The sequence below is a fragment of the Nioella ostreopsis genome, assembly GCF_004000255.1.
Taxonomy (GTDB): Bacteria; Pseudomonadota; Alphaproteobacteria; order Rhodobacterales; family Rhodobacteraceae; genus Nioella; species Nioella ostreopsis.
On record NZ_RCIQ01000015.1, the window covers coordinates 1 to 55,351 of the forward strand.

58 protein-coding genes, 1 tRNA gene and 1 pseudogene (1 of these 60 cut by a window edge) are annotated in these 55,351 nt (G+C 63.3%); 38 read left to right on the forward strand and 22 right to left on the reverse strand.

Annotation, left to right across the window (positions count from 1 at the left end; translation table 11 throughout):
* The 10 genes and pseudogenes from EP237_RS23320 to EP237_RS15245 all read left to right on the forward strand — a co-directional run.
* Positions 1-261 (forward strand): annotated as a pseudogene (locus tag EP237_RS23320) (hypothetical protein); the annotation flags it as partial.
* A gap of 289 nt (positions 262-550) precedes the next feature.
* The gene (locus EP237_RS15210; protein WP_240661660.1) at positions 551-1,732 is read left to right on the forward strand and encodes a tyrosine-type recombinase/integrase; all 1,182 of its coding nucleotides are present in this window, start codon (positions 551-553) and stop codon (positions 1,730-1,732) included.
* Positions 1,733-2,131: 399 nt separating this feature from the next.
* The gene (locus EP237_RS15215; protein ID WP_127561763.1) at positions 2,132-2,317 is read left to right on the forward strand and encodes a helix-turn-helix transcriptional regulator; all 186 of its coding nucleotides are present in this window, start codon (positions 2,132-2,134) and stop codon (positions 2,315-2,317) included.
* Between the two features lie 98 nt (positions 2,318-2,415).
* Positions 2,416-2,709, forward strand: coding sequence for a hypothetical protein (locus EP237_RS15220; RefSeq protein ID WP_127561764.1), 294 nt, complete (start codon positions 2,416-2,418; stop codon positions 2,707-2,709).
* Positions 2,706-2,876 carry a hypothetical protein gene (locus tag EP237_RS23155; RefSeq protein ID WP_164744722.1) on the forward strand — a complete coding sequence of 57 codons (171 nt, stop codon included), beginning with the start codon at positions 2,706-2,708 and terminating at the stop codon, positions 2,874-2,876. The genes EP237_RS15220 and EP237_RS23155 overlap by 4 nt, the downstream gene beginning before the upstream one ends.
* Positions 2,869-3,402: a helix-turn-helix domain-containing protein gene (locus tag EP237_RS15225; protein ID WP_127561765.1), complete on the forward strand. Its 534-nt coding sequence runs from the start codon at positions 2,869-2,871 to the stop codon at positions 3,400-3,402. The genes EP237_RS23155 and EP237_RS15225 overlap by 8 nt, the downstream gene beginning before the upstream one ends.
* Before the next feature lie 445 nt (positions 3,403-3,847).
* The gene (locus EP237_RS15230) at positions 3,848-4,708 is read left to right on the forward strand and encodes a hypothetical protein (protein ID WP_127561766.1); all 861 of its coding nucleotides are present in this window, start codon (positions 3,848-3,850) and stop codon (positions 4,706-4,708) included.
* Between the two features lie 384 nt (positions 4,709-5,092).
* Positions 5,093-5,728: a hypothetical protein gene (locus EP237_RS15235; RefSeq protein WP_127561767.1), complete on the forward strand. Its 636-nt coding sequence runs from the start codon at positions 5,093-5,095 to the stop codon at positions 5,726-5,728.
* 133 nt (positions 5,729-5,861) lie between these two features.
* Entirely contained in the window at positions 5,862-6,650 is a 789-nt protein-coding gene (locus EP237_RS15240; RefSeq protein WP_338068186.1) for a HipA family kinase, read from the forward strand.
* Positions 6,647-7,486, forward strand: coding sequence for a DUF3037 domain-containing protein (locus EP237_RS15245; protein WP_127561769.1), 840 nt, complete (start codon positions 6,647-6,649; stop codon positions 7,484-7,486). Before EP237_RS15240 ends, EP237_RS15245 begins: the two co-directional genes overlap by 4 nt.
* 264 nt (positions 7,487-7,750) lie before the next feature.
* Here EP237_RS15245 and EP237_RS23835 read toward each other — a convergent pair whose 3' ends face one another.
* Positions 7,751-8,161, reverse strand: coding sequence for a thermonuclease family protein (locus EP237_RS23835; RefSeq protein WP_206052311.1), 411 nt, complete (start codon positions 8,159-8,161; stop codon positions 7,751-7,753).
* 174 nt (positions 8,162-8,335) lie between these two features.
* Positions 8,336-8,425 (reverse strand) — tRNA-Ser (locus EP237_RS15255).
* Positions 8,426-8,572: 147 nt separating this feature from the next.
* Here EP237_RS15255 and EP237_RS15260 point away from each other — a divergent pair.
* Positions 8,573-9,574, forward strand: a complete 1,002-nt coding sequence (locus tag EP237_RS15260; protein WP_206052312.1) for an NADP-dependent oxidoreductase — start codon at positions 8,573-8,575, stop codon at positions 9,572-9,574.
* 157 nt (positions 9,575-9,731) lie between these two features.
* Here EP237_RS15260 and ychF read toward each other — a convergent pair whose 3' ends face one another.
* On the reverse strand, positions 9,732-10,829 hold the full coding sequence (gene ychF, locus EP237_RS15265; RefSeq protein ID WP_127561875.1) for a redox-regulated ATPase YchF: 1,098 nt from the start codon (positions 10,827-10,829) through the stop codon (positions 9,732-9,734).
* Between the two features lie 102 nt (positions 10,830-10,931).
* Here ychF and EP237_RS15270 point away from each other — a divergent pair, with 102 nt between their 5' ends.
* The 3 genes from EP237_RS15270 (at position 10,932) to EP237_RS23160 (ending at position 12,379) form a co-directional block, all read left to right on the forward strand.
* On the forward strand, positions 10,932-11,372 hold the full coding sequence (locus EP237_RS15270; RefSeq protein ID WP_127561770.1) for a VOC family protein: 441 nt from the start codon (positions 10,932-10,934) through the stop codon (positions 11,370-11,372).
* Between the two features lie 69 nt (positions 11,373-11,441).
* A complete protein-coding gene (trpA, locus tag EP237_RS15275) occupies positions 11,442-12,233 on the forward strand; it encodes a tryptophan synthase subunit alpha (RefSeq protein ID WP_127561771.1) in 792 nt (263 codons plus the stop codon).
* Positions 12,234-12,238: 5 nt separating this feature from the next.
* Positions 12,239-12,379 carry a hypothetical protein gene (locus EP237_RS23160; RefSeq protein WP_164744723.1) on the forward strand — a complete coding sequence of 47 codons (141 nt, stop codon included), beginning with the start codon at positions 12,239-12,241 and terminating at the stop codon, positions 12,377-12,379.
* Here the strand turns inward: EP237_RS23160 and EP237_RS15280 are convergent.
* A complete protein-coding gene (locus EP237_RS15280; protein WP_127561772.1) occupies positions 12,376-12,816 on the reverse strand; it encodes a MaoC family dehydratase in 441 nt (146 codons plus the stop codon). The genes EP237_RS23160 and EP237_RS15280 overlap by 4 nt on opposite strands.
* A 107-nt stretch (positions 12,817-12,923) precedes the next feature.
* On the opposite strand from EP237_RS15280, the gene EP237_RS15285 reads away from it, so the two are divergent.
* A complete protein-coding gene (locus EP237_RS15285; protein ID WP_127561773.1) occupies positions 12,924-14,087 on the forward strand; it encodes an alpha-hydroxy acid oxidase in 1,164 nt (387 codons plus the stop codon).
* Positions 14,088-14,123: 36 nt separating this feature from the next.
* Here EP237_RS15285 and EP237_RS15290 read toward each other — a convergent pair whose 3' ends face one another.
* The 9 genes from EP237_RS15290 to EP237_RS15330 all read right to left on the reverse strand — a co-directional run bounded on the left by EP237_RS15290 (position 14,124) and on the right by EP237_RS15330 (position 23,453).
* Positions 14,124-16,151: a M3 family metallopeptidase gene (locus EP237_RS15290; protein ID WP_127561774.1), complete on the reverse strand. Its 2,028-nt coding sequence runs from the start codon at positions 16,149-16,151 to the stop codon at positions 14,124-14,126.
* Positions 16,152-16,229: 78 nt separating this feature from the next.
* Positions 16,230-16,667 carry a DUF4399 domain-containing protein gene (locus EP237_RS15295; protein WP_127561775.1) on the reverse strand — a complete coding sequence of 146 codons (438 nt, stop codon included), beginning with the start codon at positions 16,665-16,667 and terminating at the stop codon, positions 16,230-16,232.
* A 188-nt stretch (positions 16,668-16,855) separates the two neighbouring features.
* Positions 16,856-17,656 (reverse strand): amino acid ABC transporter permease, encoded by an 801-nt coding sequence (locus EP237_RS15300; protein ID WP_127561776.1) that lies wholly within the window; start codon positions 17,654-17,656, stop codon positions 16,856-16,858.
* Positions 17,657-17,701: 45 nt separating this feature from the next.
* Complete coding sequence (locus EP237_RS15305) at positions 17,702-18,496, reverse strand: substrate-binding periplasmic protein (RefSeq protein ID WP_127561777.1); 795 nt, start codon at positions 18,494-18,496, stop codon at positions 17,702-17,704.
* Between the two features lie 60 nt (positions 18,497-18,556).
* Positions 18,557-19,606, reverse strand: a complete 1,050-nt coding sequence (locus EP237_RS15310) for a HesA/MoeB/ThiF family protein (RefSeq protein WP_127561778.1) — start codon at positions 19,604-19,606, stop codon at positions 18,557-18,559.
* On the reverse strand, positions 19,606-20,073 hold the full coding sequence (dut, locus tag EP237_RS15315) for a dUTP diphosphatase (RefSeq protein WP_127561779.1): 468 nt from the start codon (positions 20,071-20,073) through the stop codon (positions 19,606-19,608). Before dut ends, EP237_RS15310 begins: the two co-directional genes overlap by 1 nt.
* A 46-nt stretch (positions 20,074-20,119) precedes the next feature.
* Complete coding sequence (gene coaBC, locus EP237_RS15320; RefSeq protein WP_127561876.1) at positions 20,120-21,319, reverse strand: bifunctional phosphopantothenoylcysteine decarboxylase/phosphopantothenate--cysteine ligase CoaBC; 1,200 nt, start codon at positions 21,317-21,319, stop codon at positions 20,120-20,122.
* Positions 21,320-21,723: 404 nt separating this feature from the next.
* Positions 21,724-22,491 carry a ChaN family lipoprotein gene (locus EP237_RS15325; RefSeq protein WP_420812526.1) on the reverse strand — a complete coding sequence of 256 codons (768 nt, stop codon included), beginning with the start codon at positions 22,489-22,491 and terminating at the stop codon, positions 21,724-21,726.
* Positions 22,492-22,574: 83 nt separating this feature from the next.
* Complete coding sequence (locus EP237_RS15330; RefSeq protein WP_127561781.1) at positions 22,575-23,453, reverse strand: RNA polymerase factor sigma-32; 879 nt, start codon at positions 23,451-23,453, stop codon at positions 22,575-22,577.
* 77 nt (positions 23,454-23,530) lie between these two features.
* Here EP237_RS15330 and cobU point away from each other — a divergent pair, with 77 nt between their 5' ends.
* The 4 genes from cobU (at position 23,531) to EP237_RS15350 (ending at position 27,251) form a co-directional block, all read left to right on the forward strand.
* Positions 23,531-24,058: a bifunctional adenosylcobinamide kinase/adenosylcobinamide-phosphate guanylyltransferase gene (gene cobU, locus EP237_RS15335; protein WP_127561782.1), complete on the forward strand. Its 528-nt coding sequence runs from the start codon at positions 23,531-23,533 to the stop codon at positions 24,056-24,058.
* 100 nt (positions 24,059-24,158) lie between these two features.
* Positions 24,159-24,737: a histidine phosphatase family protein gene (locus tag EP237_RS15340; protein ID WP_127561783.1), complete on the forward strand. Its 579-nt coding sequence runs from the start codon at positions 24,159-24,161 to the stop codon at positions 24,735-24,737.
* Between the two features lie 81 nt (positions 24,738-24,818).
* On the forward strand, positions 24,819-25,688 hold the full coding sequence (locus EP237_RS15345) for a glutathione S-transferase (protein WP_127561784.1): 870 nt from the start codon (positions 24,819-24,821) through the stop codon (positions 25,686-25,688).
* Between the two features lie 24 nt (positions 25,689-25,712).
* A complete protein-coding gene (locus EP237_RS15350) occupies positions 25,713-27,251 on the forward strand; it encodes a YifB family Mg chelatase-like AAA ATPase (protein WP_127561785.1) in 1,539 nt (512 codons plus the stop codon).
* Here the strand turns inward: EP237_RS15350 and EP237_RS15355 are convergent.
* The 4 genes from EP237_RS15355 to rsmI form a co-directional block, all read right to left on the reverse strand.
* Complete coding sequence (locus EP237_RS15355) at positions 27,248-28,129, reverse strand: alpha/beta hydrolase (RefSeq protein WP_127561786.1); 882 nt, start codon at positions 28,127-28,129, stop codon at positions 27,248-27,250. The two genes, EP237_RS15350 and EP237_RS15355, sit on opposite strands and share 4 nt — an antisense overlap.
* Positions 28,126-29,067 (reverse strand): glutathione synthase, encoded by a 942-nt coding sequence (gshB, locus tag EP237_RS15360; protein WP_127561787.1) that lies wholly within the window; start codon positions 29,065-29,067, stop codon positions 28,126-28,128. The genes EP237_RS15355 and gshB overlap by 4 nt, the downstream gene beginning before the upstream one ends.
* 74 nt (positions 29,068-29,141) lie before the next feature.
* On the reverse strand, positions 29,142-29,495 hold the full coding sequence (locus EP237_RS15365; protein ID WP_127561788.1) for a YraN family protein: 354 nt from the start codon (positions 29,493-29,495) through the stop codon (positions 29,142-29,144).
* Complete coding sequence (gene rsmI / locus EP237_RS15370) at positions 29,492-30,376, reverse strand: 16S rRNA (cytidine(1402)-2'-O)-methyltransferase (RefSeq protein WP_127561789.1); 885 nt, start codon at positions 30,374-30,376, stop codon at positions 29,492-29,494. The genes EP237_RS15365 and rsmI overlap by 4 nt, the downstream gene beginning before the upstream one ends.
* Positions 30,377-30,480: 104 nt before the next feature.
* On the opposite strand from rsmI, the gene EP237_RS15375 reads away from it, so the two are divergent.
* From EP237_RS15375 to murJ, 3 genes are read left to right on the forward strand one after another with little or no spacing between them, the layout of a single operon-like run.
* A complete protein-coding gene (locus EP237_RS15375) occupies positions 30,481-31,632 on the forward strand; it encodes a penicillin-binding protein activator (protein ID WP_240661661.1) in 1,152 nt (383 codons plus the stop codon).
* Positions 31,633-31,675: 43 nt separating this feature from the next.
* On the forward strand, positions 31,676-34,423 hold the full coding sequence (locus EP237_RS15380) for a [protein-PII] uridylyltransferase (protein WP_127561791.1): 2,748 nt from the start codon (positions 31,676-31,678) through the stop codon (positions 34,421-34,423).
* Complete coding sequence (gene murJ, locus EP237_RS15385) at positions 34,420-35,970, forward strand: murein biosynthesis integral membrane protein MurJ (RefSeq protein WP_127561792.1); 1,551 nt, start codon at positions 34,420-34,422, stop codon at positions 35,968-35,970. The genes EP237_RS15380 and murJ overlap by 4 nt, the downstream gene beginning before the upstream one ends.
* 120 nt (positions 35,971-36,090) lie before the next feature.
* On the opposite strand, the gene EP237_RS15390 is transcribed toward murJ, so the two are convergent.
* Positions 36,091-36,774, reverse strand: coding sequence for a rhomboid family intramembrane serine protease (locus tag EP237_RS15390; RefSeq protein WP_127561793.1), 684 nt, complete (start codon positions 36,772-36,774; stop codon positions 36,091-36,093).
* Positions 36,775-36,887: 113 nt separating this feature from the next.
* Here EP237_RS15390 and trpS point away from each other — a divergent pair, with 113 nt between their 5' ends.
* The 3 genes from trpS (at position 36,888) to EP237_RS15405 (ending at position 39,572) form a co-directional block, all read left to right on the forward strand.
* Positions 36,888-37,910, forward strand: coding sequence for a tryptophan--tRNA ligase (trpS, locus tag EP237_RS15395; RefSeq protein WP_127561794.1), 1,023 nt, complete (start codon positions 36,888-36,890; stop codon positions 37,908-37,910).
* A 92-nt stretch (positions 37,911-38,002) separates the two neighbouring features.
* Positions 38,003-38,488 carry a VOC family protein gene (locus tag EP237_RS15400; protein ID WP_127561795.1) on the forward strand — a complete coding sequence of 162 codons (486 nt, stop codon included), beginning with the start codon at positions 38,003-38,005 and terminating at the stop codon, positions 38,486-38,488.
* A 220-nt stretch (positions 38,489-38,708) separates the two neighbouring features.
* Positions 38,709-39,572, forward strand: a complete 864-nt coding sequence (locus tag EP237_RS15405) for a branched-chain amino acid aminotransferase (RefSeq protein WP_127561796.1) — start codon at positions 38,709-38,711, stop codon at positions 39,570-39,572.
* 9 nt (positions 39,573-39,581) lie between these two features.
* On the opposite strand, the gene EP237_RS15410 is transcribed toward EP237_RS15405, so the two are convergent.
* A complete protein-coding gene (locus tag EP237_RS15410; protein WP_127561797.1) occupies positions 39,582-40,625 on the reverse strand; it encodes an endonuclease/exonuclease/phosphatase family protein in 1,044 nt (347 codons plus the stop codon).
* 149 nt (positions 40,626-40,774) lie between these two features.
* Here EP237_RS15410 and EP237_RS15415 point away from each other — a divergent pair, with 149 nt between their 5' ends.
* From EP237_RS15415 to EP237_RS15475, 13 genes are all read left to right on the forward strand, one after another.
* Positions 40,775-41,230 (forward strand): universal stress protein, encoded by a 456-nt coding sequence (locus EP237_RS15415; RefSeq protein WP_071689135.1) that lies wholly within the window; start codon positions 40,775-40,777, stop codon positions 41,228-41,230.
* An 81-nt stretch (positions 41,231-41,311) separates the two neighbouring features.
* Positions 41,312-41,872 carry a NifU family protein gene (locus tag EP237_RS15420; protein ID WP_127561798.1) on the forward strand — a complete coding sequence of 187 codons (561 nt, stop codon included), beginning with the start codon at positions 41,312-41,314 and terminating at the stop codon, positions 41,870-41,872.
* Positions 41,862-42,515 (forward strand): tRNA (adenosine(37)-N6)-threonylcarbamoyltransferase complex dimerization subunit type 1 TsaB, encoded by a 654-nt coding sequence (gene tsaB / locus EP237_RS15425; RefSeq protein WP_127561799.1) that lies wholly within the window; start codon positions 41,862-41,864, stop codon positions 42,513-42,515. The genes EP237_RS15420 and tsaB overlap by 11 nt, the downstream gene beginning before the upstream one ends.
* Positions 42,512-42,937, forward strand: coding sequence for a ribosomal protein S18-alanine N-acetyltransferase (gene rimI, locus EP237_RS15430; RefSeq protein WP_127561800.1), 426 nt, complete (start codon positions 42,512-42,514; stop codon positions 42,935-42,937). The genes tsaB and rimI overlap by 4 nt, the downstream gene beginning before the upstream one ends.
* Before the next feature lie 124 nt (positions 42,938-43,061).
* On the forward strand, positions 43,062-44,054 hold the full coding sequence (locus EP237_RS15435) for a BMP family lipoprotein (RefSeq protein WP_127561801.1): 993 nt from the start codon (positions 43,062-43,064) through the stop codon (positions 44,052-44,054).
* A 163-nt stretch (positions 44,055-44,217) separates the two neighbouring features.
* The gene (locus tag EP237_RS15440; protein ID WP_127561802.1) at positions 44,218-45,762 is read left to right on the forward strand and encodes an ABC transporter ATP-binding protein; all 1,545 of its coding nucleotides are present in this window, start codon (positions 44,218-44,220) and stop codon (positions 45,760-45,762) included.
* Positions 45,763-46,851 carry an ABC transporter permease gene (locus tag EP237_RS15445; RefSeq protein ID WP_127561803.1) on the forward strand — a complete coding sequence of 363 codons (1,089 nt, stop codon included), beginning with the start codon at positions 45,763-45,765 and terminating at the stop codon, positions 46,849-46,851.
* A gap of 3 nt (positions 46,852-46,854) precedes the next feature.
* On the forward strand, positions 46,855-47,820 hold the full coding sequence (locus EP237_RS15450) for an ABC transporter permease (protein WP_127561804.1): 966 nt from the start codon (positions 46,855-46,857) through the stop codon (positions 47,818-47,820).
* Positions 47,821-47,890: 70 nt separating this feature from the next.
* The gene (locus EP237_RS15455; protein ID WP_127561805.1) at positions 47,891-48,691 is read left to right on the forward strand and encodes a purine-nucleoside phosphorylase; all 801 of its coding nucleotides are present in this window, start codon (positions 47,891-47,893) and stop codon (positions 48,689-48,691) included.
* A 94-nt stretch (positions 48,692-48,785) separates the two neighbouring features.
* Positions 48,786-49,706: a sulfite exporter TauE/SafE family protein gene (locus tag EP237_RS15460; protein ID WP_127561806.1), complete on the forward strand. Its 921-nt coding sequence runs from the start codon at positions 48,786-48,788 to the stop codon at positions 49,704-49,706.
* Between the two features lie 165 nt (positions 49,707-49,871).
* The gene (locus EP237_RS15465) at positions 49,872-50,795 is read left to right on the forward strand and encodes a sulfite exporter TauE/SafE family protein (protein WP_127561807.1); all 924 of its coding nucleotides are present in this window, start codon (positions 49,872-49,874) and stop codon (positions 50,793-50,795) included.
* Positions 50,792-51,559: a TIGR02186 family protein gene (locus EP237_RS15470; protein ID WP_240661662.1), complete on the forward strand. Its 768-nt coding sequence runs from the start codon at positions 50,792-50,794 to the stop codon at positions 51,557-51,559. The genes EP237_RS15465 and EP237_RS15470 overlap by 4 nt, the downstream gene beginning before the upstream one ends.
* Positions 51,560-51,562: 3 nt before the next feature.
* A complete protein-coding gene (locus tag EP237_RS15475) occupies positions 51,563-52,165 on the forward strand; it encodes a pyridoxamine 5'-phosphate oxidase family protein (protein WP_127561809.1) in 603 nt (200 codons plus the stop codon).
* A 15-nt stretch (positions 52,166-52,180) separates the two neighbouring features.
* Here the strand turns inward: EP237_RS15475 and EP237_RS15480 are convergent, their stop codons facing one another.
* The 3 genes from EP237_RS15480 to ccrA all read right to left on the reverse strand — a co-directional run.
* Positions 52,181-52,918 (reverse strand): SDR family oxidoreductase, encoded by a 738-nt coding sequence (locus tag EP237_RS15480; RefSeq protein WP_127561810.1) that lies wholly within the window; start codon positions 52,916-52,918, stop codon positions 52,181-52,183.
* Positions 52,915-54,444, reverse strand: coding sequence for an ATP-dependent DNA helicase (locus EP237_RS15485; RefSeq protein WP_127561811.1), 1,530 nt, complete (start codon positions 54,442-54,444; stop codon positions 52,915-52,917). Before EP237_RS15485 ends, EP237_RS15480 begins: the two co-directional genes overlap by 4 nt.
* A 292-nt stretch (positions 54,445-54,736) precedes the next feature.
* A protein-coding gene (gene ccrA, locus EP237_RS15490) for a crotonyl-CoA carboxylase/reductase (RefSeq protein WP_127561812.1) crosses the window boundary here: on the reverse strand, positions 54,737-55,351 show its 3' end. 678 nt of this gene lie beyond the right edge of the window; the window shows 615 of its 1,293 coding nt (coding positions 679-1,293); its start codon lies beyond the right edge, outside the window — the gene reads right to left on this strand; it ends in the stop codon at positions 54,737-54,739.

Sequence of the window (55,351 nt, forward strand, 5' to 3'; positions counted from 1 at the left end):
AGGACGCCGTTCTGCAACAACGCCCAGTTCCGCCCTCAAAAGACATCGGTTCTGTTTGAAATACATCTGCTACGCACTGACCAAACAGACGCAGTTACGGAAAAAGCGGGTATCGAAACGGCCGAATACAGTGCTCGGTGGGCGCGATATCGCATTCGCGTGACTGAGAAGGACGTGAATGCCCACACTGACTTGTTCAAGCAGCTAATCTGTGAAGCTCGCAACCGGCGCGAAGGTTGCTACCGCGCTAGTGACCCTTGACAGGCGGATGCAGCCGAACAGCAAGAACAATCCGGTAAGCGCTATTTCTATGTGGGGCTTTATGTGCGGTGAATGCGAAGTTCACCAGATTTATTAAGCAAAAACAAAGCCTAGTGGCGGAGACGAAGTCTGCCTCTGCCATTTCCAGCATGTTCCGAAAAGGTCTCGAAGCCGTCTATTTTCCCCTATTTTGCAGGACTATTCGTTCCAGAGGGTTCCTTCACATTCCCGATTGTTCCTGCTATAGGTGGGGGAACAAATGGGGGAACAGATGGCCCGTGACACTGGAATGAGACGACCTGAGAAGGCCCTGACAGCGCAAGAGGTCAGGACAGCAAGCGAACCCGGCAAGTATTTCGACGGTCATGGCCTCTATCTTCTGGTGAAATCGAACGGCGCGCGCTCTTGGGTTCAGCGCATCGTCATTCGCGGCAAGCGGCGGGAAATTGGGCTTGGCAGCGCATCACTTGTTTCGCTCAAGGAAGCCCGCGAACAGGCCATCGCCAACCGCAAGCTGGCGCGCGCCGGTGGCGACCCGATCCAAGCGAAGCGCGAGTCTAAGGCCGTGCTGACCTTCGAGGAAGCCGCTCGCAAGGTGCATGAGCTACACCGGCCCACATGGCGCAACCCAAAACATGCGGCGCAATTCCTGTCTACGCTCGAAACCTACGCCTTCCCCCATATTGGCCGCATCAAGGCGGCAGACGTGAACACGGCGGACGTGTTGCGGGTTCTCTCACCGATCTGGACCGAGAAGCCCGAAACCGCGCGCCGCGTTCGTCAGCGGGTCGGCACCGTGATGAAATGGGCTGTCGCGCAAGGCTGGCGGCAGGACAACCCTGCAGAGGCCATAGACCGCGCCCTGCCCAAGACAGAGCGTGTAAAGGCCCACAGGAGAGCCCTGCCCTATCAGGACGTGCCAGCTTGCCTTGAGGCCGTGCAAGCGTCCAAGGCCGGGGAAATCACCAAGCTTGCTTTCGAGTTTCTGGTGCTGACCGCAACCCGATCCGGGGAAACCCGCAAAGCAGTTTGGGATGAGATCGACATGGAAGCAGGGGTTTGGACCATACCGGCAATGCGCATGAAGGCGAAGAAGGAACACCGCATTCCCCTTTCCGCCCGCGCACTCGAAATCCTTGATGCCGCGAAAGCGCTAGGCGACGGATCGGAGCTTGTGTTTCCAGGCTCGAAAACCGGCAGGCCACTTTCCGACATGACACTTTCTAAGCTGGTGAAGGAGCTTGGCTTCGAGGCGGACATTCACGGGTTCCGCACGTCTTTCAGGACATGGACGCAGGAACGGACCACTTACCCGCGTGAGGTTGCAGAGGCGGCTCTGGCTCACACGATCAAGGACAAGGCAGAAGCGGCCTATGCGCGATCTGACCTGTTCGAGAAGCGGCGGAAGATGATGGAAGCTTGGTCTTCACAACTTGAGCAGGACAAAGGGAAAGTTGTGAAAATCTCCTAGGTCTTTGTGAGTTTCCTGCGACTGGTTGCAGGACCGCAAAGCGAAGCTGCGCTATTCATGACCTATCTATGCAAGAAAAGACCTTTTTTCCACAGATCCATCCCCAGCAAGTCACAACATATGGCATTCTTGCGCGCACGTTACACAAGATATCGTGGATTCCGCGCTCTCCACAGCCTGTCCACAGGATATCCAGATTGCCCCCCGGCGTTCGGTTCCAGTATAATACGATGCAGGCCGACTAGAGCGATAAAGTCGGTGGTCATCCTCAGCTTTGCGCGCCGAGGATGACCGAAGTAGATCCAGAATTGGAACCCCAGATCTGCTTCCTGTTTCGCAAATGAAAACGCGACGAGCAAGGGACACTTTGTCCAGCGCCAAATACAGGAGACCGTTGTCTTGATTGAAAAGCACCTGAGACGCCCGTTGGTGGAACATGTCACGGGCCTAAGCCGAAGCAGCATATACGAGCTGATGGAGTTGGAGCAGTTTCCACGCCCGATCCGCATCGGACGTCGCGCCGTTGCGTGGCGTGAAAGCGACATTGAAGCTTGGCTCGAAAGTCGCCCTATCGCCACGACCTAAGAGAAAACCCCGCCACGAGGGACGGGGGTTTCGGTCAACATCACAGCTTAGACTAGCCTTCCGCTCCCTCTGGCGCAACGCCAAGAGGCACTCAAGACATGACCACACAACATCGCTGGTTCTCAAACCCGACCAATATCTATTGGACCTGCAAAGCCCTGATCGAAGGCAGGACCATTTCGCACAAAACAGAAATCCGAGAGGTGAAGGGCTGGCGACTCGCCGCGATCGTCCATCGCCTGAAGGACAGTTTCAACTGGCCTATTCTAACCGAGTTTCGCGGGCCGGATAGCATTGCCCACTACCGCCTTTCTCCCGGCACCGACCCGGCGCTGCTGAGGTTCCCCCCCAGCGCCAAACAGCTCCTGGATGAAATCGGGGGGCAGGAATGACCCGCTACCAGATGACACCGCATCACCGGCAATGGCGGCTCTACGCCATGAAGCCCGCTCACAGCGCACAGAGGGCGGCACAGCTTGGCCTCTGCACCTGCGGCAACCCTCACACCCTGAGGCGCGTCCTGCGCGCCCTACAGCGCCTAGAGGCCCGCAATGGCTAAGAGGGACAGCAAGGGAAACCCGATCACGGGCAAGGGAGAGCATTTCACAAAGCTCATTCGCGCAACAATGGAGACGCCCGCTTGGCGGGCGCTCCCCCCTATCGCGCAAGCTCTCTATCCTTGGCTGAGGCTCGAATGGAGGGGACCGGACGCAAACAACAACGGCAAGCTTCGACTGAGCGTTCGGCAAGCAGCTATCCGCATGGGAGTTTCTAGAGACACCGCAGCACGGGCCTTTCACGAGCTGCAGGCCAAGGGCTTCATCGTGATGACCGAGCGGGCATGTCTTGGGATCGAAGGGGCAGCGAAGTCGCCTGCCTTCGAGATAACGGAACTGCCCTTGCCTCACGGCGGCGGGCGCGAGGGACGCAAGCTGTTCAAGGACTGGCGACCGGGGCAGGATTTTCCCGTCATGCGCGCCGGGGCCAACAATCCTGAAGGCAGGAATGGCAAAGCAAAACCCTGTCATGAAAATCAGGACGGCACCGTCATTAATATCATGACGAAAGGCAAAGGAGCGTCATGAAAACCATGACAGCACGTCACAAAAATCAGGACGGTTTGGCCGGGTTCCGAGCACTGACCGTCATAAAAACCATGACATCCTTACCTTACCAGCGACACTAGGGACGTGCGGTTGATTGACTATCCTCTTAGGCTGGGTGTGAGTGACTTGAGCGATGGGTGGCTCGATACGGTTCCCTACGAGCCCAAAAACAGAAAATATCGGGCCCAGAGGGGCTAATCGCGGGTGACGGGGACTTCAAAAGGGGCGGCGTCCCTTTTAACGTCACCACATGACTAACAAGACCAAATCCAAAGTGCTGTACGCCCTGCGCATGAACAAGGGGCAATCCCGATGCCATCGTCGCGGCGGATGAGCTTGTCGAGACGCGGTTGCGGTCAGGCAACGGCCTTAGTCTGCTCTCGGGAAGCCAGGCCCAAATGCTGGTTCATTGAGGATACGAACGATGAAATATCTCAGAAACCATTTTCCAATCAGTTCGCTTTTTCTAGCTGCTACCTTCTCTCTTATGGGATTCATGTGCACTGCACAGGAGACGACACCGGGCGACACAGAACTTGTTGTCTGGTTTTGTCACCTCGGGGATGAACCAGTCACCTATGCTTATCGCGTACGAGAATCGGGCCAGATTGAAACGCTTGATGGTGCCCCTGGCACGGGACTGAGAAACGAACGCGAGGATGTGCTGCTTCTCCCAGATAGAGTTCTGCGGTTCCGGGACCAAGAAGTTACGATCGATGAGAGTGGTGACATAGATACCGGATACTGCTCCGATATCTCGGACATCGTCACTGCACTTGTAGTGGACGTCGGCGCGTCCATGACAGAACAGCTGGTGGTTGCTATTCAGGCCCGCGAAAACTTCGCCGCCCGTCTGGCCGAAGCGCTTGATCACGTGACCTCGCTTGAGGCGGAATTGGTTCAAGCACTTCTAGACTTGAGCCAGGCTGAGCGACGGGAAGCCGAAGCCCTGGCTGCTCGGATGCTGGCTGAAATCAATGCGGACGAGCGGTTGAGAGAGGCGGAGATGCGATCAGCCCTTCTTGCACAGGCAAACCTGGAACTGGAAACAGCAGAGGCCGCATCGGCCGAAAGCCAGCGCCAGATTGCGGCCCTGAACGAACAGGTGGCCGCCTTACGCACGCAGCTTGGTGAATTGCAGGGGCTGCTAGATGTGGTGCGGGAGGAGGAAGCGCGAGAGCAGGTGCGCGCGGAAACGTGCGAGGCGGACCTAAATGCCGCCTTGACGCGGCTGGCGATGGAACTCGACCGTACCGAGGCTGAATGTAGCCAAGTCGAGAACTAACCCCGATCAGCCATTCCCGAAAGCCCTTTATCTTGCGGTCACTGATTCCGATCGGGTATCGTGAAAGGGAGCTATCTCGTGCTGGTCGGCTCATCGACCACAAGGGGTAGTTCAGAAAAGAGTAGGGCCGGCGGTGCGCCAAAGCCAAATGAACATGCGGGGGATCAAGACCCTACGGGGTGGCAAATGGCACGCGACTACCGTTCGAAATTTATTTGGCCCGAAATGAACAAGGGCGATCCAATTGGGGCGCCCTTCCTGTTGGCGTTGCTTTGGCCACGGCGGCACAAATAATCGACAAATCATCACACGATGGCAAAATGGGAAGCAGCAGCTTCCATCGGTGCTTTCTTCCAATTGATTTCGGGAAAATGAAGGTGACACATGGGCGGGATCGGTAGCGGGCGGCGCTGGCACTTCGACGCCAAAGAAACAACAGAGGACTATCGCTCAATAGACGTCAGGCGCTGGGCGCGAGACGGGTTGCTGAAGCCTGACCATCACTTCAACTGGCAATGGTCCAGACATGGTGAAGTCGTCGCGTCGATAAAGGTTGAGGTGAAGCCGGAAAGCGTTGTGTTGGACTACAGGCACCGAAACGGCAGCGATGATTGGACACCGAAACGCTACTCAGTCCATTTGAGCGAAACCCCATGCCACATGGGCGGCGCGCGCAAATGGTTTCTCTGCCCAGCGCGAGGTTGCGGACAGCGTGTCGCAATCCTCTATGGCGGCGCGATATTTGCCTGTCGTCATTGCTTTCAGCTCGCCTATCCTTCTCAGCGAGAAACTCAGGGGGACCGAGCCGCACGAAGTGCAGACCGCATCCGAGAAAGGTTGGGGTGGCCGGGAGGCATTTTGGAAGGCGGCGACTGGGGCAAGCCCAAGGGGATGCATTGGCGGACCTATGCGCGGCTCTGCAGGGAGCACGACGCTCTCGCAGACCGCGCGTTGCAAGGATTTGCTGAACAATTGGGGCAATTGAACCGTCACTTGGAAAGGGGCAGGCAGCCTAATTGATCTAGTATTGGCGTGAGCCCTGAGGCACCTAGCGAGAAGAGTTTTTCGTTGAAAGTTCGTCTGCAACCTGAAAGCAATTAGTTGAGAACGAACAGCCCGCTTGTTTTACCTCATTGAAGGCGTGGATGAATTAGTGTTTGAAGCCCGGACAGTTCTGCGTCGAGCCGCACGTGGGCGCTCCCGCCCGCCACTTTGTTTCGCCGTAAATGAAGGCGGTGAGCAATGTCAGATTTGGCTCAAGTCACCAGCTTTTCACCCATCCACGCCGTGCACGTCGTTGGAGCGCGAGTGGATGGCTACCAACTTGGCGCGGACGCTGGACCTGCCCGTTACGCCCGTGGTTCCCGTTAAACTGAGAACAGAATTCATTGATTCAGTTTTGGATGATGAATTGCGAGAAGCAATGATGGAGAGTCCTGAAGTCGTGCTCGGGTCCGTTCATGCCGGTGACGGATGGCGATTGTTTGACACCGGCTCAAAGCTGCCTTGGTCGAGTCTCCCGCTGGTTCAGGAGATTGTCACCTTTGACTGTCTTGTCGAAAATAGCGATAGGAGCAGGTCGAATCCAAACCTTCTACGGCATGGCGACAGCCTGAAAATGATCGATCAAGAAGAAGCCTTTAGTCATGCAGTGACGGGTGAAGGCCCTGGGCCTTGGGGTGTGAATGGACTGATGAACTTCGCAGCTGGGACAGCTCAGCATTCCCTTGTTCCGCACCTTACACCTAAGACAAGATGCGACTTTTCGCACGTGGCTGAAAAATGGGAGAGCTTGCCCGATGCGGAGATTTCAGAGTATGTAGCCCGAGCACCCGAAGAGTGGGACCGCCCTACATTGGACAGAATCCGTGACTATATTCTAAGGGCAAAACGGGAAGCCCGAACCTTCTGCGAGATGGCTACAAGGCACATAACTCAATGAAACTTATGCCATATACCTTCGTCGTGCTGCAGTATCAGCACAGCCCCTTTGCGGGGGAACGGCTGAATATTGGCCTGTTGTTGGTGTGCGAAGGAAGAAGTTTTGCGCAATTGAAAATCAGGGACTCGTGGAAGCGGTTTTCTGATGCCTATCCAGATTTTGACCGGAATGCGGTGAAGTCGGACCTCAAAGCCCTCTCTGTAGCTGCGAGCAGAATCGCCAAAGAAGGTTTCAGCGCACCCCTCGATACCAAACTTTGGTGCAGCACTGCTGAGGGCCTGCTGCTAAGATTGTTTGGCACCCCGGAAGGGTCAATCGTTTGGAGCTCACAGGGCGCTGGTGTTACCCACGACCCGGAAGAAGAGCTTGAAAAGCTTCACAGTCAATTGATTGCCCGCTTCGATCATGTCAGCAGTCACGACCGACGCGATGACGACGACGTTTTCCAATCACTGAAATCCCATCTGGATGACACTCACTTGCTTGCGCAAATGACTGAGCATGTAGTGCACTCGCCACGAGGCGACGTGCGTTTCAAGCGCTCTTTCAAAAACGGAATCTGGCACTGCGTTCAACCTCTGTCCTTTGACCATACGGATCGAGACACGATTGACAGCAAGGCCGCAAGGTGGGCAGGGCACTTGATGCAGGCAGAGGAAGCTGACGAAAATTTTCAGCCCTACTTTATCATCGGCAAGCCTTCCAATCCTTCCTTCCTGAGTGCTTTCGAGTCAGCGGAGAACTTGCTTAGCTCTGCCCCGAGGAATCCGATTGTGGTTCGCGAGGAAGACAGTGAGACCATTGCCGACCGTCTTTTACATGCCTTCCAAAACTGATCAAATCTGTCAGGTATCGGTAAAAAGCATCGCGAGATAGTCGGCCTGTTCTTGTTTGAGCTGACTCAATCGACACGTCGATTCCTCCACCTCTGCAAGTTTACCTAGGTGACCTAGCCTTGCGACAATACCCAGTGGGGAGGGGCATCCCAAGTTCTGTAGACCGAGCGCCGAGGACCGGAGCGGGAAGGTAAATTTCGGCGTTCACAATTTGGGGGTTTTGCTAATTCGTAAGCCGCAAGCTGACAGCCTAGCCCGAATTCCCTACTGACAAGCTCCACACCAGAACTCACACCCATCTGGCCAGCTCCTTGCCAAGCCTTCCCCAATAAGAATGTCGCCCACATCCACACCATCGGACCGAACGACTGCAAGCGTTCTCCCATATCGGTCCTCACCCTGTCGCAGTAGCGTGATTTGCGTTTCGTTGAACAACTGCATCAACCGACGCGAAGCTTGCTGTCCAAGCTGACGCTCAGCGCTACCGCCACACAGGTTGGTTGTCGTTTCAGGGGTATCATAACCAACCGCGCGGAACTTCTCGCCGTTCAACCAGAAGGTATCTCCGTCAACGATGCAGTTGACCCTTGGACCGGAGCCGCAAATGCCAATCGCGTTCGCAGGCCCGCAAGCAAAGGCGAGGATCAATATTGCCGCTCCAAGCACGTCTCTCATGATTCTCCCCGGTGCCGTTGACCATGCCAACCGTAGACGTGCATCGAGTGTTTGTTAACCAAGGTTAACGACAGCCGAGGCAAGCAACAAATTCAAAGTGGGGGAACGCGTGGGGGAACGCGCGCAGCGAAAACAATGATTTCTCAATTTTTACAGATACTTATGCGGGGATAATGGCGGAGACGAAGGGATTCGAACCCTCGAGACCCTTCCGGGCCTACTCCCTTAGCAGGGGAGCGCCTTCGACCACTCGGCCACGTCTCCGCTGGCGGGTGTATCCGTCTGCAAACCGGGGAACAAGGGAAAATTTCCTCACCGGCTGTCGTTTTTCTACGCACCGGTTAAAGCAACCGCTTGCGGATTGCCTTCACCGGGGCTTGGGGGCAGGATCGCGCGAACAGGAGGATTGAGATGAAGAATACGCAAGTCATTCTGGCGGCCCGTCCGGTCGGCGTTCCCGGACCCGAGCATTTCGCGATCAGAGAGGTCGATGTGCCTGATCTGGCCGAAGGGCAGGTCCTGATCCGGGTCAGTCACTGGTCCGTGGACCCGGCCATGCGGGGATGGGCCAATGACGTGCCGAACTACTCGCCCCCCGTGGCGCTTGGTGACCCCATGCGCAGCTTCGCCGTGGGCGAGGTCGTGGCCAGCCGCCATCCCGATTATGTCGAAGGCGATGTGGTCGAGGGGCTTCTGGGCTGGCAGACCCATGTGGTCAGCGATGGCTCCAATATCGGGCGCAAGGTGACCGAGACCGACCTGCCGCGCAGCTATGCGCTCGGGATCATGGGGCTGAATGGCACCACCGCCTATTTCGGACTGCTGGAGTCCTGCGCCGCGAAACCGGGGGATACGGTCGTGGTTTCCACCGCTGCGGGGGCTGTCGGGTCCGCCGTGGGACAGATTGCCAGGGTCATCGGCTGCCGGACCGTCGGCATTGCAGGTGGGGCCGAGAAGGTGCGCCAGTGCCGTGAGGAATTCGGCTATGACGCCGCGATCGACTACAAGTCCGAGGATGTCGCTAGCGCCGTGACCGCCGCCTGCCCGGATGGGGTGGATTGCTATTTCGACAACACCTGCGGGCCGATTTCGGATGCGGTGATGACCAAGCTCGCCGTTGGGGCGCGCATCACCATTTGCGGTACGGCAGCAATCACCGAATGGGATCCGCTGCCCGTTGGCCCACGCGTTCACCGGCAATTGCTGGTCGCACGCGCCCGGATGCAGGGGTTCCTGATCTTCGACTACAAGGACAGGCTGCACGAGGCGCGCACCGCTCTGGCCGACTGGCTGCGCGAGGGCAAGATCAGCGTGCGGGAACACATCCTCGACGGGCCAGAGGCCGCGCTCGATTCCATCGGGATGCTTTATCGGGGGGACAACACCGGCAAACTGATCGTGAAGGTGGACTGACCGGTTCTATTCTCCGTTGAACTCTACCGGCAGAATGCCCGACCCGTAGGACGCCAGGTTGTCGATGACCCAGTCCTCACCGCCATAGGGGGTGCCGCCAATCTGGCCTGAGGTGTGGCAGGATGGGCGGCGGAGCCTCTCAAGTTGACTACGGGCTTCACGCGTTGAACAGGAAGTGCAGCACGTCGCCATCCTTGACGGTATAGGCCTTGCCCTCGACCCGCATCTTGCCTGCTTCCTTGGCGCCGGTCTCGCCATTACAGGCGATGTAGTCGTCATAGGCGATGGTTTCGGCGCGGATGAAGCCGCGTTCGAAATCGCCGTGGATCACACCGGCAGCCTGCGGCGCGGCGGTACCGTGGCGGATGGTCCAGGCGCGGGCCTCTTTCGGGCCGACGGTGAAATAGGTTTCCAGGTTCAGCAGGCCATAGCCCGCCCGGATCAGCCGGTCGAGACCCGCTTCCTCCAGCCCCATTTCACTCAGGAACATCTCGGCTTCCTCGGCGTCGAGCTGGCTGATCTCTTCCTCGATCTGGGCCGAGATGATGACGGTCGCGGCGCCCTGCTCGCGGGCCATCTCTTCGACCTTGGCGGAAAACGCGTTGCCCTCGGCGGCAGAGCCTTCATCGACGTTGCAGACATAGAGCACCGGCTTGGTGGTCAGCAGCTGCAGCATCTTCCACGCCTTGGCGTCCTCGGCGCTGACCTCGACCAGCCGGGCGGGCTTGCCGTCTTCCAGCATCGCCTGCGCCTCGGCCAGCAGCCGGTCCTGCTGCTGCGCTTCCTTGTCGTTGCCCTTGAGCTTGCGCACGAGGTTCGCGCGGCGCTTCTCGATGCTTTCCAGATCGGCCAGCATCAGCTCGGTCTCGATGGTTTCGGCATCGGCAATCGGGTCGATCCGGCCATCCACATGGGTGATGTCGTCATCTTCAAAACAGCGCAGAACCTGCGCGATGGCATCGGTTTCGCGGATATTGGCGAGGAACTGGTTGCCGAGCCCCTCGCCTTTCGATGCGCCCTTCACCAGACCGGCAATATCGACGAAAGTCATGCGCGCGGGAATGATCTGCTTGGACCCGGCAATCGCGGCCAGCTTGTCCAGCCGCGGGTCGGGCACCGCCACATCGCCCACATTGGGTTCGATCGTGCAGAAGGGAAAATTCGCCGCCTGCGCCGCCGCCGTCTTGGTCAGCGCGTTGAACAGCGTGGACTTGCCCACATTCGGCAGCCCGACAATACCCATCTTGAAGCCCATCTGGCCCTCCGCATCCTTGGTTCCGGCGCCTTCTACGGCCTTGGGCATCCTACTGCAACGGGCCTCGTGCTAAGCTGGCGGGATCGACCCAAGGAGTTTCATATGCAGCCAATCCCCTATCTCATGTTTCAGGGCCAATGCCGACAGGCGATGGATACCTATGCCGAGATCCTCAATGGCCGAGTGACCGCCGCGCTTCGGGCTACTGAAGCCAAGGATATGTACATTGACCATGGTGACACGATGTATGTGCCGCCCGATCGGACAGAATGGCTGGCGCATTGCGAGATGGCCTACGACGAAGGGGTTCTGATGGGGGCGGATGACCTTACCGGTGCCACTGAGCCCAATGGCGGCTTCTGGGTGCGGGCCGAGTTTTCCAGCCTGGATCGGGCCGGATCTGTTTTCGATCGGTTCGAGCGCGAGTGCTGCTTTATCCTGATCCGTGGCTTCGCGCCGAACGCATGGACCGAAGGCTTTGGCATGTTGACGGACCGCTACGGAGTGCATTGGATGATCACTGCCCCATGGAACAAGGATTGACCGCCAAGCCCCATTGATTTCCTCGCAGACATTCGCCAAACGGGGCCGGAAGACTTGCGAGGAATTGCCATGACCCGGATCGACGCCAAATTCGCTGCCCTGAAGGCCGAGGGGAAGAAAGCCTTCGTCTCTTACATCATGGCGGGCGATCCCGATTACGCCACCTCGCTGGAGATCATGAAAGGCCTGCCCGCCGCCGGTGTCGATATCATCGAGCTTGGCCTGCCCTTCACCGATCCGATGGCCGACGGCCCCACCATCCAGCTGGCCGGTCAGCGCGCGCTGGAGGGTGGCCAGACCCTGCAAAAGACGCTGGATATGGCCGCCGAGTTCCGCAAGACCGACGATACGACCCCGATTGTGCTGATGGGCTATTACAACCCGATCTACAGCCGGGGCGTGGACAGGTTCCTGGTGGACGCCAAGGCCGCCGGGATCGACGGGCTGATCGTGGTGGACCTGCCGCCCGAAGAGGATGAGGAACTGTGCATTCCCGCCCAGAAGGCCGGCCTGAACTTCATCCGTCTGGCGACCCCCACCACCGATGATCAGCGCCTGCCCAAGGTGCTGCAGAACACGTCGGGCTTCGTCTACTACGTTTCGATCACCGGCATCACCGGGGCCGCCGCTGCGGAAGCCACCGATGTCGGCCCAGAGGTCGCGCGGATCAAATCGCAGACCGGCCTGCCCGTGATAGTGGGCTTCGGGATCCGCACGCCGGAAACCTCTCAGGCCATCGCCTCTGTCGCGGATGGCGCGGTCGTGGGCTCTGCCATCGTCAGCGAAATCGCCGCGGGCAAGCCCGTGGCGGAGGTGCTGAGCTTCGTCAAATCGCTGGCAGACGGCGCGCATCGGGCCTAGGTCCGATGATTGCCTTGTCCTTGGGAAGCTTCGCCCCCGCCCTGATTGCTGCCGCCCCAGGCACAATCGCCATGATCGCGACCACCGCCCCCGGCACACCGACGCTATTGCCGGGGCTATTGACGATCCTCTCGTCGCTTGGCTAACCCACCCGACGCCGCAGGATATGCGTGGCGCGGTATTTCGCGACTTCCTCGCCATTCTGGTTGTAGATCCGATACTGGATCTCCGTCCGCCCCCGGTCCGGCCGCGACGCCGAGGGAACCGAACTGACCACTTCTGCCTCCGCATGGAGCGTATCGCCCGGATAGACCGGTTTCAGCCAGCGCAACTCGTCCAGCCCCGGTGACCCCATCGAGGCTTCGTTCCACACATCGGCCTCCAGCGTCAGCACGAAGGCGGTCAGGATCGTTTGGAACCCGCTGGCGATGATCCCGCCATAGGGAGACTCCTTCGCGGCCTCGGGATCGGTGTGGAACGGCTGCGGGTCCCATCTGCGGGCAAAGCCCACAATCTCGGCCAGCGGCAATGTCCGTTCCGCGGTCGTGAACCGATAACCCACCGGCAGATCGTCGAAAAACATGGCCTCGCTCCCTGTCTTTTCCCCTGCGGCAGAGTAACCGGAAAAAGAGGATTGTGAACAGCGTCATGTATTGGTAAGAATTTCTCACCAATCTTGGAGGGGAGCCCATGCCCGTCATTACCAATATCGACGATCTCAAGCGCATCTATAAGCGGCGCACCCCCAAAATGTTCTACGATTACGCGGAATCGGGCAGCTGGACGGAACAGACCTTCCGCGAAAACACCAGCGATTTCGACAAGTTATACCTGCGCCAGCGGATCGCCGTCGACATGACCGGGCGCAGCACCGCCAGCCAGTTGGTTGGTCAGGACGTGTCCATGCCGGTGGCGCTGGCCCCGGTCGGGCTGACTGGCATGCAATGCGCCGATGGCGAGATCAAGGCCGCCCGCGCGGCGGAGAAATTCGGCGTGCCCTTCACCCTGTCCACCATGTCGATCTGTTCGATAGAGGACGTGGCGGAAAACACCGAAAAGCCCTTCTGGTTTCAGGTCTACACGCTGAAGGATGACGATTTCATGCGGCGCCTGTTTGACCGGGCCAAAGCCGCGAAATGCTCAGCCCTCGTGATCACCGTCGACCTGCAGATCATGGGTCAGCGGCACAAGGACATCCGCAACGGCCTGTCCGCCCCGCCCAAGCTGACGCCCAAATCGGTGGCCAACATGATGACCAAGGTGCAGTGGGGCCTTGGCATGCTCGGCACCAAGCGACGCACCTTTGGCAACGTGGTGGGCCACGCCAAGGGGGTGGACGCCACCGGATCGCTGTCGGCCTGGACCAGCCAGGCCTTCGATCACGCTTTGGATTGGGAACGGATCAAGGAATTCCGCAAATGGTGGGATGGCCCCGTGATCCTCAAGGGGATTCTGGATGTCGAGGATGCGAGGAAGGCGCTCGACGTCGGGGCTGACGCGATTGTGGTGTCGAACCACGGCGGGCGGCAGTTGGATGGGGCGATTTCCTCGATCCGCGCGCTGCCAGAGATCCTGGATGCCGTGGGCGACAAGATCGAAGTGCATCTCGACAGCGGCATCCGGTCCGGTCAGGACGTGCTGAAGGCGCTCGCCATGGGGGCCAAGGGCACCATGATCGGGCGCGCCTTCGTCTACGGGCTTGGTGCCATGGGCGAGGCCGGTGTGACCGCAGCGCTGGAGGTCATTCACAAGGAACTGGACACCACCATGGCGCTGTGTGGTGAACGTGACGTGAAAAACCTCGGGCGGCACAACCTGCTGGTCCCCAAGGGCTTTTCCGGCGAATGGGAATAAGGGAAAGGGCGGCCACCAGGACCGCCCCTTTTTGCTTCAGGCCGCGCTGTCCAGCCCCCGGCCCTTCAGCAGCGCCTCCACCCCCGGCATCCTGCCGCGGAACTGAGTGTAGAGCGCATCCGCCTCTTCGCTGCCACCCGCTGACAGGATGAACCGTTCCAGCTTCGCCGCCGTTTCCGCGTCGAACGGATCGCCCGTTTCCTCAAACGCCTCGAACGCGTCGGCATCCATCACCTCGGACCACATGTAGCTGTAATAGCCCGAGGAATAGCCGTCGCCCGAGAAGACATGCGCGAATTGCGGTGTGGCGTGGCGCATGACGATGGCGCGCGGCATATCGATGCGCGCCAGTGTCTCCGCCTGCGCCGCCATCGGGTCGGCGGGTGCGGGGCCGTCATGAAAGTCCAGATCGACCAGAGCCGAGGCCACGTATTCCACCGTCTGGAACCCCATGTCATAGGTGCGTGCCGCCAGCAGACGATCGAGCAGGTCCTTGGGCATCGGCTGGCCGGTCTCTGCATGGATCGCGTGTTTTTCCAGCACCTCCGGCAGGTCGAGCCAATGCTCATACAGCTGGCTCGGCAGTTCCACGAAATCGCGCGCCACCGAGGTGCCGGAGATCGAGCCATAGGTCACGTCCGACAGCATCTGGTGCAGCGCGTGGCCGAATTCATGGAACAGCGTGCGGGCGTCGTCATAGCTCAGCAGCGCGGGCGCGCCTTCCGCCGGTTTCGCGAAGTTGCAGACATTGACAACAATGGGCCGCTCCTCGCCATCGAGCTTCGATTGCGACCGCATCGCCGAACACCACGCGCCCGACCGTTTGGACCCGCGCGCGAAGTAATCGCCAAGGAACACCGCCATGTGACGGCCCTCTCGGGTCACCTCCCAGGCGCGCACGTCGGGGTGGTACATCGGCGCGTCCAGTGGCGCGAAATCAAGGCCGAAGAGCCGGTGCGCACAGTCGAACGCCGCCTCGATCATCCGGTCGAGCTGAAAATAGGGTTTCAGCTCCGCCTCATCCAGATCATGCTCCGCCACCCGGCGTTTTTCCGAATAATAGCGCCAGTCCCACGGCTCCAGATCGCCGTTCACGCCCTCGGCCTGCATCATCTCAGTCAGACGGTCCGCGTCCCGCTCGGCCTGCGCCTTGGCGGGCTCCCACACCTGCATCAGAAGATCGCGCACATTGCCGGGCTTTCCGGCCATCTCGGTATCGAGCTTGAAGGCCGCGAAGCTGTCATACCCCAAGAGCCGCGCCCGTTCCTCGCGCAGCGCCAGCGTTTCCGCTGCAATCGCCCGGTTGTCCGTCTCGCCCCCGTTCGCGCCACGCGCGGCCCAGGCCTGCATGGCCTTTTCGCGCAGGTCGCGGCGGGGGGAGAACTGCAGGAACGGCACGATGAGCGAGCGCGAGAGCGTCACCACCGGGCCATCGGCCCCCTTCTCCTTGCCCGCCGCACGGGCGGCATCGACGACGAAGCCCGGCAACCCCTCCAGATCGCCCTCTGACAGTTCCATGAACCAGCTGCGCTCATCGGCCAGCAGGTTCTGGGTGAACTGCGTGCCAAGGACGGCAAGGCGCGATTTCACCTCGGTCAGCCGGTCCCGGTCCGCCCCCTCCAGCGCCGCGCCCGCGCGGGTGAAACTGCGATGCGTGAGGTAAAGAACGCGCAGCTGTTCCGGGGTCAGGTCGAGGCTCTCGCGGCTCTGCCAGAGCGCGTCGACCCTCTCCCACAGGGCGCGGTTGTTCGTGATCTCGGACGAATAGGCAGACAGTTTCGGCGCCATCTCGCGCTGCAACGCCTCGCGCGCCGGGGTCGCATCGGCCCCGGCAAGGTTGTAGAAAACCCCCGCCACCCGGTCGAGCAACCGGTCGGCTCGCTCCAGCGCCTCGATCGTGTTGGCGAATGTGGGCGGCTCGGGCGTGTCGGCAATGGCCCGGATCGCGGCACGGCCCTCTTCCAGCGCCTGGTCCAGCGCCGGGCCGAAATGGGCATCTTCAATGTCGGCAAAGGGCGGCAGGGCGAAGGGGGTGTCCCAATCGGTGAGCAATGGGTTGGTCATGCGTGTCTCCTTGGTCCTGCCATAGATAGGCGCCCGAACCGCCGGGTTCGAGCGCCTTTTTGACATATCCGCCTGGAATTACTCGGTCACGGTGATCGTGATCACGTCGCTGGTGACGGGCGGGCTGTGCGGCACGTGGTTCATGTCGCCCAGAACCAGCTGCAGCGTGTGTTCGCCGGGGGCAAGCTCCAGCACCACCTCGGTCTGGCCACCGCCGAAATGGCGGTGATGCTCGTCCGAGGGCAGGCTGTACTGCATCTCTTCGGCCCCGTCCGGCCCCTCGCCGAGCGGCGGACGGTCGATCAGCAGATGGTGGTGGCCGGTATGCTCCCGATCCGTCCCGGCAGGCGCGACTCCCATGCCCGACAGGCCGAACTGCACGGTGACAGGCGAGGCGACACTGGCCCCGTCCTCCAGCCCGATGAAATAGACCGCTGCTCCCTCCGGCGCGGCGGCACCCTGCGCGAAGACAGGTCCGGTCATCACAAGTGTGGCGAAGACAAGCGTCCTGAACATGTTTTCCTCCAAATGCATGTATGTATCGAACAGGACCAGTCTCTGCCCCCGGCCCCGAGTCGGTCAACACCGGCCTGACGGTCGCGCCCTTTTTGGACATGTCAGCGCGGGTGGCGCGGGCGGGACGCCTCCGGCGGGAGTATTTTGGCCAAGAAGAAGGGGAGGCGCGCGTTAACCTTGATGGGCGGTTAACGGTCGACCTGGCCCTTGCGCAGGGATTTCTCCAGCTGGCGCAGGCCGAGCGAGAGGGTGATGGTCATCGTCAGATAGATCAGCGCGACCACGTTATAGGTCTCGAAGTAGCGGAAATTGCCCGCCGCCGTGACCTTGCCCAGTTGCGTGATGTCGAGCACGCCCAGGACAGACACCAGCGAGCTGTCCTTCACCATCGCCACGAAATCATTGCCCAGGGGCGGCAGGATCACCCGAAAGGCCTGCGGAAAGACGATGTGGCGGAAGCGCTGGCGGCGGTTGAGGCCCAGGGCCTCGGCGGCCTCGATCTGGCCCTTGTCGACCGATTGCAGACCGGCGCGGAAGACCTCGGCCAGGAAGGCGGAATAGGCGATGGACAGCGCCAGGATCGCACGCCAGAGCAGGCTGAAATCACGGGTGCGGATCGGGTCGAGCCCGATCTGTCCCGCCACCCAGTTCCAGCCCGCGACCAGTGCCGGAGCCAACACGAAGGCCACGTAGAGAAGCAGCACGAGAATGGGGATGCCGCGGATGACCTCCACATAGAAGCGCGCGCATTGGCGCAGGATTAATGACCGCGACTGACTGGCCATGGCCAGCCCAAGCCCCACGGTGGCGGCGGTGAAGAAGGCCACGATGGTGACGAAGATCGTGATCCAGACGCCCCGCTGCAGCGTCGTCAGCACCTGCCGGTACTGGTCATCGGCCAGCACCTGCCAGAAGGCGAACAGCCCCAGCCCGGCCACGGCGAGCAGCCACCAGGGGAAATCCTTGTCGCTTTGGGGGGAAGGGATCATGCGCGAGGAAGACCCCGGCCCTCAGCGGACCGGGGCAAAGACGGCTCAGCCGCCAAAGCTGTAATCGACGAACCAACGCTGGTTCAGCTCATCCAGGGTGCCATCCTCTCGCATCGAGGCGATCGCCGCGTTCATCGGACCCACCAGATCCGACCCGCGTGGGAAGATGAAGCCGAAATCCTCGGTTCCAAGCGGATCGCCGATGATGGCCAGCCGATCGGGGTTGGCACGAACATAGCCCTCGCCACCTGTGGAATCGGTCAGCACCATATCCACATCCTCGGTCAGCAGGCCCTGAACGGCGGCGCCAAAGGTCTCGAACAGCTGAATGCGCGGGTTGGATTCGTTGCCATCCAGCACCTCGTAGACGCCCACATAAAAGGGTGTCGTGCCCGCCTGGCTGCCCATCAGGAAATCCTCATCGGCGGCAAAGCTTTCGGCATCCGTGAACCGGGTTTCCCCGGCGCGCACCAGCATACGCATCTGGCTGGTCATGTAGCTGTCGGAGAAATCGACCATCTCGGCCCGGTCCTCGCGGATCGTGATACCGGTCATGCCCATGTCGAACTGCCCTTCGGAGACAGCGGCGATCATCGCGTCCCAGCTGATGGTTTCATAGACCACGGTGATGTTCAGCCGCTCGGCGATGATCTCCATCGCGTCATATTCCCACCCGGCGGGCTGGCCGGTATTGGGGTCGACGAATTGCAGCGGCGGGTAGGCGTTTTCGGTGACGATCACCACTTCGCGGCCTTCGAGATCGGGCATATGGCCATCGGCCAGCGCGGACATGGGGGACAGCGCGGCGAGGGCCAGCGCGGCGGCAGCAAGGCGTTTCATTGGCAGGACTCCCTGTTTGTTATCGGGGCAGTATGGCGCGGCTCTGGCGACACGCAAGGGTCAGCCGCCGCAGACCGGGCAGTTTTCATTGCGCGTCATGGTGATCAGCCGGGTTTCGGCGTAGAGCGCGTCATAGATCAGCATCCGGCCCCTCAAGGGCGCGCCAGCGCCTGAGATCAGCTTGACGACTTCTCCCGCCATCATCGCGCCAATGACGCCGGGCAATGCACCAATGACACCGGTTTCGGAACAGGTCGCCGCCATGCCGGGCGCAGGGGCTTCGGGGAAGACGCAGGCCATGCAGGGGGCACCATTCGCGGGGTCGTAGATCGTCACCTGCCCCTCCCAGGCCGAAATCGCGCCTGACACCACCGGTTTTCCCGTGGCGACGGCGGCCCGGTTGATCAGGGCACGGATGGACCATGAATCCGTGCCGTCTACGATCAGGTCGTACTCGGCGAAAAGATCCTCCGCGATCTCGGCCGTCAGTTCACGATGATAGGGGCGCACATCCACATGCGGGTTCAGCGCCAGCATCCGTTCGCGGGCGGAAAAGACCTTGGGCATCCCCTGCGCCTGATCGGTGTGGATGATCTGCCGTTGCAGGTTGCTCAGGTCGACCTCATCGTGGTCGATGACCCCGATCCGGCCCACACCCGCCGCCGCAAGGTAGAGCAACAGGGGCGATCCCAGCCCCCCTGCCCCGACGACCAGCACCTTGGCCTGCTTGAGCTTCTTCTGCCCCGGCCCACCCACTTCGCGCAGCGTAATGTGGCGGGCGTAGCGTTCCAGCTCCTCGCCCGAAAACGTGCCCGCAGGTTTCGGCGCCTCCGCCTCCCGCGCACCCTCGACCGCCTCGGCCCGGGCGCGCAACCGCCGCAGCCCCTCGCGATAGGCCAGCACCAGCGCCACCGCCCCACCCAGCATCAGCCAGGGGGCCGGCGAGCCACCCGTACCCACCCGCAGGGGATGCGCCTCGGGCAAGGCCACCTGCACCAGCAGGACCGCCATGTAGAGCAGAAGCAGCATCACCAGCCGCGCCCGCACCGGTGCCCCCATCAGCCAGCCCACGCCCCAAAGCGCCGCCGCCATGGCCAGAACCACCCCCATCAGCCGCGCCCCGTGGACCCGAAGCCGCCCGCGCCGCGATGGCTGTCGGACAGGTCCTCGACCACCTCGAAGGCCGCCTGCACCACCGGGGCCACGATCGCCTGCGCGATCCGGTCGCCATGGGCGATCTCGAAAGGCTCGGTCCCCAAGTTGATCAGCAGCACCCCCAAGGGCCCGCGATAATCGCTGTCGATGGTGCCCGGCGTGTTGGGCAGCGAAATCCCGTGTTTCAGCGCCAGCCCCGACCGGGGCCGGATCTGCATCTCATACCCTTCGGGGATTTCCACGCGCAGCCCCGTGGGCAGGATCCGCCGCTCCATCGGGGCCAGAACGATGCCCGCTGCCCGATCCTCAGGCCGCAAATTGGCCCGCAGATCGGCCCCCGCCGCCCCCGCCGTTTCATAGGACGGCAAGGCCACGGCAGCATCGGCCCAGTCCTCTCGCAGCACCCGGATCGTCAGCGCCATGCCCTGCCCCTTCTTCTTGGCCCAAATACTCCCGCCGGAGGCAGCCTCACCGCGCCAGCGCCTCGGCAATGCGCGCCGCCAGCCTCCGGGCGGTTTCCTCCTTCGACAGGCGCGGCCAGTTCTCGACGCCTTCGGCGGTCACGATGGCCACCTTGTTTTCCGACCCGCCCATGATGCCCGTGGCGGGCGAGACGTCATTTGCGACGATCCAGTCGCAGCCCTTGCGGGCGCGCTTGGCGGTGGCGTTCGCTTCCACGTCATGGGTCTCGGCGGCAAAGCCCACGACGAGGCCGGGCCGCCCCTCACCCATGCGAGACACGGTCTTGAGAATGTCGGGGTTTTCCGCAAACTCCAGCGCGGGCGTGCCCGCCCCTTCGGTCTTCTTCATTTTCCGGTCGGTCGCGTTGGCCACCCGCCAATCGGCCACGGCAGCCGCGAAAACGGCGGCATCGGCGGGTAAAGCGGCCTCGACCGCCTCTAGCATCTCCCGCGCGGTTTCGACCTTCACCACCTTCACGCCTGTGGGCGGAGCGACACGCGCAGGCCCGGTGACGAAGGTCACCTCCGCCCCCAGATCGCGTAGCGCGGCAGCCAATGCGGTGCCCTGCGCCCCAGAGGATCGGTTTGCGATGTAACGCACCGGGTCGATCGGTTCATGGGTCGGACCGGAGGTTACCAGCACATGCCGCCCTTTCAGAGGCCCATCCGACAGCGCCGCGCCGACGGCGGCCACGATCTCGGGCACCTCCGCCATGCGCCCCGGCCCGAATTCACCGCAGGCCATGGCGCCCTCGTCCGGGCCCACCACCAGCACCCCGTCGCCCTGCAGCGTTGCCAGATTGCGCTGCGTCGCCGGATGCTCCCACATGCGCACGTTCATCGCGGGCGCGATCAGCACGCGCTTGTCGGTCGCCATCAGCAGCGTCGAGGCCAGGTCATTGGCCAGCCCGTTGGCCATCTTCGCCATCAGATCAGCGGTGGCCGGGGCCACGACCACGAGGTCGGCCGCGCGGCTGAGTTCGATATGGCCCATCTCGGCCTCGTCCGTCAGGTCGAAGAGATCCCGATAAACCTTCTGCGCAGCAAGGGCCGAGGCGGAAAGCGGAGTCACGAACTCCTCGCCCGCCTTCGTCAGAACAGGCACCACCGTCGCGCCCTGCTCGCGCAAGCGGCGGATCAGGTCGAGCGACTTGAAGGCCGCGATGCCGCCGCCGATGATCAGAAGAATACGCTTGTCCGCCAGCATGGGGCCTCCGCCCATTGGTCATGTCCTGCCGCTCAACCTAGTGCCACGGTTCAAGCTCCACAAGCCGCCGAAAGGGGCGTCGGGTCGCGGCCCGGCACGGGCTGCGCGGGTCGATGCGCGATGCGCAGCGAAATCCCTGCCGGACATTTTGCGCCACCGTTAAGGGTATCTTCAGGATGATCTGCCAGTCTGACCGCCGGTTAACCGACTAGCAACAGCGTGGCCCGGTCCCTCCCGATGCCCCAGACCACCCCTGACAAGGGTGCAGGTGGACGGGGGAAAACCCGGAAGCTTCCGCAAAGGACCAACAGCCCGCGCGCCCTTCGAGGCGGCGCCGCTTCACTTGTCCACGAGCCTATGGGGCAAATGCTCCTCGGCCCAGTCACCCCGAGATACCTGGCCCATCACTGAAACGCCGTACAGGGATCGTCCCGTTCGGCGGGCTCCGTCACGCGCCACAGGTCGAAGGGGATATCGGCCTCAGGCTCCGATTCGAACTGCCCCACGGAGATCACCGACACCTCAGGCGCCGCCAGAGCGATCATCGCGGGCACCGCCCAATCGGCGCGTGCGTGGCCGTTGCCGGTGATCAGCACCACCGGGCCGTCGGTCTCTTCCAGTGCCTCCAGCACCCGAGCGGCAAAGCCTGCGTCCCGCAACCTCTGGGCTTCGACCATGCCCGGAAGAAGCGCGGCGGGAAGCGCATTGCAATGCGCTTCGGCCTGCATCTCTTCACGCAGCGCCTGCTGGTCCTCCGGCAAGGGCCGGTCCAGCCCGTAGGAGACCGCATTACCCGAAAACCGGGCTGCCGCGCCCTCGCTCACCGCCGCGCGCACATCCTCATAGGGCAACGCCGCGCCGAAGATCGTGGCCTCGCCCAGGGCTGCAAACAGGGGCCGGTACAGCGCAAACTCGGGCCAGCCCGATTGATCCCACTCGATTTCAGCCGCCAATGCTTCGGGCAAGGCCAACAGATCGGGTGTGATCCGCGTCGCCTGGTCGGGCGTCAGCATCTCGAACACAACCGCCGCGGGGGCGAGGGCATCGACGGCCTCGGCCTGCCACAGGTGATGGGCGGGATTGTCATGTACTTCGCCAAGGATCACCACATCCGCGCCGCGCAACTGGTCCAGCCCCGCCAAAGGGGCGGACCAGGCCGCGCAGGCCGACATACACAGCACAAGGATCGCAACACGCTGTTTCATGACAGACAGCAAACGCGCAAGGCCGGGCACTGACAAGCGGACAGGCTGTCTCAGCCCATCATCCCGCGCAGTTCTTCTTCGCGGGGGGCCAGCTTGCGGCGCATCTTCTGCAAAGCGCCCGCCTCGATCTGGCGCACACGCTCTTTCGACAGGCCCAGTTCCTCGCCAAGGCTTTCCAGCGTCCGGGCCGGGTTGGTCAGCTTGCGTGCGGCAATGATCTTCTGTTCCCGCTCCGTCAGCGTGCCCAGCGCATCGCCCAGCCATTCGCGCAGGCGCGTGCCGTCCTTCTCGCGCTCGAACCGCTCGCTCGCCTGTTCGCCATCGTCTTCCAGCGTCTCGATCCACTCGCGGCCCTCATCGCCATCGGACTGCAGGGCGTTCAGCGAGAAATCCGACCCGGCAAGGCGGCCCTCCATCAGTTCGACATCCTTCAGGGCCACGCCAATCTCGCTGGCGATCCGTTCGCGCAACTGGTTGGAATCCAGTTCCACACCTTCCGCCGCAGCATCAGCCTCCAGCCGGGCGCGCACCCGGCGCATGTTGAAGAAGAGGCTCTTTTGTGACGAGGTTGACCCGGTGCGCACCATCGACCAGTTGCGCATCACGAAATCCTGCATCCCGGCGCGAATCCACCAGACCGCATAGGTCGAGAAGCGCACGCCCCGGTCGGGATCGAACCGATCGGCAGCCTTCATCAGACCAAGCCCAGCCTCCTGGATCAAATCGTTCACGGACGCCCCATAGCCCTTGAATTTCCAGGCAATGGAAATGGCCAGCCGCATATAGGCGGTGATCAGGCGGTGCAGCGCGGCCTCGTCCCGATGGTCGCGCCAGGCAATGGCCAGATCGCGTTCCGTTTCGGCATCCAGCAATTCCGCCGAGCGGGCATGCCGGGAAAGAGACTGGCCAGGATCAAAGTCGAGTGCCATAACGCGCTCCTGTTCGCTTGCATTCACGAGGGGTACGGCCCGGACTCCGGGGTGGATCAATTTTCGAGAGGAAAAAAATGGGGCTTCCCGGACTGACATTGGTGATTGGCGGGGCCGCGTCGGGGAAATCCGCTCAGGCCGAGGCGCTTGTCCGCGCGCAGGGTGGGCAGCGGGTCTATATCGCCACGGCTCAGGCCTTCGATGACGAGATGCACGCCAAGATCGCCGCCCATCAGACGATGCGCGCCGGCGATGGCTGGCGCACGATCGAGGCGCCGTTCGACGTTGTGGAGGCATTGTCGGGGCTGGGGCCTGACGACGTGGTATTGCTCGACTGCGCGACCTTCTGGCTGACGAACCTGATGCTGACGGAGCGTGACTGGCAAGCGGAGGCGGAGCGGTTGATCGCAGCGCTTCTGGCCTGCCCCGCGCCGGTCGTGGTGGTCAGCAACGAGACCGGGCAGGGGATCGTTCCTGAAAACGCGCTGGCCCGCGCATTCCGCGAGGCGCAGGGGCGGTTGAACCAGCGGCTGGCGGCCGAGGCCGGGCTGGTCGTGGCGGTGATGGCGGGGTTGCCGCTTGTGCTGAAGGGGGTGGCCCCGTGACCAGAGGGATTTCGCCGCCTTCGGCGTCGACCCGCGGGGGGTTCCACCCCCCGCACCCCCCGAGGTATTTCTGCCAAGATGAAAGGGAAGGGGGTCACGGTTGACGGTCTGGCATTGGGTCCGGCACGGACCGACGCATGAAAAGGCTTTCGTCGGTTGGCGGGATGTTCCGGCAGATTTGTCGGATACAGCGGTGATTGCCCGGCTGGATGCCGCGCTGCCGCGACCGGCGCTTGTGGTGTCGTCGGACCTGATCCGCGCCCGGGCAACGGCGGATGTGCTGATGCAGGGGCGGCAGCGCCTGGCCGATGCGCCCGATATCCGCGAGTTTGATTTCGGCGATTGGGACGGGCTGCATTTCACGCAAGTGTCCGAACGCGATCCGGCGCTGAGCCGCCGCTATTGGGAGGAGCCCGGCGATGTCGCGCCGCCCAATGGCGAAAGCTGGAACGCCGCTGCGGCCCGCGCTGCGCCCTTCGTGGACCGGATGAACCGCGCACACCCGGAGGCCCATATCGTAGCGGTGGCCCATTTCGGGATCATCATGACGCAGATCGAGCGCGCCTCGGGCCTGTCCGCCTACGAGGTGCTTGGACACAGGATCGACAACCTCTCGATCACGCGGCTGGTGCATGAGGCGGGCGAGTGGCGGGTCGAGGCGATCAATCACCAGCCCTGATGCGGTGCGTCAGCAATTGGAATTGGACAGGGCGCGCCCTGGGCGTTTAGCTGGCAGGACCGTATTTCGATGGACCCTGTCATGACCTACACGCTTCTGATTGCCGATAAATCCTATTCCAGCTGGTCTTTGCGCGGCTGGCTCAGCTTTCGGGCCTTCGACATTCCGGTGAGCGTGAAAACCACCCGCATGTATTGCGAGCAATTCCGTCTGGATCTGGAGGCTTTTGCGCCCGGCAACCGCACCGTTCCGATCGTGCGCACCCCCACCGGCGGGCTGCTGACCGATTCCATCGCCATCGCCTGGCATCTGGACCGGGCCTTCCCCGACAGGGGCCTGCTGCCTGCCGACCCCAATGCCCGCGCCATGGCGATGAGCCTGATCGCCGAGATGCATTCGGGCTTTACCGGCCTGCGCGGGGCCTGCCCGATGAACCTGCGTACCGGGTGGGAGGGGGTCGAGGTGACCGATGCCGTCCGCACCGATCTGGAGCGGCTGGAAAGGGTCTGGGGCGCGGCGCTGGACGCCCATGGGGGCCCGTGGCTTTGCGGTGCGTATTCCCTGGCCGATGTGTTCTATGCCCCCGTGGCCACCCGCATCCTGACCTATGGGTTGCCGGTCTCTGACCGGGCTCTGGCCTATGCCAAGGCCCATGTGGCGCACCCGGCCTTCCGCCGCTGGCGCGCCATGGGGCTGGTCGAGGGGGCGGAACAGCCCGCCTATGAAATGGGGCTGCCGCGTCGCGCTTTTCCCGCGCCGGAGCCTCTGGCCGCCCGTGCCGTCGACCATGGCCCGTCCGAGAACGCCACCTGCCCCTATTCCGGCAATCCGGTTACGGATTTCCTAGAACTGGACGGGCGCATCTTCGGCTTCTGCAACCCGTTTTGCCGCGACAAGACCGTGGCCGACCCGGAAGCCTGGCCGGATTTCATGGCCATTTACCAAACGTAAAGGGTTTTCGGGCAAGCGTTAACCATGCTGGACGCGACCCGACCCGAAAGCCTTGCGCGCACCTACACCGTTGCCTTCGAAGGATTGGAGGCACGGCGAGTCGAGGTGCAATGCGCCATCACCCCGGGCCTGCCTGCCTTTTCCATCGTGGGCCTGCCCGACCGCGCCGTGGGCGAAGCGCGCGACCGGGTGCGCACGGCGCTGTCCACAATGGCCATCGCGCTGCCCTCAAAGCGCGTGACCATCAACCTGTCACCCGCCGATCTGCCAAAGGAGGGATCGCATTTCGACCTGCCCATTGCCATGGCCCTGCTTGGCGCTTTGGGGATCGTCCCACGAGAGCGGGTCGAGGCGGCGATGAGCCTTGGGGAAATGTCGCTCGATGGTTCGCTGGTCCCGGTCATCGGGGCGCTGCCCACGGCGCTTGCCGCGGGGGAGGACGGGCGGGCGCTCTTCTGTCCTGCCGCTTGCGGGGCCGAGGCCGCCTGGGTCGGCGCAACCCCGGTCTTCGCGGGCCGCACCCTGGCCGAGATCATCGGCCACCTGACCGACCGCGCCCCCCTGCCCACCGCCGAACCGGGGGAGGTACTGAGCGAGCGGACCGGCAAGGACCTGCGCGAGGTGCGCGGGCAGGAACGGGCCAAACGCGCGTTGGAGATTGCCGCCGCAGGCCGTCACCACTTCCTGATGGTGGGCGCGCCGGGGTCCGGCAAATCCATGCTGGCCGCGCGTTTGCCCGATCTGTTGCCGCCACTCACCCCCGCCGAGGCACTGGAAACCTCGATGATCCACTCGCTGGCAGGCCTGCTCGACGAGGGCGGGATTTCCCGCACCCGGCCCTATCGCGCGCCGCATCACACCGCCTCCATGCCCGCCATCGTGGGGGGCGGCCGCCACGCCAAACCGGGGGAAATCAGCCTTGCCCATAACGGGGTGCTGTTCCTCGACGAGTTTCCCGAATACCCCCGTCAGGTGCTGGAAACCCTACGCCAGCCGATTGAAACCGGCGATGTGGTGGTCGCCCGCGCCAATGCCCATGTGACCTATCCTTGCCGCTTCCTGTTGCTCGCCGCCGCCAATCCCTGCCGTTGCGGGCATCTCTATGATGCCGATCAGGCCTGTGGCCGCGCGCCCCTGTGCGGCGAGGATTATCTGGGCCGCATCTCTGGGCCGCTGATGGACCGCTTCGATCTGCGGCTGGAGGTGCCGCCAGTGAGCTTCAGCGATCTCGACCTGCCGCCCTCGGGCGATGACAGCGCCACGGTCGCGGCCCGGATCGCCGCCGCCCGCGACCGGCAGACCGCCCGGTTCGAGGCGCTCGGAGCCAAGGCCCGTGTCAATGCCGATGCGGAAGGCGCACTGCTGGATCAGATCGCGGAACCGGATGAAGAGGGTCGCGACATGCTGATCAAGGCCGCCGAACGCTTCCGCCTGTCGGCGCGTGGCTATCACCGGGTGCTGCGCGTGGCGCGCACGATTGCGGATCTGGAGGGGGCGGACGCCGTGCGCATGCCCCATATCGCCGAGGCTCTGGGGTTCCGGCTGATCGCGGGCAAGAATTAACGGATCGCGGCGGCCATCTGGTGGAGCGTGACCTCCGCCTCTGGCAGCAGCCAACCGGGGAAGATCGGCCAGACATGCGGCAGACCGGGCGCGATGGTCAGATGCGCCTCCACCCCTTTATCACGCAGCACGTCCACTATGCGGCGGCTGTCATCGAGCAGGACCTCGCCATCCCCCACCCAGACATGCACCGGCCCGGCACCGGGAAACTGCGCGTAAAGCGGGCTGGCGCGCGGGTCTTTCGGATCGGCCCCGTCCAGATAGCCCAAGGCGGAGATCCGGATGCCTTCGGGTGGCAGCACAACCTCGCTGGCATCGTTTGTTTGCAGGCTCTCGCCGGTCATGGCCAGGTCCGTCAGAGGCGACAGAACCAGCGTGGCCAGCGGCTGCGGTAAATCGGGGTCGGCGCAGATCATCGCCAGCAATGACAGGGCCAGCCCGCCGCCCGCGCTGTCGCCCGCCAGAATCACCGGCCCTTGCGCCGCCATCTGACGGTACAGGCGCAAAGCAGCCTCGGGTGCGGCTGGAAAGGGCGATTCGGGCGCAAGCGGATAATGCGGCACCACCGCACCGCCGCCGATGCGCTTCACCAGCCGTCCGGCAAGACCCTTATGGGTGCGATGGCTGCCGAAGACATAGGCGCCGCCATGGAGGTAGAGCAGTTGTGGCCCGGTTGGATCGTCAAGCTCCAGCACCTCCATCCCGGCGCGTTCGGTCCAGCGCTGAGCCACGCCGCGGGGAACAGGGCACAGGATGCGGCACTGCCATTCAAACCGTCGGCGGACCCGCGTTGCCGCGTCCTGCCGCGCCAGTCGGTTGAGCGCGGGCCGCTCGATCCAGCGCAGCCAGGTGTTGAGCAGCCCCGCGCGGACACTCATGCGACGCGCGCTTCGATGGCCTGCCAGATCTTTTCGGCGATGTTGATCCCGTCGAAGCGTTCCAGTTCCTGGATGCCGGTGGGAGAGGTCACGTTGATCTCGGTCAGCCAGCAGCCGATCACGTCGATGCCGACGAAGATCTGCCCCTTCTCGCGCAGAAGCGGGCCGATGCGGGCGCAGATCTCGCGGTCGCGGTCGGTGAGCGCAACCTTCTCGGGCCGACCGCCCACATGCATGTTGGACCGGGTCTCGCCCTTGGCAGGCACCCGGTTGATCGCACCGACGGGCTCGCCATCGACCAGGATCACGCGTTTGTCGCCCGCCGACACGTCAGGCAGGAATTTCTGCGCAATCAGCGGCTCGCGGTTGATGCCGGTGAACAGTTCGTGCAGCGAATTGAGGTTGCGGTCATTGGGATCGAGCCGGAAGACCCCCGCGCCGCCATTGCCGTAGAGCGGCTTGAGGATGATATCGCCATGCTTATGCTTGAACGCCTTCAGCGTCTCCAGATCGCGGGCGATGGTGGTGGGCGGCGTGAGGTCGGGGAAGTCGAGCACCAGCAGCTTTTCCGGGTAGTTGCGGACCCAGAACGGGTCATTCACCACCAGCGTCTCGGGGTGTACCCGTTCAAGGATATGGGTGGTGGTGATATAGCCCATGTCAAACGGCGGATCCTGGCGTAGCCAGACCACATCCCAATCCGCAAGGTCGATCTCCTGCATCTCGCCGATGCTGAAATGATCGCCCTTCACCCGGCGCACCGTCAGCGGCCAGCCCCGTGCGGTGACCCGGCCTTCCTGATAGGCGAGCATGTCGGGTGTATAGTAGAACAGCTCATGCCCCCGCGTCTGCGCCTCTTCGGCGATGCGGAACGTGCTGTCAGCGTCGATATTGATCGGACCGATCGGGTCCATCTGGATGGCAACCTTGAGGGGCATGTGGCGTCTCCGTTCCCGGGTGTTGCGCATTCATGACCCGTGACGCCGAAAGGTGCAATGCTGTCGATGTGCCCCTATGCACAGAGGACATTCGGCAAAATGTCGATTTCCCCGTGATGGTCCAGCAGCGCCACATCGACCCGGCAGTCGGTATTGGCCCCCGCCGGAAGATGGCCGATGAAATCTTCTGCGCTGCGGAAGATGCGATGCAATTGGCGCTGAGACAGGCGTTCGACAGCCCGCGCATGGCTGCGGCTTTTCTTGACCTCGATGAAGATGACGGTGCCGTCCTTTTCCGCCACAAGGTCGATCTCCCCGGCCTTGCCGCGCCAGCGGCGGGACAGGATCGTGTGGCCGTCACGCACATATCGACGAGACACCTGGTCTTCTGCCGAAAGCCCGGCATGATAGCTGACTGTTCCGCTCATTCATCCTTCTCCAGTGTCAGCGCCGCCTGGTAGACGTCGCGTTTCTTCAGCCCCAGATCGGCGGCGACCTGTGCTGCCGCGTCCTTGACCGACAGTGTCGCCAGCGCCGCGCGCAATGCGTCTTCCATCGTTTCCACGCTCGCCTGCACCGGTGCGCCCTTGCCGATGACAACGACGATTTCGCCCTTCAAAACCCGATCCGCGATGCTATTTCGAACCTCATCCACGCTGCCGCGCAAGACCTCTTCGAAGCGTTTGGTTAATTCCCGGCACAACGCCATGGGCCGCTCGCCCCCGAAGGTATCGGACAAAACATCTAACAATCGGTGAACGCGCCGCGGCGATTCATACAGAATGATCGTCGCCCCGACCGGTGCAAGATCTGCCAGCCAGCTTGTCATCGCACCCTTGGCCTGCGGCGGAAAACCCGCGAACAGAAACCGGTCGCTTGGCAGGCCGGACACGCTGAGCGCCGCCAGCACGGCAGAGGCGCCCGGCGCGGCGATAACCGGCAAGCCGTCCTCGATCATGCCACGCGCCAGTTGATAGCCGGGGTCCGCCACAAGTGGTGTGCCCGCCTCGGACACGTAGGCCACGGATTTTCCCGCCGCGACCATCGCGGCCAGCTTGTCCCGCGCGCCGGGACCGCTGTGGTCGTGATAGGCGATCAGCGGGCGACCGGCGACGGCCAGCCCGTGGATCTCCATCAGCTTGCGCGCGGTGCGGGTATCTTCGGCGGCAATCACGTCGGCGGAGGTCAGAATATCCAGCGCTCTCAGGGTGATATCCCGCGCCGCCCCGATCGGAGTCGCCACGAGGTACAGCCCCGGATCAAGCCGGGAGACGCGGGACGCACCGGCGGTTGCAAGCTGATCGGACATGGGCTGGCCTCTTGGCGTTTACTTGTTTCGCGTGACCGCGTAGGGTCCGTCCGACCCATTTTCGAGCCTTCTGGAGACGGCCCTTTATGTTCCCTTCTTTCCGCATGTTCCGCAAGTCACGCCGCTTTGTTCTGCTGGCGCTTTGTGCCGGTGTCCTCGCCGCCTGCCAGGTTGGCGTCCCCGGTGGCAGCGGTCCGCGCGTGCGCGCCGGCGCCCCGATTCAGGTCGCGCTGCTGTTGCCTTACGGCTCTGCCAGTGCGGGCGATGAGATCGTGGCCCGCAGCCTGGAAAACGCCGCCCGGCTTGCCGCATCGGAATTCGAGGGCGTGGAGCTGGAAATCACCGTCTACAATACCGCCGCCGATGCGTCGCAGGCCGCCACGGTGGCGCGCCAGGCCATCCAGCAGGGGGCGCGGGTCATTGTCGGCCCGTTGCGGTCCGATGCCGCGGCGGCCGTGGGGGTCGCGGTCTCGAACAGCAATGTCGCCGTCCTGAGCTTCTCCAACAACACCGAGATCGCGGGCGGCAATGTCTTCGTTCTGGGCCATACATACGACAATACCGCCGCCCGGATCGCAAGCTATGCCACGCGCCAGGGCCGCAATCGCCTTGTCATTCTGCACGCCCAGAACCTTGCGGGCGAGGTTGCGCGCGACGCGGTGCAACAGGCCGTGGCCAGCACCGGCGGCACTGTCGCAGGCGTGGTCAGCTACGAGTTTTCGCAGCAAGGCGTGGTGCAGGCATTGCCTGAGGTGATGTCGACCATCCGCTCCTCCGATGCGAACGGGCTGGTCATCACCGCAGAGGCCTCTGCCGCGCTGCCACTGTTCGCGCAGCTCTTGCCTGAAAACGGGCTGGATACCGAAGAGGTCCGCGTCATGGGTCTGACCCGGTGGGACGTGCCGTCGCAGACGCTGGAACTGTCCGGCCTTCAGGGGGGCTGGTTTGCCCTGCCCGATCCCGATGCCAATGCCGCCTTCAACGCCCGCTACACCGCCGCCTATGGCGACGCGCCGCATGTGCTGGCCCCGATTGCCTATGATGCCATGCGCGCGATTGCCGAAACCGCTGCCGAGGCCGGCGCGATCGGGGTGACGGAACTGACTGCCTCCTCTGGCTTTGCCGGTGCGAACGGGGTATTCCGTCTGAGAGCCGATGGCACCATCGAACGGGCCATGGCGATCGCAACGGTACTCGAAAACCAGGTTTCCATTATTGACCCTGCACCAGGACGCCTTGGCGCCTCCGGCTTCTGACCGGAACCCGCGCCTTCCCGCCAAAGGAACCGCCTCCGGGGAGATGATCCTCCCCGAGGCGGAGATATTCGACACCGCCGCGATCCGCGCGCGGCTGGATGCCGCCCTTGCCGACCAGAGCGACGCGAGCAAGATCCGGGCGCTGACCGTCGCCGAACTGCTAGCCGCACAAAAGGCCGGGCGGGCTGCCATCAAGGAGGCCTTCGAGGCAAATCCACTGGTCGCGCGGCGCGTGACACGTGCCTATGCCTTCCTGACCGACGGCATGGTGACCGAGGCCATTCGCGTCGCCACAACCTATCTGCACCGCAACCCCAACCCGACCGAGGCCGAGCGCCTGGCGGTCATGGCCGTGGGCGGATCGGGGCGCGGGGAAATGGCCCCGTTCTCGGATGTCGACCTGCTGTTCGTGCTGCCCTACAAGATGACCGGTTGGGCAGAAAGCGTCATCGAATCGACGCTCTACATCCTGTGGGATCTGCGCCTGAAGGTGGGTCATGCCAGCCGGTCGATCCCTGATTGCCTGCGGCTTGCGAAAGAGGATTTCACGATCCGCACATCGCTGCTGGAAATGCGTTACCTGACCGGGGATGCCGCCCTTGGGAACCAGTTGCATGACACGCTGCGCGAGCAGCTATTCGCGGGCACGGCCAGCGAATTCATCGACGCCAAGCTGGAAGAACGCGCCGAACGGCACAAGCGTCAGGGCGGCCAGCGCTACATGGTCGAGCCCAATGTCAAAGAGGGCAAGGGCGGCCTGCGCGACCTGCAGACGCTTTACTGGATCGCCAAGTATGAACATGGCGTCAATACGGTCGCCGAACTGGTGGAACATGGCGTCTTCCGGCAGGAGGAATTCAACGCCTTCGATGCGGCCGAACGGTTCCTCTGGGCCGTGCGCTGCCATATCCACCTGATCGCGGGCCGGGCACAGGATCAGCTGACATTCGATCTGCAGGTCGAGGTGGCCGCGCGCATCGGCTACACCGATCACAGCGGACGCCGCGCGGTGGAATATTTCATGCAGGATTATTTCCGGCACGCCACCCGCGTGGGCGAGTTGACCCGCATCTTCCTGACCGCGATGGAAGCCGCTCATCTGAAGCCCGAACCCCGGATCATCGGCTTTCTCAAGGGCCGCCGGATGCGCCGCAAGAAGCTGAAACCGGGCTATGAGCTCAAACAGGGGCGCCTTGCGGTGGTCGACGACGCCGTCTTCCTTTCGGACAAGCTGAACCTGTTGCGGCTGTTCGAGGAGGGCCTGCGCACCGGCTACCTGATCCATCCCGACGCAATGCGGCTGGTGACGGCGAACCTGCGACTGATTGATGAAGAGATGCGCAGCGACAGGGAAGCGGTGCGGATCTTCCTCGACCTGCTGCTGAAGCACGGCAACCCCGAACGGGGCCTGCGCCGCATGAACGAGCTTGGGGTTCTGGCCGCCTTCATCCCGGAATTCGCCCCGGTCGTGGCGATGATGCAGTTCAACATGTATCACAGCTATACGGTGGATGAGCACACGATCCAGGTGGTCTCGACCCTCGCGCAGATTGAGCGGGAAGAGCTGATCGAGGAACTGCCCGTCGCCTCCGGCATCCTCAAGGCGGGCGTGAACCGCAAGGTGCTGTACCTTGCCTGCCTGATCCACGATCTCGGCAAGGGCCGGGACGAGGACCATTCGGTCGTAGGCGCCCAGATCGCCCGGCGCATCTGTCCGCGTCTGGGGCTGAAACAGGACGAATCTGACACGGTGGAATGGCTGGTGCGTCATCACCTGCTGATGTCCGACATGGCCCAGAAACGCGATATCGGCGATATTCGCACGGTGCGCGATTTCGCCAAGGCGGTGAAAACCAAGTCGCGGCTCGATCTGCTGACCGTGCTGACCGTTTGCGATATTCGCGGCGTCGGCCCCAATGTCTGGAACAACTGGAAAGCGACGCTTTTGCGCGGGCTCTACCGGGCCACCGCCGTGGCGCTGGAAACCGGGCTGGAAGACCTCAACCGCGAGAAGCGCGAAGGCGAGGCCAAGAAGGCCCTGCGCGAGCGGCTGGAAGATTGGGACCGCAAGGCCCTGAAGACCGAAACCGACCGGCATTATGGTCCCTATTGGCAGGGGTTGGACACCGATACACAGGCGGTGATTGCCGGCCTGCTGCGGGATCTGCCCAACAACGAGATTCGCATCGACACGGCGCAGGATATCGACCGCGACGCGACCCGCGTCTGCTTTGCCCTGGCAGATCACCCCGGCATCTTCTCGCGTCTTGCAGGGGCGCTGAGCCTTGTCGGCGCCAATGTGGTGGATGCACGGACCTACACCACCAAGGACGGCTATGCGACCGCCGTCTTCTGGGTGCAGGACGCTGAGGGCCATCCCTACGAGGCCAGCCGCCTGCCGCGCCTGACCACCATGATCCAGAAGACCCTGAGGGGCGAGGTCGTTGCCAGCCAGGCCCTCGACAAGCGCGACAAGATCAAGAAGCGCGAACGCCCCTTCAACGTGCCCACCAACATCACCTTCGATAATGAAGGATCCGAGATTTACACGATCATCGAGGTCGACACCCGTGACCGGCCTGGCCTGCTTTACGACCTGACCAAGACGCTGGCCGCCTCGAACATCTACATCTCGTCGGCCGTCATCGCGACCTATGGCGAACAGGTGATCGACACCTTCTACGTCAAGGACATGTTCGGGCTGAAGCTGCACGCCAAACACCGACAGGACGCGCTGGAGAAGAAGCTGCGAGAGGCCATTGCCCGCGTGGCGGAACGGGCGGGGGCATGAACACCCGGCCCATCCGTCTGCTCAGTGGTATCCTGACCGTAGGCGGCTGGACCATGGCCAGCCGGGTGCTCGGCTTCGTGCGGGAGATCATGCTGACGGCGTTGATCGGCCCCGGCCCGGTGATGGATGCCTTCGTCGCCGCCTTTCGCCTGCCCAACCTCTTCCGTCGCTTCTTTGCCGAGGGCGCGTTCAACGCCGCCTTCGTGCCGATGTATTCGAAGAAATCCGAGGCGGGTGAGGACGCGACTGGCTTTGCCCGCGATGCGCTGTCGGGGCTTGGCCTCGTGGTGCTGCTTCTGGTGGGGCTCGGCATGGTCTTCATGCCGGCGCTGGTCTGGGCCACGGCGGGCGGGTTCGTGGGCGATGAGCGCTTCGACATGGCCGTGGGGTTCGGCCATGTCGTCTTTCCCTATATCTTCTTCATGTCGCTGGCGGCGCTACTGTCCGGGGTGCTGAATTCCCATGGCCGGTTCGCGGCGGCGGCGGCGGCCCCGGTTCTGCTCAATATCTTCGTGATCGCAGCGATGACCCTTGGCGCGGTCATGGGCGGTTCTGTCATCACCTGGCTGATCTGGGCGATCCCGGTCGCGGGCGTGGCGCAGCTGGCGCTTGTCTGGGGCGCAGGGGATCGCGCTGGCATCCGCATCCGCCCGTCCCGCCCCCGCTGGACGCCCGAGATGAAGCATCTGGTGGCCGTGGGCGTGCCCGCCGCGCTCGCCAACGGCGTGGCGCAGATCAACCTGGTGGTGGGGCAGCTTGTGGCATCGTCAACCGAGGGCGCGATCAGCTGGCTCTTTGCCGCCGACCGGCTCTATCAGCTGCCGCTTGGCGTGGTGGGCATCGCCATCGGAATCGTGCTGCTGCCGGAACTGTCGCGGCGGCTGAAGGCCGAGGATACGACGGGCGCGCGCCATTCCCTCTCCCGCGCGTTTGAATTCGCGCTGATCCTGACCCTGCCCTGCGCGGTGGTCTTCCTGCTGATCCCTCTGCCCATTGTCTCGGTCCTCTACGAACGCGGCCAGACCGACGCCGCCGACAGCGCGGCGATTGCCGGGGCGCTGGCGATCTACGGGCTCGGCCTGCCGGCCTTCGTGCTGCAAAAGCTGCAACAGCCGGTGTTCTTCGCGCGCGAGGATACGGCAACGCCCTTCCGCTATGCGCTTGTCGCCATGGCGATCAATGCGGCGCTGGCCTTTGGCTTGATGCCGCTGATCGGCTGGCTGGCCCCGGCGGTCGCGGCCACCACGGCGGCCTGGGCGATGACCCTGATGCTGTGGCTCGGGGCGCGCGGGTTTGGTGAGGCGGCGCGGCTCGACGCAAAATCCCGCCGCGCGGCACCGCGTATCCTGCTGGCCTCCGCGCTGATGGGGGGGCTGTGCTGGGGTCTGGTCTGGCTGCTGTCAGGGGCATTGCAGACAGACGGGCTGCGCTATGCGGCACTGGCGGGCGTGATCGTGGTCGGGATGCTCTCTTACACTGTCTTCGGGCAGATGACCGGCGCATTCCGGCTGGCGGAGATCAAGGCCAGCCTCAGGCGCAATCGCTGATATCAGGCGCGGGCGCGGGCCGGGGTGCGGGCTGGCGCGGCGCGCCCTCTCCGCCAGAACCGGCCTGACCTGCGCCAGCCAGGGTGGGTGGGTGGGCACCCCGGCCCGCGCCCGCCACGTTCACCGCTGGCGCATCCGGTTCAGGATCCGCTGCCAACCACCGGGGCTGACGATGAAGGACAAAATGAACCCGGCGACGAAGCCCGACAGGTCCGCCACCACATCGCCGTAATTGCCCTGCAGCGTCGCAAAGATCAGCTGGATCGCCAGCAGCATCCCAATCAGCCCGAAGGCCCGCATCTGGTTTTCCCCGGCGACGCCCAGATTGATCCACCGGATAAAGGAAAACGCGCCGATCAGCCCGTAGACACCGGGATAGCCGCCAATCAGAGGATAGCCGGAATCGAGCACCAGCACGAAGGCCAGCGCGCCCACGATGGCCGAGACCCAGAAGACCAGCAGGAAGGCCAGCGGCGAAAACACCTCGGCCACCATCTTGCCGATGGCCAGGATGAAGACGACTACGAAGGCCACATGCACGAACCCGCCATGCAGCAGCGGATAGGCTGCGAACCGGACCAGTTGTTCCGGCGGATAGCTGCGATTGGCGCGCATCCATTCCCAGACAGAGTCCAGAACCGCGTAATCCTGCATCGCCGCGATGCGCCAGCCGACGCCGCCCGCCCCACCCAGAAGCCCCGCCGTGGCCAGCTGGAACATCAGCTCCAGCCCGCCCATCACGACCGCCAGCCCGACCACCACTGGCGGCAGCGCATTGAACGGGGAATTGCTGCTTGCGTCCATCTTCCCATTGTCCCTTATGTTGACGGGCCTCGCCCCCATGGGTAAGCGAGGCGCGCGCGGATGAAAAGGCGCCCTTTGCGCGCGAAGGGCAAGAGGACCGAAAGGCCAGAGCTATGAGCAGCACCAAGTTCACCCCCCGCGTTTTCTCGGGAATGCAGCCCTCGGGCGATCTGCATCTGGGCAACTACCTGGGCGCGATGAAGCGTTGGGTGGATATGCAGGATGCCGGCCAGCATGAAACGGTCTATTGCATGGTCGATCTGCACGCCATCACGGTCTGGCAGGATCCAGCCGCTTTGTCCCGCGCCACGCGAGAGCTTTGCGCCGGGTTTATTGCGGCTGGGATCGACCCGGAAAAATCCATCCTGTTCAACCAGTCCCAGGTGCCCGAACACGCGCAGCTGGCATGGATTTTCAACTGCGTCGCCCGCATGGGCTGGATGGGCCGCATGACCCAGTGGAAGGACAAGTCCGGCAAGAATGCCGAAGCCGCCTCGCTCGGGCTTCTTGCCTACCCTGCGCTCATGGCCGCCGACATTCTGGTCTATCACGCCACCCATGTGCCCGTGGGCGAGGACCAGAAACAGCACCTTGAACTGACCCGCGACATCGCCGCGAAGTTCAACCATGATTATGACGTCGAGTATTTCCCCATCACCGAACCGGTGATCGAAGGCGCGGCCACGCGGGTGATGAACCTGCAGGACGGGACGAAGAAGATGTCCAAGTCCGATCCCTCGGACAAGACGCGCATCAACCTGACCGACGATGCCGATGCCATCGCCAAAAAGATCAAAAAGGCCAAGACCGACCCCGACCCGCTGCCCGAAACCGTCGAGGGGCTGGAGAGCCGGCCCGAGGCGCGCAACCTCGTCAATATCTGGGCCGCTCTGGCCGATACCACGGTCGAGGATGTGGTGGCGCAGAACGCGGGCAAGATGTTCGGTTATTTCAAGCAGGACCTCGCCGACCTTGCGGTCGAAAAGCTGGCCCCGATTTCGGACGAAATGGCCCGGCTGATGCAGGACCAGGCCGAGATCGACCGGATCCTGGGCCGCGGGGCCGAGCGGGCAAGCGAGATCGCCGCGCCGATCCTGGCGCAGACCTACGATATCGTCGGCATGGTCCGCAGCTAAGTCTCTGCGCAGCACCGCACCGAGCCCCTGCGAAAACGGTGACTTCTCCTTGGCCCGGCTCCTCTTATTGTGCCGGGCCAAGGAGACACGCCATGAGTTACACCGCAGACCCGGGCATGGGGATCGGCCATGTCCATCTGAAAGTATCCGACCTTGACCGGTCCATCGCCTTTTATCGCGATGTGATCGGGCTGGAAGTTCAGCAGCGTTACGGCCCCGGCGCGGCGTTTATGTCGGCGGGCGGTTATCACCACCATCTGGGGCTGAACACCTGGGAAAGCCGGGGCGGCATGCGCCCGCCGCGCGGCACGACCGGGCTCTACCACGTCGCTTTCCTCTACCCGACGCGTGTGGCACTGGCGATGGCCGTGGCGCAGGTGGCTGCCGCAGGTGTTCCGCTGGTCGGCGCGGCCGATCATGGCGTCAGCGAGGCGGTCTACCTGGAAGACCCCGATGGCAACGGGATCGAGCTCTACTGGGACCGCCCGCAGGCCGAATGGCCACGCGACGCGGCGGGCAACCTGGAGATGGGCAACGCGCCGCTCGACATGGCGGGGCTGCTGGCACTGGCGGCGTGATCCGCCGGTTTAACCTTTTGGCAGGCTTTCGCAGCGATGATGCCGCCAGTCTTGTACGGGAGGAGCCATGAAGACAGCCAAACAACCGCCAAGGGCACCGGGCAAACCGCCTTCAACCAGCTCGGGCGCGCGGCCTGCGCCGATGTCATACCAGCTCGGATTTACGTCTGGACCTATGACCTAATCTGCCCCATGCTGTCGCCAAGAAGGAGGATCCCCAATGGCGACCGGCAAGAATATCCGCACGTGGTTCGAAGGCAAATGGCATGACGGCAATGTGCCGATCATGAACGCAGCCGATCACGGCGCCTGGCTCGGCGGCACCGTCTTCGACGGGGCGCGCTATGCCTTCGGGCTGGCACCCGACCTGCTGGCCCATTGCGAGCGGGTGAACCGCTCGGCCAAGGCCCTGATGATGGAGCCCACCCATACCGGGCAGGAAATTTTCGATATCGTGTGGGAGGGCATCCGGCTCTACCCCGAGGACACACCGCTGTATATCCGGCCGATGTACTGGACCATAGACGGCGGTCATTCGGCGATCGTGCCGAAGCCGGACTCGACCGGGTTCGCGGTCTGTCTGGAAGAAATCCCGCTGTCGCCACCCGATGCCACGGTCCGGCTCGGCACCACCCAGTTCCGCCGCCCGGTGCTGGCCGACAACGTGACCAACGCCAAGGCAGGCTGCCTCTACCCCAACAATGCAAGGATGCTGGCCGAGGTGCGCGCCAAGGGCTTCGACAACGCGCTGGTGGCCGATGCCATGGGCAATGTCGCCGAAAGCGCCACCGCCAATGTCTTCATCGTCAAAGATGGCGTGGTGAAAACGCCGATCCCGAACGGCACCTTCCTGTCGGGCATCACCCGCGCGCGCCACATCAAGAACCTGCGCGCGGCGGGCCACGAGGTGCGCGAGGAGGTGCTGAGCTTCGACGACGTGCGCGCCGCGGACGAGGTCTTCCTGTCGGGCAACATGTCCAAGGTCACCCCGGTGGTGGAGTTCGACGGGACGAATTACCAGGTCGGTCCGGTCACGCGCGAGGCGCTGAAGCTCTATTGGGACTGGGCGAAGTCCGAAGGCTGATCCGCTCGATCATCCGGTGAACCGCCTCAGATAATCGTCGGAATAATCCACCTCCAGCTCGATCCAGATCGGCAGGTGGTCCGACATCTCGTAGGTTGTCCAACCCTTGTAGGACCGGTCCCAATTGGCATAGGGCTCGCCGCGCATCGCCTCGGCATGGGGTTGGTAATGGTCGGCATCCTCGGCCCGAAACACCGCCCCGCGCCAGTCGAAACTGCCCTTGGCCAGAAGCCGCGTTTTCACGTCCTCCTTGGTGAAGGCGATCTGGTCGTAATGCTTGGTCCCGCCCAGGTTGGTCGCGCCGAACAGAGGCACATGCAGCCCCTCATCCGTCATCGCCTGCATGATCGGGTCGCCCGCCGCCTCGATATTCATGTCGCCAAGCAGCACATGCACCTCATCCGTCTGTTCCGACCGACGCGCCAGCACCTTCGAAATCGCCCGGATTTCGGCGGCCCGCAGCGCATGATCCGCCGCGCTGCTGCCCCCATAGAGGATATGCGCGCTGCAGAGCGTAAAGCGGAACCACCCGGCCTGAAACGACGCGAAGAAGGGTGAGCGGGCGATCTGTCGCCCCTCGATCAGCGCCTCCTGCGGCAGCACCAGTTCCCCGATCAGATTCTTGAACCGCACCCGGTTGCGGTCATAGAGAAACGCCATGCGTTCGTTGTTGCCGGGGCCACCCTCGGTCACGTCATTGACGAAATAATCCCAGTTGGGGCCAAGCAGCCGGACCAGCCGTTCCAGCGGTTTCAGGTCCTGTTTCACCTCCTGCACCGCGCAGATATCGAAGCTGTCGATGATCTCGGCGATGTAATGATAGCTTTCATCCATGCGCGGGCGGCCATCGTCGAAGGCGCGGATGTTCCATGACCCGATGATCAGCGATTTGGCCCGCCGCCGCCCGGTGATCTTGTCCCGCAGATGGGTGCGCAATTCCAGCAGGCGCGAGGCGATCCAGTCGGCCTTGCCGGGGTAGTCGACATCACGCCCGGCGGCGCGGGCGGCCTCTTCGGCGCGCCGATAGTCCTTGAGGTTATGATAGAAGGCCATGCCACCCCCTTTTTGCACAGGCAATCAACACTATCAGACAGCCTATCACAGCGCTGCGCCACAATGGTTAACAACAGCTTGTGAAACCTTCTGTTGCCTGCGCCCCGCACCTCGGTCATGATGGCCGGCGGTGAATATGGGAGCGGTCCATGCGCAAGTTTCTGGTTATCCTCGATGATTCCCGCGAATGCCTGAACGCGATGCGTTTCGCGGCGATGCGGGCGGCAAATACCGGCGGTGGTGTGCAGATCCTGTCGGTGATTCCCCCCGATGAATTCAACCACTGGATCGGCGTGGGCGAGGTCATGCGGGCCGAGGCGCGCGAACGGATCGAGGCGCATTTCAACGTCTTCGCCAAATGGATGCGCGACAAGCAGGGCGTCGACCCGGAACTGGTTGTCCGCGAGGGAGAGCCGATCGACGAAATCCTGAGCCAGGTCAACGAGGACCGGGAGATTGGCGTGATCGTGCTTGGGGCCGGTACTGGCCGCAAGGGGCCGGGGCCGCTGGTCACCGCCCTGTCGAAAACCGCAGGCACCCTGCCGATTCCGATGACCATCGTGCCCGGTGAACTGTCCAAGGAACAGCTGGAAGCGATCACCTGAGCGGCAGATTAGAACCGTTCCAATTCTTGACTTCCCCGGTCGGGATAAGCATATCAGTGCAAAGCCGCGAAGGAGCGCATGATGTTCATCCAGACCGAATCCACCCCGAACCCCGCCACGCTGAAATTCCTGCCCGGATTGCAGGTCCTTGAAAGTGGCACAGCGGATTTTCCGGCGGCGGATAGCGCCGGCAGCTCGCCCCTTGCGACGCGCATCTTTGGCGTGTCCGGTGTGGCTGGCGTGTTCCTCGGCACCGATTTCGTGACCGTCACCAAATCCGCAGATGTGGAATGGGACCATGTGAAGCCCGCCATCCTTGGCGCGATCATGGAACATTTCCAGTCCGGCGCCCCGGTTATGGAAGGCGACGGCGCGGCTGGCGGCCATGCCGAACATAGTGGCGAGGATGCCGAGATCGTCGGCCAGATCAAGGAACTGCTGGATACCCGCGTGCGCCCCGCCGTGGCGCAGGATGGCGGCGACATCACCTTCCACGGCTTCGATCGCGGCATTGTCTACCTGCATATGCAGGGGGCCTGCGCGGGCTGCCCCTCGTCCACCGTGACGCTGAAAATGGGCATCGAGAACCTGCTGCGCCATTACATCCCCGAGGTGATCGAGGTGCGTCCGGTTGCCGTCTGACGCGCTGATCCTTGGGTTTGACACATCGGCCGCGCATTGCGCGGCCGCTTTGCTGTCGGGCGACCGGGTGATTGCCGCACGGCAGGAAGAGATGGCGAAGGGTCAGGCGGAACGGCTGGTGCCGCTGGTTCAGGAGGTGCTGGCGGAGGCTGGCGTCACGACGAAGGACCTCTCGGCCATTGGCGTTGGCATTGGCCCCGGCAACTTCACCGGCATCCGCATTTCCGTCGCCGCTGCGCGGGGGCTGGCGCTGTCGCTCGGCATTCCCGCCATTGGCGTGTCACTGCTGGAATGCCTTGCGCTTGGGGCCAAAGGGCCGGTGCTGGCCTGCCTCGATGCAAAGCGCGATCACCTGTATTTGCAGCGCTTTGGCGACGGGGTTGGAAACGGCCCCGCATTGGTGCCGTTTGATGCGGTGTCGGAATGGGCGCTGCCCGGCCTCACCTGCATTGGCCAACGCGCGGAGGAGGTGGCCGGGCAGATCGGCGCGGCCCATGCGCCTGCGGCCTTTGCCCCGGCCTCTGCCATCGCGCGCATCGCCGCGACCCGCTGGCAAACACCCGAACCGCGCCCCGCGCCGCTTTATATCCGCACGCCCGACGCGGCCCCCGCGCGCGACACCGGGCCCGTCATGCTGCCATGACCCCCACTGACCTTGCCCGCATCCACGCCGCCAGTTTTACCACCCCCAGACCGTGGAGCGCGGCAGAGCTGGAGTCCTTCCTGTCCGATCCGCTTTGCGATCTGATCGAAGGCGATGGCGGCTTCGCCCTGATCCGCACCATCGCGGGTGAGGCGGAGCTGCTGACCATCGCGGTGGAACCCGATCAAAGGCGTCACGGGCGTGGCAAGGCGATTCTCTTGCAGGCTCTGGACCGCGCCAGAACGCGCGAAGCCGAGCAGATATTCCTTGAAGTCGCCGCTGACAATCAGCCCGCGATCCGCCTTTATGAAACCACCGGATTCGTGCGAACGGGCCAACGTCCACAATACTATCGCAAACCCGATGGAACCCGCGTCGATGCCTGGCTGATGGCGCTGCCTTTGCAGGCATGCACTGGTTGACGCGAGAATACGGTTGACCCCGTGCGCGGGCTTTGCCCTTATTCAGCATGGGATCTTTCAACTTTTTCCAGGCCGGGCGCATCACCCAAAGAATGCCCCGCCATAATCCAACCGGGAGAGACACATGACTCTTTTCAAGACATTCTATGGCACCGTTGCGGCCCTTGCGATCACCGCCACCGGTGCGCTGGCCGATCCGGCGATCATCTTCGACCTCGGCGGCAAGTTCGACCGCTCGTTCAACGAGGCGGCATTCAACGGTGCGGAACAGTGGGCCGAGGAAACCGGCGGCTCCTATCGCGAGATCGAGCTTCAGTCCGACGCGCAGCGTGAACAGGCGATGCGCCGTCTGGCAGAAGCCGGTGCGAACCCCGTCGTGATGGCGGGCTTCAGCCAGGCGTCCTCGCTGGAAGTGGTGGCCCCCGACTATCCCGACACCACCTTCGTGATCATCGACGGTGTGGTCGATGCGCCGAACGTGCGGTCTGTGATCTTCTCGGAACATGAAGGGTCCTACCTCGTCGGCATGCTGGCAGGTCTGGCATCGGAAACCGGCACCGTCGGCTTCGTGGGCGGCATGGACATCCCGCTGATTTCGCGCTTCGGCTGCGGCTATGCGCAGGGTGTGCGCGCCGTGAACCCCGATGCGGTCATCATCCAGAACATGACCGGCACCACCCCCGCTGCCTGGAACGACCCGGTGCGCGGCGGTGAACTGACCCGTGCCCAGGTGGCACAGGGCGCCGATGTGGTCTTCGCGGCCGCTGGCGGCACCGGCCTTGGCGTTCTGCAAACCGCCGAAGACGAGGGCATCCTGTCGATCGGCGTGGACAGCAACCAGAACTACCTGCACCCCGGTTCGGTCCTGACCTCGATGCTCAAGCGCGTGGACGTGGCCGTCTATGACGCCTTCTCGACTCCGGTCGACGAGATCGAAACCGGCATCCACATCTTCGGTCTGGCCGAGGATGGTGTGGGCTACGCTCTGGACGAAAACAACGCCGACCTGATCACCGAAGACATGATCGCACAGGTGGACGCTGCCCGTGCCGCCATCATCGCCGGTGAGATCTCGGTGCACAACTACACCGAGGACGGCATGTGCCCCGTCGAGTAAACCGGTGACAGGCTGAACAAGCCCGACGGGCCGCCCCGACCGGTGGCCCGTCTTCTTTTTCAGGGGCATTGACTGGACAGACGCCCCGGCTTTGGTCACAGTTTCCCAATCGCGCCCGTATTTCGTGGCGACCCAATGAAAAACAACAGGGACAGGCTGCCGCATGACAGACACAGAACCCTATGCCATCGAACTGAAGGGCATTTCCAAGGCCTTCGGTCCGGTTCAGGCGAACAAGGATATTTCCCTGCATGTCCGTAAGGGCGCGATCCATGGGATCGTCGGTGAAAACGGCGCGGGGAAATCCACGCTGATGTCGATCCTCTACGGGTTTTACAAGGCCGATGCCGGTGAGATCCTGATCAACGGCCAGCCCACCCCGATCCCCGACAGTCAGGCCGCGATCCGCGCCGGCATCGGCATGGTCCATCAGCATTTCAAGCTGGTCGAAAACTTCACAGTTGTGGAAAACGTGATCCTCGGGGCCGAGGATGGTGCGTTGCTGCAACCCTCGATCACAAAGGCGCGGCGCATTCTCAAGGAACTGTCGGACGAATACGAACTGCATGTGGACCCGGATTCGGTGATCGAGGAAATCTCGGTCGGCCACCAGCAGCGGGTCGAGATCCTGAAGCAGCTCTATCGTCACGCCGATATCCTGATCCTCGATGAACCCACGGGCGTGCTGACACCCGCCGAGGCCGACCACCTGTTCCGGATTCTCAACGGGCTGAAGGAACAGGGAAAGACGATCATCCTGATCACCCACAAGCTGCGCGAGATCATGGAGGTGACCGATACGGTATCCGTGATGCGCCGGGGCGAGATGACAGCGACCGTGCAGACCGCCGACACCAGCCCCGAGGAGCTGGCGGAACTGATGGTGGGCCGCAAGGTGCTGTTGCGTGTCGACAAGGCCCCGGCCAATCCGGGCGAGGTGGTGCTGGACATCAAGGATCTGCGGGCCAATGACGATCAGAAGGTCGAACGGCTGAAAGGCATCTCGTTGCAGATCCGGGCGGGCGAGATCCTTGGCATCGCGGGGGTGGCGGGCAATGGCCAGTCGGAACTGCTGGAGGTTCTGGGCGGCATGATCGCCGCAACCGGTGGAAGCATCGCGGTGAATGGCGAACAGATCGATCTGACCGGCACATCGTCGGACGGGCAAAGCCGCCGGGCGCGTGGCATCGCCCATGTGCCGGAGGACCGGCAGCGGGAAGGGCTGATCATGCCCTTCATGGCCTGGGAAAACATGGGCTTCGGCTATCACCACGATCCGAAATACCAGAAAAACCGCCTGTTCATGGACAATGCGGCGCTGAAGCAGGACACCGCCGAGAAGATGGAACGCTTCGACGTGCGCCCGCCCAATCCGTTTCTGGAAGCCAAGAACTTCTCCGGCGGGAACCAGCAAAAGATCGTCGTGGCGCGCGAGATCGAGCGCAATCCCGACCTGCTGCTGATCGGGCAGCCGACGCGGGGCGTCGATATCGGTGCCATCGAATTCATCCACAAGCAGATCATCGCCCTGCGCGACGAGGGCAAGGCGATCTTGCTGGTCTCGGTGGAGTTGGATGAGATCATGTCGCTGTCCGATCGCATCGCCGTCATGTTCGATGGCCATATCATGGGCGAACGCCTGCCCTCGGAGACCGACGAAGGTGAATTGGGCCTGTTGATGGCCGGTGTGACCAAGGGGGCCGCGTAAATGGACAAGATGCCAAGATGGGCCGATGTCGCCCTGATCCCCTTCATCAACCTGCTGCTGGCACTGGTCGTGTCGGGGCTGGTGGTTCTGTATATCGGGGAAAGCCCGCTGGAAGCGATGGCGATCATGGTGCGCGGCTCGGTCGGGTCGGCCTATGGTTGGGGCTACACGCTATACTACGCCACAAACTTCATCTTCACCGGTTTGGCCGTGGCCGTGGCCTTCCATGCCCGCATGTTCAATATCGGCGGCGAAGGTCAGGCCGCCCTTGGCGGGCTTGGCGTGGCCGTTGTCTGCCTGTCGATCCCGTGGCCGCACTGGAGCCTTGCTTTGATCGGGGCGATTGTCGGTGCGGCGGCCTTCGGTGCGGCCTGGGCCGCGATCCCGGCCTATCTGCAAGCCAAGCGTGGCAGCCACATCGTGATCACCACGATCATGTTCAACTTCATCGCTTCGGCGCTGCTGGTCTACCTTCTGGTCAATGTCTTCCGGGTGCCGGGCTCCATGGCGCCTGAAACCGCGCGATTTGCAGAGGCCACGCATCTGCCCAATGCCTATGACGTCGCCCCCTGGCTCGGCTTCAGCCGCTCGACGCCCCTGAACGTCTCGTTCGTCGTGGCGCTTCTGGCCTGCATCGGTGTCTGGCTGCTGATCTGGAAGACCCGGCTCGGCTACGAAATCCGCGCCTATGGTCATTCCCAGAGCGCGGCTGTCTATGCCGGGATCAACCCGGTGCGGATCATCATGATCTCGATGCTGATTTCCGGCGGTCTGTCCGGGATGATGGCGATCAACGGGGTGATGGGAGAGGCCGAACGGCTGGTGATCGACCCGGTTCAGGGCGCGGGTTTCGTGGGAATCGCGGTCGCGCTGATGGGCCGGTCGCACCCGATCGGTGTATTCCTCGCGGCGCTGCTGTTCGGGATGCTCTACCAGGGCGGGGCCGAGCTGGAATTCGAGATGCCCGCCGTCAGCCGCGAGATGCTGCTGGTCATCCAGGCACTTGTGATCCTGTTCACCGGCGCGCTGGACAATATGGTGCGCACACCCGTGGAACGCCTGTTCCTGGCGATGCGGAAAGGGAGCTGAGCCATGGATTTCGCAACTCTCATCCAGCTTCTCGACAGTTCCATCCGGCTGGCCACACCGCTGCTGCTGGCTTGTCTGGCGGGGCTCTATTCCGAACGCGCCGGGATTTTCGACATCGGTCTTGAAGGCAAGATCCTGATCTCGGCCTTCTTCTCCGCCTCGATCGCCTTCACCACCGGCAATGTCTGGCTTGGCCTGTTGGCGGGCATCGCCTCATCGATGGTGTTTGCCCTGCTGCACGGGGTGGCGTCGATCACCTTCCGGGGCAACCAACTGATTTCCGGCGTGGCGATCAACTTCCTTGCCGCGGGCATGACGGTGGTGGTCAGCGACAGCTGGTTCTCGCTTGGCGGTCGGACACCGCAGCTGGAGACCTCGGGCCGGTTCCAGAACATCACCCTGCCCTTCGCGGAACAGCTGCAGGGCGTGCCGATCCTCGGGCCGATCTATCACGATCTGATCTCGGGCCATTCGATCCTCGTCTATGCCGCCTTCCTGATCGTGCCGCTGACCTGGTGGCTGCTTTATCGCACCCGGTTCGGCTTGCGTCTGCGCGCCGTTGGGGAAAACCCGGCGGCGGTGGATACGGCAGGCATCTCGGTGGTGCGGATGCGCTTTACGGCGGTGCTGATCTGCGGCGTGCTGTGCGGCATCGCGGGGGCCTATCTGTCGACCAGCCTGTCGGCGGGCTTCGTGCGAGAAATGAGCGCGGGCCGGGGCTTCATCGCGCTGGCGGCCCTGATCTTCGCCAAATGGCGGCCGTGGTATGCGTTGATGGCCTGTTTGCTGTTCGGCCTTCTGGATGCGACGGGCAGCCTGTTCCAGAACATCAGACTTCTGGGGATCAGCGTGCCCGTGCAGTTCATGCAGGCACTGCCCTATATCCTGACCGTGGTCATTCTGGCCGGTTTCGTCGGCAAGGCCATTCCGCCGCGCGCCGGTGGTGAACCCTACGTGAAAGAACGCTGAGAGCCGCGTGAGGCGCGACAGGGAAGGATTTTGCAAAATCCTTCCCCCCGCCCGTTGAAAGGAAATGCCCATGTCGGATGTCGCCGCGCTTGTCGATCTGATCCAGTCCCGCGCCGGGCCCGACCCTGTTGCCATCGGCCTGATCCTCGGGTCCGGCCTCGGGCATCTGGCCGAAACCGTGGACGGCACCGCCATCGACTATGCCGACCTGCCGGGGTTTCCGCATGCGGGTGTTTCGGGTCACAATCCCAAGCTGGTCATCGGCGATCTGGAGGGCACGCGCGTCGCCGTCTTCGGGGGCCGCGCGCATTACTATGAAAGCGGACGGGGCGACGCGATGCGCCTGCCGCTGGAGGTGCTGACCGCGCTTGGGGCGGAGGCACTGATTGCCACCAATGCGGCAGGGTCGATGCGGTCCGACATCCAGCCCGGTGACCTGATGCTGTTGAATGATCACATCAACTTTTCCGGCCTCAACCCGCTGATCGGGGAACCTTCGGACCGGCGTTTCGTGCCGATGAAGGACGCCTATGATCCCGACATCCGGGCGGCGCTGAAGCAGGCGGCAGAGGACGAGGACATCGCCCTCGCCGAGGGTGTCTATGCCTGGTATTCCGGCCCGTCCTTCGAAACACCGGCCGAGATCCGCGCGATCCACATGCTTGGGGCGGACGCGGTCGGCATGTCCACGGTGCCGGAGGTGATCCTGGCCCGGTTCCTGGGCCTCAAGGCCGCCGCGATCTCGACCGTGACCAACATGGCAGCCGGTCTCAGCGACGAGGCGATCAGCCACGAACATACCAAGGCCATGGCCCCCCTTGGCGCCGCGAAACTGGAGAAGATCCTGCGCCGCTATCTGCGTCAACGCTGAGCCCGCCTGTTCCGATCTGTCGCAGGGCGGCCGGTGGATTCCGACCGATCACAGGCGTAAGGGGCGATATCCCCGCCGAAAGCCCCCACGCCTCATGCAGATCTACCTCCCCATAGCCGAAGTCAGCGTCAATGCCTTTCTGCTGCTTGGCATCGGCGGCGTGGTCGGCGTGCTGTCGGGCATGTTCGGTGTGGGGGGCGGGTTTCTGATCACGCCGCTGCTGTTCCTGGCGGGCATTCCGCCCGTGGTGGCCGTTGCGACCTCTGCCAACCAGATCGTGGCGTCGTCGATCTCTGGCGTCATCAGCCATTTCCAACGCCGCACCGTCGATATCCGGATGGGCTTGGTGCTGTTGGCGGGCGGGCTTCTGGGGTCGGCGCTAGGGGTGCAGGTGTTTGCAGCCTTGCGCGCGGTCGGTCAGGTCGATCTGCTGGTCCGGCTGTGCTACGTCGTTTTCCTGGGTGCGATCGGGGCGATGATGTTCGTCGAAAGCCTGAATGCCATCCGTGCCTCGAAACGCAAGGACGTCCAGGCCCCGGCCAAACGTCGCCAGCGCAACTGGATTCATTCGATGCCCTTCAAGATGCGGTTTCGCACCTCGGGGCTCTATATCTCGGCCCTGCCGCCGCTGCTGGTCGGCGGCGCGGTCGGCATTCTCTCTGCGATCATGGGCGTCGGCGGCGGGTTCATCATGGTGCCTGCGATGATCTATATCCTCGGGATGCCGACCAAGGTGGTGATCGGCACCTCGCTGTTTCAGATCATCTTCGTCACCGCCTTCACCACGCTGATGCATGCGATCAGCAGCCATTCGGTCGATATGGTTCTGGCGCTGCTGCTGATTTTCGGCGGGGTGCTCGGTGCGCAGGTGGGGGCCCGCATCGGGGTCAAGCTGAAGGCCGAGCAATTGCGGATTCTTCTGGCGCTGCTGGTGCTGGCGGTCAGCGTCAAGATCGGGCTGGAACTGGTCATACGCCCCGGCGAGCTCTACGGAATATCGGTCAATTTGGACTGAGCCGATTGGCACGCTGGCACTGGACGGATCGGGGCCAGTGATTCACTATGCTGACAGCAGCTTGCTGTTCCGATCTGTCGCACCCCCGCCGGGTGGGTTGATGTCTGGCCAATGAGGAATGCGGGCAGTAAGAGGTTTACAACCCCGAAAGGCATTTGTCAGACCATGCAAATCTACCTGCCCATTGCGGAAGTCAGTGTAAACGCTTTCCTTCTGCTTGGGCTCGGCGGTCTGGTCGGTATCCTGTCAGGCATGTTCGGGGTTGGCGGTGGCTTTCTGCTGACGCCACTTCTGTTCTTCATCGGCATCCCCCCCGCCGTCGCCGTCGCGACCGAGGCCAACCAGATCGTTGCCTCGTCCTTTTCCGGCGTTCTTGCGCATTTCAAGCGAAAGACGGTGGATCTCCGAATGGGGGTCGTGTTGTTGATCGGCGGCCTTGTGGGGGCCGCGCTCGGGGTGCAGGTGTTCAACGCGCTGCGCGCCATCGGTCAGGTCGATCTGCTGGTGCGGCTGTGCTACGTCGTCTTCCTTGGCATCATCGGCGCGCTGATGTTCGTCGAAAGCCTGGGGGCGATCCGCCGGTCAAAGGCCACCGCAGGCGCCCCGCCCCCGCGCCGCCACCATCGCGGCTGGATCCATACCCTGCCCTTCAAGATGCGCTTTCGCACCTCGGGGCTTTACCTGTCGGTCATTCCGCCGCTGATCGTCGGGCTTTGCGTGGGTGTGTTGGCTGCCATCATGGGTGTCGGCGGCGGCTTTATCATGGTGCCCGCGATGATCTATATTCTGGGCATGCCCACCAAAGTCGTTGTGGGCACGTCTCTGTTCCAGATCATTTTCGTCACCGCGTTTTCCACGCTTCTGCACGCCACCACGAACTACACGGTGGACATGATCCTTGCCGTCCTGCTGCTGATCGGCGGCGTCGTCGGCGCGCAGGTGGGTGCACGGATCGGCGTCAAGCTGAAGGCGGAACAACTGCGCATCCTGCTAGCGATCATGGTGCTTGCGGTATGCGGCAAACTGGCTTTCGACCTGCTGGTGCAGCCGTCGGAGCTTTTCACATTGGGGGCGGCGTCGGGACATTGAAACAGATCCTGCAGATACTGGCCCTTGTGCTGGCCCCGCTCGCTGCCACCGCGCAGGAGGAAACCGTCGTCGCTGGTCTCAGCCAGAACGAGGTGTCGATCACCGCGAATTTCAACGGCTCCGAGATCCTGATCTTCGGCGCGGTCCAGCGGTTTACCCCGCTGCCCGATGGCGATCCGCTGGAGGTGATCGTCACCATCGAAGGCCCCGACCGCCCGGTGACCGTCCGCCGGATGGACCGGCGCTATGGCATCTGGATGAACACTGAAGCGGTCGAGGTGGACGCGGCCCCGACATTCTACGCCGTGGCAACAACCAACCCGTTCCGCGACGTGATCAGCGATACCGAAGATCTGCGCCACCGCATCTCCATCCCCCGCGCGATCCGGGCCGTGGGCACCGAAACCGATCGCCAACGTGACTTCACCGATGCCGTGATCCGGATCCGGACCAACGAAGACCTGTATCAGGTTCTGGAAGGCTCTGTGACCCTGCGCAACGAAACGCTGTTCAACACCTCGTTCCGGATGCCTGCCAATCTGGTCGAGGGCGATTACACGGCGCGTATCTTCCTGACCCGCGGGCGCGAGGTGGTGTCCTCCTACGAGACCGACATCACCGTGCGCAAGGTCGGGCTGGAACGGATGATCTACACGCTCGCCCATGAACGGCCTCTGGTCTACGGACTGCTGTCGCTGGCCATCGCCATCGCGGCGGGCTGGCTGGCCTCTGCCGTCTTCCGCTACATCCGAATGGGTGGCTGATAGATGAACAGGGTCGACACGATCGAGGCGTTGGAGGCGCTTTATGACGCGCCGGTGCCCGCCTCGCTGACCAAGGTTGCTACCCGGATGACGCCGCTTTACCGGCAATGGATCGAGGCGGCGCGCTTCGTGGTACTGTCGACCGTGGGGCCGGAAGGCACCGATGGCAGCCCGCGCGGCGATGATGGCCCGGTGGTGCGGATCGTGGACGAGCGCACGCTCTGGCTGCCCGACTGGCGTGGCAACAACCGTATCGACAGCCTGCGCAACATCGTCCGCGACGGGCGCGTGAGCCTGATGTTCATGGTGCCGGGATCAACCAATGTGGTGCGCGTGAATGGGCACGCCGTGCTGACCGCTGACCCGGAGGTGACGGGCAGTTTCGAACAGCGCGGACAGCACCCGAAACTGGTGATCGTGGTGACGCTGGACGAGATGTATTTCCAATGCGCCAAGGCGATCATGCGCTCGGGTCTGTGGACCCGTGGCGACGACAGCGCCCTTGTGCCTTCGGCGGGCCAGTTCATCAAGGAACAGGACCGGGGTTTCGACGGCGAAACCTATGACGCCGCCTATCCCGAATACGCCAAGACCCGGATGTGGTAGCCGGCTCCGCAGCCCCTACCCCCGCCCGATGAAGGGCATCTTGTTGGCCATCACCGTGAGGCTCGGCACATTGGCCTCAAGCGGCAGGTTCGCCATGTACCAGACGGCTTCGGCCACGTCGCCCGCATCCATCACCGCCTCGGCCTTGATGCTGCCATCCGCCTGCCGCGCGCCTTGGGCGATGCCCTTGGTCATTTCGGTCGCGGCATTGCCGATGTCGAGTTGACCGGCACAAATCCCCAACTCTCGCCCGTCGAGATTGAGCGTCTTGGTCAGGCCCGAAACCCCATGCTTGGTGGTGGTGTAACAGACCGATCCGGGACGCGGCACATGGGCCGAGATAGAGCCATTGTTGATGATCCGCCCGCCCGCCGGATCCTGCCGCCGCATCTGCGCAAAGGCCGCGCGGGCGCAGAGGAACATGCCCGTCAGGTTCACATCCAGAACGGCGCGCCAATCGTCCAGGCTGATCTCGTCAATCGGCCCCGACGGCCCGAAGGCACCTGCGTTGTTGAACAGAACATCAAGCCGCCCGGCGCGGTCGGCGATCTGGCCGAAGGCCGCGTCAACCGCCGCCTCATCCGTCACGTCGCAGGGCAGCGCAATCGCCCGCTCATGTGCGCGGGCCAGGTCCTCCAGCGGGTCCGCCCGGCGGGCCAGCGCCGCCACCGTCCAGCCGCGATCAAGGAACAACTCCGCCACGGCCCTCCCGATCCCGGCGCTGGCCCCCGTCACGGCAATCACCTTGCTCATCCCGCGTCCTCCGCTTCCAGTGTCAGGGGCGCCACCGGCACCTCCAGATCATTCGTACCCAAGACCTCTTGCGGCTTGGACAGCATGTAGCGCGTGATCCAGATCAGCCGCTCTTCGGCGCGGGTGATGGCAACATAGGCCAGCCGTTTCCACAAGGCCTGACCGGCCTCGACCCGGCCCGCGCGGCTGGCGGCGTAGATGTCTGGCGCGAAGACCTGCACATCCTGCCACTGGGACCCTTGCGCCTTATGGATCGTCACCGCCGCCCCATGCAGGAAGGTGGCCCCCATGCGCGCGGCATAGGGGATGAACGGCTCCTCCTCGTCGGGCTTCTCGATCTTGACGATGGAGGCCGGCGACAATTGAGGGCTTTCGGCCCCCACCACATGCAGCCGCGAAAAGCCGGGCTTGCGGCCGGGGCCCATATAGACCACCTGCGCCCCCTTGATCAGCCCCCGCGCCTCCAGGTCGATGCGCTTCTTTCGGTGCTTCACGGGCAATTCGATCCCGTCACAGATCAGCGGCTCACCCGGCAGCAGCGCATCCTCGGGCGCGCCATGGGCCACGCGAAAGGCCCGGATCAGCCTAATCCGCGTGGCGTTGCGCCAGACCAGAACCGGGCTGCGCGCCATCAGGTCGCTATCGGCGCGGGGGGCGACAACCACGCGGCGGTCGCGACGGGCCGCATCCTCGATCATCCGCTCGAACTCGTGGAACTCCAGCGCCGGATCGCCGAGCGCATGGGCAAGATCGAGAATGGGATTGTCCGCCTCCTGCCGGTGAATGCGGCCAAGCACCAGGCGCGCGGGGTCCGGCAGCTTGTCGAACACCATCTCGCCCGACTGGCCGACCGGAGCCAGCTGTGCCGGATCACCGAACAGCACCAGCGTCGGAAAGATCTCCCGCAGATCATCGAACTGCTTCTGGTCCAGCATCGAGCTTTCATCGACAAACCCGATATCGAGCGGATCCTCGCGCCGCTTCCAGCCGGTGATGAAGTCCGAGCCACGCAGCCCCGCCGCCGCCAATGCCGCAGGCACCGATTTATGCGCGTCATAAACGGCCTTGGCCCGGTCCAGCGCCACATCGGTCAGCGCCTCGATCTCCGGCCGCTCGCCCTGCCCGGCCAGCCACTCGGCCACCTTCTCATATTCCGGGTCATAAACCGGCGTATACAGAATACGGTGAATGGTGGTCGCGGGCACACCGCGCCTGCGCAAAACGCTCGCGGCCTTGTTGGTGGGCGCCAGCACCGCCAGTGTCCGCCGCTCCCTGCGCCGCTTGCCTTCCCAGTCACCCGACACGAGGTCCACCCCCGCCGCGTCCAGCGCCTTCACCAGCTCGGCCAGCAGCATGGTCTTGCCGCTGCCCGCCTTGCCGATCACCGCCATGACCTGGGTCTTGTCTTCGCTGGCCGGCACCAGCGTCTCGGCATCCAGATCAACCCCCATGGACCGCAAGACCTCGGTCAACCGGTCATAGGCCGCGGCCTGATCTTCGGAATATGTAATGCTCTGCCCGGACATGCCCCGCACCCTAGGCAAAGCCATGCCCGGGCACCACGGCGAAAACGCCGGCCTCTTTCATCTTGGCAAAAATACCTCCGCCGGAGGCGTCCCGTCCGCGCCACCCGCGCGCGCCATCGACGGCAAACCGCCCTCTCCGATATCCCGTGGCAACGCGGGTCGAGGAGGGCCCCATCGGGGCCTGACGAGGCGCGCCCCCCGGGTGACCGCGCAAGCGGGCGCAATCCCCGCCGACAAAAAAACCGCCCCGGGGCTCCTCCTCCCCGGGGCGGCTTTGCTGGAGCAACCCTGCTTACGCGGTCGGACCGGCCTCCAGCACATCTTCCAACGTCACCAGCCCGGTACGCGGGGCCTGCACCAGCACCGACATATTGCCGGGCTTGTGCTCGTTGCGGCGCATCTTGGTATGGGCCGCCGGCAGCTCCGCCCAGGGGAAGACCTCGGACATGCAGGGATCGAGACGCCGTTCGCACATCAGCTTGTTGGCTGCCGCCGCCTGCTTGAGATGCGCAAAGTGGCTGCCCTGCAAACGCTTCTGGTGCATCCACATGTAACGCACGTCGAAGGTACAATTGAAGCCGGAGGTGCCTGCGCAGATCACAACCATACCGCCCTTCTTGCAGACCAGGGTCGAGACCGGGAAGGTCGCCTCGCCGGGATGCTCGAAGACGATATCGACATTGTTGCCCTTGCCGGTGATGTCCCAGATCGCCTTGCCGAACTTGCGGGCTTCCTTGAACCAGTCGGCATATTCCGGCGTGTTCACCGTGGGCAGCTGGCCCCAGCAATTGAAGTCCTTGCGGTTGATGACGCCCTTTGCCCCGAGATTCATCACGAACTCGCGCTTGTCCTCGTCCGAGATCACCGCAATCGCGTTTGCCCCGGCCGTATTGATCAGCTGGATCGC

Excerpts from the sequence above, each read along its gene's own strand:
- EP237_RS15210 (WP_240661660.1), top strand. The coding sequence starts at position 551 with ATGAGACGACCTGAGAAGGCCCTGACAGCGCAAGAGGTCAGGACAGCA.
- EP237_RS15220 (WP_127561764.1), top strand. The coding sequence starts at position 2,416 with ATGACCACACAACATCGCTGGTTCTCAAACCCGACCAATATCTATTGG.
- EP237_RS23155 (WP_164744722.1), top strand. The coding sequence starts at position 2,706 with ATGACCCGCTACCAGATGACACCGCATCACCGGCAATGGCGGCTCTAC.
- EP237_RS15225 (WP_127561765.1), top strand. The coding sequence starts at position 2,869 with ATGGCTAAGAGGGACAGCAAGGGAAACCCGATCACGGGCAAGGGAGAG.
- EP237_RS15230 (WP_127561766.1), top strand. The coding sequence starts at position 3,848 with ATGAAATATCTCAGAAACCATTTTCCAATCAGTTCGCTTTTTCTAGCT.
- EP237_RS15235 (WP_127561767.1), top strand. The coding sequence starts at position 5,093 with ATGGGCGGGATCGGTAGCGGGCGGCGCTGGCACTTCGACGCCAAAGAA.
- EP237_RS15245 (WP_127561769.1), top strand. The coding sequence starts at position 6,647 with ATGAAACTTATGCCATATACCTTCGTCGTGCTGCAGTATCAGCACAGC.
- EP237_RS23835 (WP_206052311.1), bottom strand. The coding sequence starts at position 8,161 with ATGAGAGACGTGCTTGGAGCGGCAATATTGATCCTCGCCTTTGCTTGC.
- EP237_RS15260 (WP_206052312.1), top strand. The coding sequence starts at position 8,573 with ATGAAGAATACGCAAGTCATTCTGGCGGCCCGTCCGGTCGGCGTTCCC.
- ychF (WP_127561875.1), bottom strand. The coding sequence starts at position 10,829 with ATGGGCTTCAAGATGGGTATTGTCGGGCTGCCGAATGTGGGCAAGTCC.
- EP237_RS15270 (WP_127561770.1), top strand. The coding sequence starts at position 10,932 with ATGCAGCCAATCCCCTATCTCATGTTTCAGGGCCAATGCCGACAGGCG.
- trpA (WP_127561771.1), top strand. The coding sequence starts at position 11,442 with ATGACCCGGATCGACGCCAAATTCGCTGCCCTGAAGGCCGAGGGGAAG.
- EP237_RS23160 (WP_164744723.1), top strand. The coding sequence starts at position 12,239 with ATGATTGCCTTGTCCTTGGGAAGCTTCGCCCCCGCCCTGATTGCTGCC.
- EP237_RS15280 (WP_127561772.1), bottom strand. The coding sequence starts at position 12,816 with ATGTTTTTCGACGATCTGCCGGTGGGTTATCGGTTCACGACCGCGGAA.
- EP237_RS15285 (WP_127561773.1), top strand. The coding sequence starts at position 12,924 with ATGCCCGTCATTACCAATATCGACGATCTCAAGCGCATCTATAAGCGG.
- EP237_RS15290 (WP_127561774.1), bottom strand. The coding sequence starts at position 16,151 with ATGACCAACCCATTGCTCACCGATTGGGACACCCCCTTCGCCCTGCCG.
- EP237_RS15295 (WP_127561775.1), bottom strand. The coding sequence starts at position 16,667 with ATGTTCAGGACGCTTGTCTTCGCCACACTTGTGATGACCGGACCTGTC.
- EP237_RS15300 (WP_127561776.1), bottom strand. The coding sequence starts at position 17,656 with ATGATCCCTTCCCCCCAAAGCGACAAGGATTTCCCCTGGTGGCTGCTC.
- EP237_RS15305 (WP_127561777.1), bottom strand. The coding sequence starts at position 18,496 with ATGAAACGCCTTGCTGCCGCCGCGCTGGCCCTCGCCGCGCTGTCCCCC.
- EP237_RS15310 (WP_127561778.1), bottom strand. The coding sequence starts at position 19,606 with ATGGGGGTGGTTCTGGCCATGGCGGCGGCGCTTTGGGGCGTGGGCTGG.
- dut (WP_127561779.1), bottom strand. The coding sequence starts at position 20,073 with ATGGCGCTGACGATCCGGGTGCTGCGAGAGGACTGGGCCGATGCTGCC.
- coaBC (WP_127561876.1), bottom strand. The coding sequence starts at position 21,319 with ATGCTGGCGGACAAGCGTATTCTTCTGATCATCGGCGGCGGCATCGCG.
- EP237_RS15325 (WP_420812526.1), bottom strand. The coding sequence starts at position 22,491 with ATGTCGGCCTGCGCGGCCTGGTCCGCCCCTTTGGCGGGGCTGGACCAG.
- EP237_RS15330 (WP_127561781.1), bottom strand. The coding sequence starts at position 23,453 with ATGGCACTCGACTTTGATCCTGGCCAGTCTCTTTCCCGGCATGCCCGC.
- cobU (WP_127561782.1), top strand. The coding sequence starts at position 23,531 with ATGGGGCTTCCCGGACTGACATTGGTGATTGGCGGGGCCGCGTCGGGG.
- EP237_RS15345 (WP_127561784.1), top strand. The coding sequence starts at position 24,819 with ATGACCTACACGCTTCTGATTGCCGATAAATCCTATTCCAGCTGGTCT.
- EP237_RS15350 (WP_127561785.1), top strand. The coding sequence starts at position 25,713 with ATGCTGGACGCGACCCGACCCGAAAGCCTTGCGCGCACCTACACCGTT.
- EP237_RS15355 (WP_127561786.1), bottom strand. The coding sequence starts at position 28,129 with ATGAGTGTCCGCGCGGGGCTGCTCAACACCTGGCTGCGCTGGATCGAG.
- gshB (WP_127561787.1), bottom strand. The coding sequence starts at position 29,067 with ATGCCCCTCAAGGTTGCCATCCAGATGGACCCGATCGGTCCGATCAAT.
- EP237_RS15365 (WP_127561788.1), bottom strand. The coding sequence starts at position 29,495 with ATGAGCGGAACAGTCAGCTATCATGCCGGGCTTTCGGCAGAAGACCAG.
- rsmI (WP_127561789.1), bottom strand. The coding sequence starts at position 30,376 with ATGTCCGATCAGCTTGCAACCGCCGGTGCGTCCCGCGTCTCCCGGCTT.
- EP237_RS15375 (WP_240661661.1), top strand. The coding sequence starts at position 30,481 with ATGTTCCGCAAGTCACGCCGCTTTGTTCTGCTGGCGCTTTGTGCCGGT.
- EP237_RS15380 (WP_127561791.1), top strand. The coding sequence starts at position 31,676 with ATGATCCTCCCCGAGGCGGAGATATTCGACACCGCCGCGATCCGCGCG.
- murJ (WP_127561792.1), top strand. The coding sequence starts at position 34,420 with ATGAACACCCGGCCCATCCGTCTGCTCAGTGGTATCCTGACCGTAGGC.
- EP237_RS15390 (WP_127561793.1), bottom strand. The coding sequence starts at position 36,774 with ATGGACGCAAGCAGCAATTCCCCGTTCAATGCGCTGCCGCCAGTGGTG.
- trpS (WP_127561794.1), top strand. The coding sequence starts at position 36,888 with ATGAGCAGCACCAAGTTCACCCCCCGCGTTTTCTCGGGAATGCAGCCC.
- EP237_RS15400 (WP_127561795.1), top strand. The coding sequence starts at position 38,003 with ATGAGTTACACCGCAGACCCGGGCATGGGGATCGGCCATGTCCATCTG.
- EP237_RS15405 (WP_127561796.1), top strand. The coding sequence starts at position 38,709 with ATGGCGACCGGCAAGAATATCCGCACGTGGTTCGAAGGCAAATGGCAT.
- EP237_RS15410 (WP_127561797.1), bottom strand. The coding sequence starts at position 40,625 with ATGGCCTTCTATCATAACCTCAAGGACTATCGGCGCGCCGAAGAGGCC.
- EP237_RS15415 (WP_071689135.1), top strand. The coding sequence starts at position 40,775 with ATGCGCAAGTTTCTGGTTATCCTCGATGATTCCCGCGAATGCCTGAAC.
- EP237_RS15420 (WP_127561798.1), top strand. The coding sequence starts at position 41,312 with ATGTTCATCCAGACCGAATCCACCCCGAACCCCGCCACGCTGAAATTC.
- rimI (WP_127561800.1), top strand. The coding sequence starts at position 42,512 with ATGACCCCCACTGACCTTGCCCGCATCCACGCCGCCAGTTTTACCACC.
- EP237_RS15435 (WP_127561801.1), top strand. The coding sequence starts at position 43,062 with ATGACTCTTTTCAAGACATTCTATGGCACCGTTGCGGCCCTTGCGATC.
- EP237_RS15440 (WP_127561802.1), top strand. The coding sequence starts at position 44,218 with ATGACAGACACAGAACCCTATGCCATCGAACTGAAGGGCATTTCCAAG.
- EP237_RS15445 (WP_127561803.1), top strand. The coding sequence starts at position 45,763 with ATGGACAAGATGCCAAGATGGGCCGATGTCGCCCTGATCCCCTTCATC.
- EP237_RS15450 (WP_127561804.1), top strand. The coding sequence starts at position 46,855 with ATGGATTTCGCAACTCTCATCCAGCTTCTCGACAGTTCCATCCGGCTG.
- EP237_RS15455 (WP_127561805.1), top strand. The coding sequence starts at position 47,891 with ATGTCGGATGTCGCCGCGCTTGTCGATCTGATCCAGTCCCGCGCCGGG.
- EP237_RS15460 (WP_127561806.1), top strand. The coding sequence starts at position 48,786 with ATGCAGATCTACCTCCCCATAGCCGAAGTCAGCGTCAATGCCTTTCTG.
- EP237_RS15465 (WP_127561807.1), top strand. The coding sequence starts at position 49,872 with ATGCAAATCTACCTGCCCATTGCGGAAGTCAGTGTAAACGCTTTCCTT.
- EP237_RS15475 (WP_127561809.1), top strand. The coding sequence starts at position 51,563 with ATGAACAGGGTCGACACGATCGAGGCGTTGGAGGCGCTTTATGACGCG.
- EP237_RS15480 (WP_127561810.1), bottom strand. The coding sequence starts at position 52,918 with ATGAGCAAGGTGATTGCCGTGACGGGGGCCAGCGCCGGGATCGGGAGG.
- EP237_RS15485 (WP_127561811.1), bottom strand. The coding sequence starts at position 54,444 with ATGTCCGGGCAGAGCATTACATATTCCGAAGATCAGGCCGCGGCCTAT.